Here is a 40,772-nt window from a genome sequence, read left to right on the forward strand (position 1 = left end):
TGTCAGGCAATTATCTGGAGTGAAATCATGGAAAACCGAAGGAAACCTGCGCCTCCCGCCGCCACGCTCGACATAAACTGCGACTGCAAAGAATATGTTCTGGACTACCTCCTTCACAGCTTCCCGACCCAGCTCCATGAGAGCTTCACCGATGGCGATGGCAATCTCGCCTCTCGGCCTGCCTATGACCGTGATGGCAATGTCGTGCAGTGCCGCGAAGCCATCGAGCGCCGTGACCGGCTGATCGAACAGCTGGCGTCGATGGAACCGGTGCAAGGCGCGCTCGACCAGATCGTCCAGCGGTTCGGGACCGACATGGTGGCCGAAGTCACCGGTCGTTCGCGCCGGATCGTCCGGAAGGTTGATGCGAATGGCGACCGGCTCGCCGTGGAGAACCGGCCTGCCCATGCCAACCTTGCCGAAGCGCAGGCGTTCATGGAAGACAGGAAGCAGATACTCATCTTCTCCGACGCCGGGGGTACCGGGCGCAGCTACCATGCCGATCTGGGCGCGCGGAACCAGCGGCTGCGGCACCATTATTTGCTCGAAGCGGGCTGGAAGGCCGACACCGCAATCCAAGGTCTGGGGCGAACCAACCGCACCAATCAGGCGCAGCCGCCGCTGTTCCGGCCGGTTGCCACCGATGTTCAGGCCGAGAAGCGCTTCCTCTCGACCATTGCCCGGCGGCTAGACACGCTGGGTGCGATCACGCGCGGGCAGCGCCAGACAGGAGGGCAAGGACTGTTCCGACCGGAGGACAATCTCGAAAGCCCCTACGCCCGTGATGCGCTACGCCAACTCTATGTCCTGATCTACGCGGGCAAGGTCGAGCATTGCTCGCTCGCGATTTTCGAGAGCATGACTGGCCTGTCGCTGACCGATGGTAGCGGTTGCCTGAAGGACGACCTGCCGCCGATCACGACCTTCCTCAACCGGTTGCTGGCCTTGACCATCGCGATGCAGAACGTGCTGTTCACGGTGTTCGAGAAAATGCTGACCGCCAAGGTCGAGAGTGCGATTGCCGCGGGAAGCTACGATCTCGGACTCGAAACGCTGACTGCTGACAATTTCACCGTTACCGGTAGCGAGCCGATCTACGTCCACCCCGCAACAGGCGCCGAGACCCGCTTGCTCACGATTGCCATGCGCGAGCGCAACCAGCCGGTGACGCTCGAGAAGGCGCTCGATTTGCTGCGCGAACCCGGTGCATGGCTGCTGGTCAACGCCCGCTCGAAACGCGCTGCGGTCCAGCTTCCCGCCCGCAGCCTCATGCTCGATGACGGCGAGGTGGAGCGTCGCATCCGGCTGATCCGGCCGATGGAACGGTTGAACTTCGCCCTGAACTATTTGGCGGAGACCAGCTGGGAGGAGGTGGACGAGCAAACCTTCGCAGCAACCTGGCAGACCGAACTGGAACAGGTCGAGGAATTCACGCAAAGCGAACTGCACATTGTAACGGGCCTGCTGCTGCCGATTTGGAAGCAGCTCCCTGAAGAATCTACTCGCGTTTACCGGCTTCAGACAGACGATGGCACGCGCATTGTCGGGCGCAGGGTTTCTTCGGCATGGGCCGCGAGCGCAACTGCCAGAACGGACGCGCCGGTCCTTTTGCCACCACAAGCACTCGCCCAGCTGCGGGAAGGCCACACCGTGCTCGACCTTGCCGATGGACTGCAACTGCGCCGTTCGCGGCTGATGCAGGTCAACCGGATCGAACTCACCGGGTTCGGGCAGGCGGCGGTCGACCGGCTGAAGGCCATGGGGCTGTTCTCCGAGATCATCAGCTGGAAGTTGCGCCTGTTCGTGCCGGATGATGTTGTGACAGGACCGGCGGTGATCGAGCGGCTGTTCGAACGGCATCCTCTGGCCCGCATCGCCGACCGGAAGGCTGCCTGACATGCCTGTCCTGAGCAAACTCGAACAGGGGACTCTATCCACTCGCGCGGCGGAACTATCGGAACGGCTTGCGCAAAATGCGCAGGCCGTTTGCCGCCATTATCTGCCTTCAGGGCGCCGCGAAGGCCGCTACTGGATGGTTGGCGATGTTGCCGGCACGCCCGGACGCAGCCTCTACATCCGCCTGTTCGAGACCGAGCGTGGCAGGATCGGCAACTGGGTCGACGCCGCGACCGGCGAGCATGGCGATCTCGTCGATCTCATCCGCCTCAATCAGCGGCATGGCCGACTGGCCGAGACCATCAATGAGGCCGAACGCTTCCTCAGCCTGCCACTATCGGCCTCGAACGATGAGCGCACTGCCACATCCTTCGCCAAGCCCGCACACACCGGGTCCACAACTGCTGCCAAACGGCTTTTCGCTGCATCGAAGCCGCTGATCGGATCGCTGGCTAACGCCTATCTGCGCTCACGCGGCATCACACTGGTCTCGGACCTGCCAGCCCTGCGCTTTCATCAGCGCTGCTATTACCGAGCCAATGAAGGTGACGCCCCCGGAACCCCCGGCGCTTTTCCGGCACTGATTGCAACGGTGACCGATAACGACGGTGTGCAGACCGGCACGCATCGCACGTGGATTGACCCTTCGGGCGTCGGGAAGGCCAATGTTGCATCGCCGCGCCGGGCCATGGGCAATATGCTCGGCAACGCGGTCCGGTTCGGAACAGCGGATGACGTCCTCATTGCAGGCGAAGGCATCGAGACCGTGCTGTCGTTGCGCGAAGTCCTGCCGACCATGCCGATGGCAGCCGCAACCTCGTCGGCCCATCTCGCCGCCATCCTTTTCCCGCCGACGCTTCAGCGCCTCTACGTCGCGCGCGACTGGGATGCAGCAGGCGACGCGGCGTTTGGCATCCTGACCGACCGCACGCAGGCAGCGGGGATCGAGCTCGTGTCGCTCATGCCTGACCTCGCCGACTTCAACGACGATCTCTGCCAGCACGGCGCATCAGCATTGGGTGAGCGGGTTCGCCTTCAGCTGCATGAGCAGGATCGCACGCACTTCTCCATCGACTGAGGCCGAGCCGATACGGGGTCGGAGGATCGAGCTGTGGCGCGCATCATCCAGGGCCAGTGTTCCGGACCAGCCCTGCCTTCCGGGGAGGCGTCCGAGAGACCGGCTGCCGGGTGGCCGCAACGGCGGTCATGCGGCTATTTTCCGGCGGCGCAAACGCGCCTTTCCATCGCGAACCAAAATAGCCGCCCGTCCGCCATCCTCCGCTGCGCTTCGGCCCTGGCCCACCCCAAAAAGTATTACTTTTTGGGGACCCCGAGCGGCGGGTGCGCCCTCCCGTCAGCCGGTCAGAGGGACGCCCATGAAGGCCGGGCAAGGTGCCCGGTTCCAAGGCCCCAAGGACTTGTCCCATGACCATCATGCCCGATTCCGAACCCGAACACGAAGTCTCGCCCACCGCCCATCTTCTCGATGAAATCGCCCTTTACGGCTATCGCCCGTTCTCGGATGAAGCCGACCCACGGCCACTCCCGGAGGAGCGCATCGCTGCTGGTGCCGTCGTCGACATGTTCGATGCCCTCATCGCCACCATGATCGACACGAGGCTCGAACCCGATCTGGAAGATCTGTGCTGGTCGCTCGCCAACCTCTTCCACCGCGCCGAGTTCCGCATCCAGCGCGAGCTCGATGACAATGAAGATGCCCAGAAACGCAGTCAGCGCGAGCAGGATGGGTCCGAAGTCAATTCTGTCGAGCTCGAACGGCATACCCGCGAAGGCATCGGGCTGATCGAACGCCGCAACGCCATGGAGTTCATGCGCGAAGCCGCCGCCGACCAGTTCGAAGCGCATTTCCGTAAAGCCTGGACGCCGCGCACCGGATCACTGGTCAACCATCGCACCCTGACCGCCGCGATGATCGACAGCCGCGACTTCCTTGCCGCCAAGCGCCGGTCGGAAACCGAGCCGATGCTGCCCGCCGGCACGCGGATCGCATTCACCTCGGGTCCCGCCTATCAGGATCACAACCGCATATGGGCTGCGCTCGACAAAGTTCTCGCCAAATATCCCGACATGGTCGTGTTTCATGGCGGCAATCCGACCGGCGGCGAACACATCGCCTCGCTCTGGGCACGCGCACGCAAGATCACCCATGTTCCGTTCCGGCCCGACTGGGAACGGTTCAAGAAGGCGGCTCCGTTCCGTCGCAACGATCAAATGCTCGAGGTGATGCCGAAGGCTGTGGTTGCCTGTCCAGGCAATGGCATCAATGCCAACCTGGTCGACAAGGCTCGCAAGATGGGGATTACGGTTTGGGCGATCGAATGACCGAGGCTAGGGACTGACCGGTAAGTCCGCTTCAGATCTAAGCCGCCATACATTCACCGTCGCAATCTCCGGCCCGTAATGACCAAGGTTGGGGACACTCCGGAACGGCAGTTCTAGGGAGTGAATTGCGGATAGCGGTCATTCTGGACGATAAGTCGGCATATCGGCTGCGCGCCGGTCGTGCGGCGTCGTGTTCAGCAGATCTGGAAGCGGGTATTTGGTCATGGCGCTTGGCGCGGCATCGTGAACGCACGACCCTGGATAACCTTGCTGACTGCAAGGAATGGAAGGACCGGCCCTGTGCGCGACTTTTCCCAAGCGCGCCATTGTGAGCGAAGCTAGCCACAGTTAGACACCCTCATGGCTCGCACTGAATATTCCGGCAAACGCGGTGGCAACGCTGGCGATGATTTCCATGAAATTTGGGCAATGCGACGGGCGCTTGAGATTGTTGCTCCCCATTCGACAGTCCAGCAAGTCACCGTTGAAGGGGTGTTAGCTGAAGACGAGGTCGGATCAGATCGAGCCGCGTGGGATGGGGTCGATTGCGCCATTTATCATGGCGGCACCGATGGGACATTCAATTGCATTGAACTCGTTCAGCTAAAGTATTCGGGTTCGGAGCCTTCCAAGCCGTGGTCGCTTGCTCGCCTAACTCAATCTGCGCGCAAGGCGCGCAACAGCTCAGTCATTGCCCGGCTGTCGGAAGCCTATGCGGCGATGGCAACCAAATATGCTCACTTGGCTCGCGACGAGAAGATCACCGTGAAACTGGTGAGCAACCAGCCCGCGTCCGCGGAGTTGGAGAGACTTCTGGACTTGCCATCTGAAGATCATGAACTTGCCGAGATTCGCCGCGCGGCTGGGCTTCAAGCTGCTGAGTTTTCGGCGTTCTGGTCTGCGTTGGACTTATCCGAGTTGGGGACCGTGGGCCGCCATCAGCTAGAGGAAAAATTGATCCTTGAGATCGCAGCTTGGGAGCCGACTGACACCGCCAGATACGTGGACAAGTTTCGCGTTTTCATCCGAAATCGAATGAAACCCGAGGGCGAAGGTGCTCCCATCACGGTGGAAAGCATCCTCGGGGGCGTTTTCAATGTTGGTGCTCAAACTCTGTTTCCTTGTCCGAACGAAATAGAGCCATTGGAGCATCTCGTTCAACGTGCGGCCTCTCGCGAAATTATCGACATCTGGCACACAGGCACCGCGAGGGTCTGTCTTCACGGCCAGGGCGGTGAAGGCAAGACGACAGTGCTTCAGGAAATTTCCAGCCGGCTACCGAGCAACTCGGTGATGGTAATCTACGATTGCTACGGCGCTGGCTCATATCTGGATTCTGACGGCCTCCGGCATAAGCCGAGCGATGCGTTCCGCCAGATGGGCAATGATGCAAGTGCGGAGCTGCTCCTTCCCCTTTTGGTGTCTCAGGATCGTGACGCCGATCACGTGAGGCTTTTTTCAACACGCCTAAAGAAGGTGGCTGAGACATTGGCCTCGCTGGATGAGGACGCGTTGTTAGTCGTGGCTGTGGATGCAGCCGACAACGCTGTGACCGCTGCAAATGAGACGACCGACATGCAGTCATTCGTGCCCGCGTTCCTTGAGTTGGGCACGCAACCAGCGAATGTGCGCTTTCTGGTTAGCGCACGCTCAGGACGGCTTGGTCAGCTCGCCCTTCCTCGGGACTACAAGCTCGTGTCGCTTACGGGATTTACTCGCGAGGAGACTTTGAAGTTTCTCAAGAGCCAACTCCCCATCGACGACGAGGACGAAAGGATTGGAGAGATTCATCGGCTCTCGGGAGGAAATCCACGTGTTCTTCAGTATGTCTTAAAGGCTGCCGACGATGACGTGTCCCGCCTGCTCGATTTCCTTGCCCCGAACGGAAAGAATCTGGGGGGCATTTTCGATGAAATAATCGAAAATGCGTTCAAGAAGGTCGGAGCGGGCGGCGACATCAAGCGGCTCTGCGCGGGTTTGACTTTGTTGCCTCGCCCTGTCCCGATCGACTGCCTGGCAGCGGCTTGCGGATTAGACGAAGCGCATACGCGCGACATCCTGGCTGACTTGTCTCCTGGCGTCATCGTGGACAGCGAGCATGTAGGCTTTCGGGACGAAGATTTCGAAGCACATATCCGGGATCACGGCGCTGCCCTGAGTCCGGAAATCCTCGAAGCCGCGGCTAGTCACTTAGAAAAGCTCTCCCAATGCGATGCCTATGCAGCCGAACATGCGGCCGACATTCTCTTTCGGGCAGGCCGATTGGATGAGGTTCTCGCGCTCGCACAACAGCAGATGTCGGACTACCCGATAGATGACCCTGCCTTGCGCACGCTTGTCTACGAGCGCCGTATGCGAGCGGCAATCCGCTCATGTCGGCAAACCGGAAACGCGCGCGATGCGACCACGCTCTTGTTGGCCGGTGCCGACGCTTTCCGGAAAGACGCAGCGATCCGAGAATTGCTTTTCGACAACCTCGATCTAGCAGCGAGGTTCTCGCAAGATCAGATGCGTCAAATCTTTCTGGCCGACCCGACAAAAAGACCGGGGCACGGAAGCTTCCTGATGCAGTCAATCGCAGTTGCCAGCGAGAGCGGCGACCGGCTCGAATATTCCTCCGAGAAGAGACTCCTTTCGGCCTGGCTTGAGAGCTTTCGAGAGCGGCGGCGCAATGAAGAGCACGATGAATATGGCGAACGTGATTGGCAGCTCAATGCCCCCGACCTAGCGGCTTGGATCGAAGGCGTAGCTGGCGTGGAAGGTTGGGAAGCCGCACACCGCGTTACGCTGGGCGCGCGCCCAATCAGGTTCCGGCAGAGCATACGTTTCGCATTGATCGACCGGCTCGCCCGGAAAGGCAATTTTGAAGCTCTTCAGAGCTATCTATCACACTTGCCCAATGGATTTCCAGGCAAGGGGCTGGCGCAGGCTCTGCTCGCCTTAGGAGGGCGTCCGTTCGACGAGGTAGAGTTGCTGGCCGATCTCGAAAGGCATGCCACAGCCGCGGCTGCGCTATTCACCTCTGCCGAGCAAAGCTACGGCGATGAAGGAACTTCGCTAGACGTACTTGAGTTGTGGATCTCCGCGATTGAGGTGGCACTGATTCATGGCGCCACGAAGACTAAGATCAGGAGCATTCTCGCGCCAATGTGCTCCAGAGATGTCAGGTCGCGGGTTCGCTTCGACCGGCACGTATCTGTCGCTGCTAACATGGTTCTCCGGGCGTTCGCGCTCTACCAAAATCTAGCCGGACGGACATCGAGAGCGAGTGACTTTGTTGTCGCGCCGGTGGTGCGAGGGCGATCCAAAGCTGCACAGCTTAAGAAGCGGGAACGCGATGAAAACGTCGCGAAAGCAGTCAAACGCGTCGAAAGAGTTTGGCCAGCGTACCAGACTCGCGCGGCAATTCTGCGTGGGAGTATCAGCGCACCCGAGGCAGTTGAAGCAATTCGCAAATCGCTAAAGCTGCCGACAGGGTCGTTCGCCTACGAAGAGGAGAGGTTCGACCTTCGGACACGCGATCACTATCTCGCTCGATCTCTTCTGCTCTTGTTCGCAATTGAAGACATTCCGTCGACCGATCTTTTCGATGTCACGCTTTCGCTGTTCCAAAAGTTCGAGTTTCCTGGACGAAGTGCGGCCAGTCAGCTGCTTCGTTTTGCTCAGTTCGTCCCTCGAACGAAGGAACTCGTTCTCGACAAGATTCGAGAGGTTAACGTCGCTTGGCGCGAAGAGAAGGTTCCTTCGTACGACAAGATCGAAGGCATAACTCGATACTCGCGCATCGCGCTACTGCAGAGTCACAAGGTTGCTCTGGAGGGTTTTGATCTCGCAATCGAGATCGCCTCAGAGATCGACGCTGAATCGGTGCATGCGTTGGCGATCTGTGAGCAACTTTCGAGGCATGCCCGAGAGTACTTAGGCGATGATGCTGCGATGTCTATCGCGCGCGATCTAGGCGCAATAGCGCAAGACGTGGGGCTCAGAGTTGGGTCCAATGATGGGTTTCCTTGGCGAGAGATCGCCGCGGCCCTTGCGTATCTTTCGCCCCCTCACGCCTTCGCCATTTGCGCCAGATTTCATGAGATTGGCCTCACCGGCCTTGACGAGTTGCTCGACCCAATCTTGACCGCGTGCATCAGGTCTAAAGCACTATCTGCCCCTTGCATAACCGCGTTGCTCGCCCTTCTCGATGGACCGTCCAGCCGTGTTCTGGACGAACTCAGTAGACTTGACAGCGGCGTGGACGATCGGTGCTGGGCAATCGTTGCCAAAGACGCCCTCATTCGAGGCAATGGCTCAATTCCCGCACTGAGCAAACAACTGGGCGCGCGGGTCGCAAAGGCCGGCAAGGCCGGAAACCATGTTTTGGATGCCGCAGCATTCCTAGAAGGTCTTCCTAAGACCACCGATAGGGGGGGCTCGGTGGATATCTCTGGCCTCGCCAAGCAATCAACTCAGCTTGATTGGACGAAAATCTCATCTGCGGACGATCTGGCGGAGGCTCTCAATTCGGTCATTAGTGCCGCGCCAGAAGGTAGCTATCTCACGCAGGACACCGTACTCTCGAGCAGCCTGCTCGCGCTTCCTGAACATCGACGCGTGGACATTCTGACGTACGTCACCCCCGATGCTGAGAGATTCAGACTCACCTATCAGTTCGGCGAATTTCTTTTCCGCTGGTTGAGCGCTTGGAAGGATACGCCGGGCGTGGCGCGTTGGTGCCGGAAGCACCTGCTGAACGTGATTGCCAACAATCTACCAGCGCTAACTCGCTACCTTGAGATGGGCCAATCCCGGTTAGGGTCGCTCATCGCGCTTACTGATGCGAATGGGACAGCGGTAATCGACGCATTGTTGTCTGGGGTCGCGCAGTCGATCGACGAATTACATTCTGCAACTATATATTTCTTGGCGGCAGAGATCGCGACACGAGGGCCTGGCGAAGACTGCGCGGACGCACTTAGAGATCACATTTCACGCCGACTCATTCGTCTTGAACCCTCAGACCGCATGCTGCCCAACATGAATGGTGTGCCGGTTGATCCGCCACTCGGTGTGTCTCAATTCGTATTCGCTCTACTCGGAAGCCCGATCGTTCCGTTACGTTGGCAGGCGGCGCACGTGGTACGCCGTTTGGCCCAACTTGATCAAACGAGCACGCTCTACAGCATGTTCGAATGCTATGACCAAGACGGGAACCACAGCTTTGGGCACCCCGAAGCGCCCCCGTACATACTAAGTTCCAGACTATGGTTGCTCATAGGGATAGCTAGAGCCGCTTGGGAATCACCCTCACAGATTATGTGTTTCAAGGATGTCCTGTTCGCCATCGGCGAATCTGCATCCTTTCCGCATGTTCTCATTCGTTCATTTGCGCAATTGGCCCTTAAAGGCTTGGTTTATCGTAACCCAGATCAATTTTCATCCGCAGAAGCGCTTCGTATTGTGCAGATTAATGCGCCGGCCAAAGCAAGAGCCAAGAAAAAGGGGAAAGGATACCGTTCGACTTTTGAGAAATATGGAACGGATCATACTAAGAATAGGAAGTTCAGATTTGATACGATGGACACTCTGCCGTATTGCTACGACTATGCCGTAAGGGGCTTTGCAAATCCCAGCGCAAAGAAGTTTCTCGATCGGGCCGAGCACTGGATTCTAGAGGAGTGGGCTTCGCCAGAGCGTGCGCGTGACGTTGATGCCTTGCGACGAGGTTCAAATCTTTGGCGAAAGGACGGCTTTTCGACCAGCACGTCCCACGGCTCGAACCCATCCATCGAGACCTACCACACCTACCTTGAAACTCACGCGATGTATTGTGCCGTTGGCGATTTCCTTGTGAGCGAACCGCTCGATAAGGATGCCGATAACTGGGACCGATTCGAAGCATGGCTTGAGCGACAAGGGCTAACCATGGCCCCGATTTGGCTTAGCGACCTTCGGCTTCCAAAACCATTGGAAGTGCAGGCATGGCGAGAGCCAACTACGGATGCGACTTGGCTCAAAAAGCGTGATGAGGATGACTATCGCCGCGAACTAGCGCTTGAGGACGCGGATTGGCTGGTGCTGGCGAGTGACCAATGGGCAAGTAGCCATTCGCTGACCGCAACCGTACGCGTGGAGTCTTGCCTAGTGTCAGGCGAAACCGCCTCATCTCTGCGGCGCACGCTGGAAGCGTCTCCCAACTCCTATGGGTACCGCTTAGCGATCCGCGATGATGACGAGATCAATCATGGAGACTTCACACTTCGTTCGATCCTGCACGATTGCGACACCGACACCGGACTCGATCAGCACGATCGATTCCGTGGCGACCTAACACGACCATCAATCGCGCCCAGACATTGGGTACTCAAATTGCTGGGTCTAAGCCATTGCCCCCACGGATATCCTAATTGGCTGGATCAAGACGGCCGGGTGGCGATACAAGATCGTGCTTGGAGCGATGATGCCAATTACAGCGACCGCTCTGATTTTAGGTATCGCGTCCACGGTCATCGCTTGCTGATCCGACGAGACAAATTGAAAGAGCTGCTAGACAAAACCAAACTCGACCTTGCGGTTGAGCTAGGCTCAGGACTCATTGATTGAGCCAGAAGATGAAGGTTGCTGCGATGCAGATGGCGGACATGAAGGTGTGGGCGCAGCGGTCGTAGCGGGTATGGATGCGGCGCCAGTCCTTCAGTCTGCCGAACATGTTCTCGATCTTGTGCCGACGACGATAGAGAATGGTGTCGTGCGGGATTTGGACTTTGCGATTGGCTTTTGACGGGATGCAGGCGGCGATCTTGCGGTCAGCCAGGGCATCGCGGAACCAGTCGGCGTCATAGCCTTTGTCGCCGAGCAGGGTTTTGGCCTTGGGAAAGGCGTCGATCATCAGCGCCGCGCCCTTGAAGTCGCTCATCTGGCCTTCGCTGAGCAGCATGATCAGCGGCCGACCATGACCATCGCAAACCGCGTGCAATTTGGAGTTCAGGCCGCCTTTGGTGCGCCCGATACGGCGGGGAACAGCCCCTTTTTGAGCAGACTGGCTGCCGTCCTGTGCGCCTTCAGATGGGTCGCATCGATCATCAACTGATCCTGCTTTCCGCCCTTGGCTGCCAATGCTGCGAAGATTTTGTCGAACACGCCCAAACGGCTCCAACGGATGAACCGGTTGTAGATCGTTTTGGGTGGACCGTACTCGGCAGGAACATCACGCCACCGCAGGCCATTGCGGATCACGAAGATGATGCCGCTGATGACCCGACAATCATCAACCCTTGGGACCCCGTGCGACAAAGGAAAGTATGGCTCAATCCGGCGCATTTGCGCCTCCGACAACCAGATTAGATCACTCATGGCAACGCCTCCTCGCGCCGCCATTGAATCAACCAAGCGCATTCCATTCAAGCGATTTAATAGGTCCTGAGCCTAACGATGAGGCGGGGCATTGGCAAAGACTACCGGCGCACAGGGGTCAAGGAAGAGGAAACCGAGTTTGATCGGATCATCATCTTCCGACAGAACGGGCGGATCGAAACGACCGGAAAACATCTCGGTACTTGGCGCGCGGATCGAGCGCGAGCTAGGCGTCGCCGGTCGTGATGACACTCTCGCGAGATGGATGGCCAACCGCATCGCAGAGTTGATAGCCGAAAGCCAGCGCGCCGCTCAGGGGGCAGAAAAAGCCAAGATTGATAGTGCCATCGAGAAGCTGATCCTTGACCTTTGGTCGCATCGTGCGGCGTTACCTGGCAACGTCGATCCCAGCAAGCGCCTATCCAAGGCTTTGGATATTCTCGATAAGCTAGAACCGAAACGCAGTTTTTTCGCTCAAAGGCCCTACCAAGATGCCCAACTGGAACACGAGGCTGTGGCCGCATACCAGTTGATCGAGAATCTCGTGGTGCAACTCACTCTCCTGAAGTTAACGGAAGACCTCCCGAATCCCGACGAGACCGAACTTCCTCTGAGTGCTGAAGAAGTCGAATTTCGTCGAAAAATTCAGACCTTGATGGACCATCACGTTCGTGGATCATCGATCTACATTATGCGTGATCGTCAAGAAGAAACGCGGTCGGATGAGGAAATCCTGAGGGAGAAGATCGATGCCGGAGCTTTACAAGCTATTGAAACACTCGCCTCTGTCCGCCGCCTGCTTGCCAGCGGGGAGGAACAGCAGGAAGACACGAAGGCAAAGGCTACGAAACCCCCTCGCCCCCGCTCGCGGAAGAAGGTTTAGCCAGGCGGAGGTTCTTCCGCTGAGTTAGCGGGAGCCAACTTCTCTCCGCCGCGCGCCAGTAAGGTGAATGTGACCGGAAGCGGGGGATGAACGGATGGCAGGTTTTAGCCCATCCGATTAACGTCCCGAACGTCGCCTTATGCGGCGAAAATTGCCCCAATCGGACGTTAGGGGAACCGGGCCGGAGTCATATGGACTGGATGCTGAATGCAAACCAGGCGCTGGCGGCGTGATCGTATAGCTGCACCATTTGGTCAGTCACGGTGAGTGAGTAATGGCTCTTCGAGAGCTGGTCAAAACCCCGCGCCGTCGCGCCTTCGATCTCAAGGGAGACATGGGCATCGTCGCTGCCGTCGTACAGTTGAGGAAGGCGGCCGCCGAACCTTGATGATCGATCGCCGTCAAAGCCTTGAAGCCGGTCACCGCGAGTTTCGGCCGCGATCTGCAAATCCTGCCCAGTGGCGTGATCGTGGACGCCCGACACTGTTTGGCGAAAGACAAAGGCGTGAGCCGCTGCAGCGACCATGGCTCGAGTGTGAGGTAACATTCTGCCACTTGGCAATGAGCGCACCAGGAAGCAAGCATTCAGATCTCGCTGGCGGCAGCTTTCGAGACGTCCAGCGGTGGGTCAACGGTGGAACTCTTGGCAATTGCGGCAACAAGCTTCGACTAACCGGAGTAGGGCGCGACGCCGCACAGCCTTTCCGTTTCTGAAGGCAAGGCGACCACCCCGCTCTCAAAGGCCAATCCGTTGGCCGCCCCAAAGCCTCCTTCAATCAACCCGTGGAGGGTCCGCTACGCTTCGCGTGCGGCCACTACGGCCTTCCGCCTTCGCGGTGATTGCGGCTTTGCGCCGTCTGTCCGGGCCTGTCGAGCGGGGATGGTCCCTGCTTGCGAGACAGGAGCTCGAACATGTCACTCGCCATCGCACAGCGTCACGCCTGGAGCCTTGCCCGCACCCTGATGGTCTGCGTCACCCTGTTCCACGCCGGCAACGGTTATGCCGCCGTTCCAACATCGGAATTCGAGGGCGATGCCAGCAGCATTGTCTACGAATATGACCCGTTCAATCCCTGATCGTGCCAATTCGCACTATGCCGACTGGCTGGATGCCCATCGGGTATTCCAGCCATGGCGCATTTCTGCTATGGATTCCCAGCACATTGCGCTGCGGTGGTGGTGGAGAGCGCGTCCCTTGCCCTTGGCTTCAAGGAGGACGCCATGCTGATCGGCATTGCCCTGATAATCGTCGCAGTATTCCTATGCTGCGCGCTTCTATTTCGCCTTGCGATCCATGCCTTGCCGCTGTTCGTGGCCTTTCTCGCCGGTTCTACCACTTACCGGGGTGGAAACGGGATGGTTGCTGGGCTCGCCGCCGCAGCCATTGCTGCGATCATCTTGCTGGTAATCGCACAATTGGCGATCGCTGTCGCCAGGCCCGACACGGCCCGGGCGGCGATCGGTGTCGCCTTTGCTGCCCCGGCAGCCGTTGCTGGGTATCATGCCGTCCACGGCGTCGCGGCGGCGACCATGCCGACGAGCGAGTGGCAGTTTGCCGTCTCGCTTCTCGGCGCAGCGATTGTCGCTGCGGCATCCTGGGCACAGTGGCGCCGCGTTCGCCTCTAGCTTCGTCATTTTCCAAAGCCCCGCCCGGCGAGTTCCGGGCGGGGCTGGCACGGTCAGTTGAGCCGTTATGAGGCAGGCGCTGCGATCATTGCGCAGGCTTGGCCATTCTTGTTCCGGGCGTGGTGGGTCTGGGCGTTGTCCGGGACTGAGCAAGACCGAGTATTCGCGACCAACACAGGACTGGGCTGTGGCAAGCCGAATGCGCGGTTCAAGATCAGATCCCAGCACAGCGCATCAGCGTTACCGATATCTGGACCTGCGAGCACGACCTGCAAGCGCACCGTAGGACGTTACACTTTTGATCGAAGCCGGGTCTGGCGAGTCCGAAAAAGTGCCATGGCTCCCGGTCAAGTGGGACCCCAGCCCTTTGCCGCCTCTTCAATGGCCTTGGTTGGCAGGGGATGGCTGCGCCGCTTGATCCCTTGCTGCAACGCCGTCTGCGCCGACTTTCTTCCCCTGGGCGTTTTCACCCCATGCAGCAGACCGCATGGGGACCCCGATTCCGCCCATTCCTCGCGAGACAAGAAAGCCGTCTGGCCGCCGTCCTCCACTCTGTTCCGGTCCTGCGGATGCAGCGGGCACAAGCCCCTGCCTTCAACTAGCCATCGAGGCCGCGATGGGCGCGGGTTCGACCAACTTGAAGGAATGCATCATGGCCAACATCGGAACTTTCACCAAGACCGGCAACGAATACAAGGGCGAGATCGTCACCATGTCGGTCCAGCAGAAGAACGTTCGCATCGTTCCCGAAGACAGCGACAACGAAAATGCACCGTCGCACCGGGTCTTTGTCGGCCGCGCAGAAATCGGCGCCGCTTGGACCAAGCGCTCGACCGAAGGTCGCGACTATCTCTCGGTCAAGCTCGACGATCCCAGCTTCACTGCCCCCATCTTCGCCAACCTCTTCGACGACGAAGACGGCAAGAGCTTCAATCTGATCTGGTCGCGCGCCCGCCGCACCAACGGCGACTGACAGGTCCAGCAACGCCCCGTCCGGCACTAGCCGGGCGGGGCTTGTTGCATTCAGCCGTTGAGCTTGTCCTTGACCGCCTTGGCGGGCGTGAAAGTGAGCTTTTTGGCAGCTGCGATCTGGATCGTCGCTCCGCTCGAAGGATTACGGCCTTCGCGCGCAGGCGTGGCCTTCACCTTGAACTTGCCAAAGCCGTTGATCGAGATCTCATCGTTGCCAGCGGCGGCGTCAGCGATGGCAGAGAATACGCCGTCCACCAGCTTGCGCGCATCGGTCTTGGTCAGGCCGGCATCGGCGGCAATCTGTTCGGCGAGGTCACTGTTGTTCATGTTACGCGTGTTCCTTGGTCTGCAAATGAGGTCGCGGGTTTAGGGGAAACGAATCTCGCCGTCCATGTTCCGGATTGCCGCCTGGTCATCGCCAGGCATCGCATCTTCTCCACCGCTGACCTCAACCGCAGCGGGGCGGGGTGACAGATGCGGGAGGGCGCATTGTGTCACTCCACCTGCACGCCCGTGCCACGCCAATGCTCGCGAACCTCAGCGACAGCCCGCTGCCGCTGTCACCTTTCGCCGGAGCCTTGCGATGGACGCCGTACCCACACCCGTGACCGCCCGCTTCTTGCGGACACCCGATGCCGCCGTTCACCTCGGATTGTCGGCCCGCACGCTGGAAAAGCACCGCTGCTTTGGAACTGGCCCCATATACCGCAAGCTGGGCGGGCGGATCGTCTACTCAGTCGTCGACCTCGATGCCTGGGCCGAGCAGGGGCTTCGCCGCTCGACCAGCGATCCAGGCAAGGGGGTCGTCCACCCCGCCAAGCGGCTGGACGGCTACACCCCGCCGGTGCGGCGCTGAAGTCAGGATCATGCCTCGCGCGCCAACCTTCCCGGTCAGCCCTGTGCAACTCGATCTGTTCGTGAGCGTCGGCGGCGATATCGCCGCCCGCGATGCGCAGGACCTGATGGCCTGGCCCTTCTTCAGTCTCGCCAAATCCAAGCGGGTGCGCCCGATCGATTTCCGGATGGGTGACGTCTCGATCCTGGTTGAGGCGACCGCCAAGCACGGCATGGCGACCATCTGGGATGCCGATGTGCTGATCTGGGTCGCCAGCCAGATCGTCGAGGCACGTGACAGGGGCCGGCCGACCTCGCGCCTGATCGCCGCAACCCCGCATGAAATCCTCGCCTTCACCCGGCGTGGCACCGGCAAGGCAAGCTATGACCGGCTCAAGGCTGGGCTCGACCGGTTGCAGTCGACCTCGGTCGCAACCTCGATCCGCCAGCGGCACTCATCAAACGGGTCGCGGCGGCGGCACCGCTTCTCCTGGATCAACGAATGGAAGGAACGCCTCGACGGTTCAGGCCGTGCCCTCGGCATCGAGCTGATCGTGCCCGACTGGTTCTACGAGGGCGTGATCGATCAAGCGCTCGTCCTGACGATCGACCCTGATTACTTCGCGCTCACCGGAGGCCTGGAGCGCTGGCTCTATCGCCTGGTGCGCAAGCACGGTGGCAAGCAGAAGGGTGGCTGGAGCTTCGACTTTCAGCACCTTCATCTCAAATCCGGCGCCCTCTCGCCGCCCAAGCGCTTCGCGTTCGAGTTGCGCGACATCGTCCGCCGACAGGCGCTGCCTGGCTACGCGCTGACCATCGAACATACACTCGGCCGCGAGCGGCTGAACTTCGTCGCGCTGCCCGTCGATCCATTCGAGGCGGCCATGAGGCGAGTTGGTCTGATCCCTGTGGATAAGTCGTGATGCAACACGGACTATCAGGAACCGCCGGACTCGGACGATCAGGAACCCAAAGTTCGGACTATCGGGAACCGGAATCGGCCCCAAACCCGCAGAAATGCTTGGCCTTCGAGCCCCTTAACATAGCTAACAAAGAATCCTTCGGATTCTTGCTAACGGGAGGGAGCCTGTGGACAGACGGCAGCGTCCCGCCATGCACGCCCACCAGCGCTGCACATGATGGCGCCCCGCAACTGACCCAGGTCACATTGGTCTGGCAGGAGAGCAAACGCGAAGACTGGCTCAAGTTCGGTAGGCCGGTTGCGACAAGAATCGTCGATCGCAAGCAGCGGATCGAAGGCTATGCAGCAGGGCAGGTGTTCGGCCTGGTCCGTTGGGCGTCCAACGAATATGGCACCGTTCGCTCGACGTTCGACATCGTTCGTGCCGTCGAAGCGCACGAACCGTGCGTTCCCGTTCCCCAAGTCAATCCTGGCGGGGAACTCCTGCTCAGTTTGCGTGGCTGGCCCAAGGTTGCGCAAGTGTTCCGCCTGATCGATGCCATCGAGTCTGCGGGCATTGATCCGTGCGATGTTGCCCCCGATCACTGGCGCCACATCCACAACCGGCTTGCAGGGCGCGAAAATCCTCGGGACTACAGCGTGGCGCGCCACCGTGCATGGCTCCTGCGTAAGGCGTTTCTGCCATGATCCGGCGCAGCTCTGTCGTTGCAGGTGTCGTTGGGGCCGCCACACTCGCGACGCTGACCGTTCCGGTCTCGCAGTACGCGGTGTGGAACACGACAGCCAGCGTGCCCACCGGGCTCTACGCCATCAGCAGCACGGCGAGCTTGCACGTGGGCGAGCGTGTTGCGCTCGAACCACCACCCGAACTGCGGCGCTTCCTCGCCGCGCGCGGCTATCTCCCAGCCACTGTACCACTGATCAAGCGCATCGCCGCGGTGCGCGGCCAGCGCGTCTGCCGGTTCGCGCATGGCGTGACTGTCGACGGCACTTACGTCGGCGCGGCGCATGCCCGCGACCGCCTTGGTCGTCCGCTGCCGGTATGGTTCGGCTGCCAGACGCTGCGCAGTGGTGAGATTTTCGTGATGAACCCGGCCGCGCCCGACAGCTTCGATGGCCGCTATTTCGGCGTCCTGCACATGGCCGACGTGATCGGCCGCGCGACACCTGTCTGGACCGATGAAGCGGGGAATGGCGACCATGTCTGGTTCGCGGATCCGCGCACTTTCGACAATTTTCCCAACACCAACGAAGGAGAACGACCCATGCGTATCGGAACATTTGTTGCCGCCGATGGCGGCTTTGTCGGACATCTGCACACACTGACGCTCGACATCGATCTTGTCCTCCTCCCCGCAGACCCATCGGACAGCGAAAGTGCGCCGGACTTTCGCGTGATCGCAGGCGAGGGTGACGAGGTGCGCGACGTTGGCGCCGGCTGGAAGCACGTTGGCGAGAGGGCTGGCGACTACGTGGCGATCCAGTTCGACGACCCCGCATTCATCCAGCCGCTGCGTGCCAACCTTTTCAAGAGCGAAGGCAACGCACATGTGTTGCTCTGGTCGCGCCCGTCCCGGCGCGAAAAGGCGGACTGCGCCATGCGACGGTTCCGCTTGGGGCTGGCCGCCTGCACAGCCATCGCATTCTTCAGTAGTGTGCCAGCCTCAGGGCAGGCCGCTGCCGGACAGGCAGCGCCGCGCGTCGTCGACATCGCTTCGCACGTCGCCGAGGCGTCTCGGCGCTTTGGCATTCCCGAGCACTGGATCTACGCCGTGATGCGCACCGAGAGCGCGGGGCGGATCAGCGCGGTTTCGTTAAAGGGGGCGATGGGCCTGATGCAACTCATGCCCGGAACCTGGGCGCGTCAGCGTACCCGGTTCGGGCTCGGTGCAGACCCGTTCGAACCGCGCGACAACATTCTGGCGGGCGCGTCGTACCTGCGCGAAATGTACGATAGCTACGGAGCCTCCGGCTTCCTTGCTGCCTACAATGCAGGACCTGGCCGCTACGAAGACTGGCGAGATCGCGGCCGTCCGCTCCCCGCCGAAACCCGGGCCTACGTCGCCAAGATTGCACCTGCCGTGCAGTCTGGCAGCGCGCCGACTGTCGTCGCCAGCGCAATGCCCGTGCAGCCTGTGCGCAGGCCCTGGACACAAGCCCAGCTATTCTCGGTTCGCAGGGGACCTTTGGCGGATGCATCCAGCGGCTTTGCCGCCACCGCGCCGCCTGCACCAGGTTCAGATCAAACCGATCCCCTCAACGGTCTCTTTGCCCCCGTTTCGGGCAGCCGTTCGCAGTGACCGCGCTTTTGCCCTTCTCGCGCGTGATGGCGTGGCTTGGCGCGGGATTGTGCGGAAGCTCGATCTTGGAAGGGGTGGCCCAATTAGGATGGCAAGATAAAAGCAGCGCCGTCGGTTGGGGTGGAGAGTGTAGGAATTCCTGGACTTTCAGCGCCAGCCACCTTGATGCCCTGCTGGCAGCAATCCCCGCAATCGTCGCTTTTTCGCCATTTTCAGCGCCGTCGCCCTCTCGCCACCCCCAGTTTCCGTGAACGACGACGACTTCACTGTTCGGCCAAGACTGGTCAGGGACCGGGGCAGCCGCACGGCCAAGCCCAGGTCGCTCGTCGCGCAGGTCCGCGCCCTGTCCAACAAGGCCGGGCGCGTCGGCATTTCCGGACACGGTCGCCGCGGGACTGGACGCAATGCGCGTGGCCGGAGGGCCGTGCTGCGGATGCGGGTTCAGCCTGGTCAGCGCCGTGTACTGGTCAAGGCCCGGGTGGTCCGGCACGCAGGCACACGCTTTTTGGCTGCTCCGCTTTCCCGGCACATCACCTATCTGAAGCGCGAGGGCGTTACGCGGGACGGGAAAGATGCCGAGCTGTTCGGGAGTGCGGATGGTCCGGCCGATGGCGGGGCTTTCGCGACACGCTGCGCCGATGACCGCCATCACTTCCGCTTCATCGTGTCGCCAGAAGACGCGGGCGAACTCGCCGATGTCCGGGCATTCACCCGCGAGCTTGTGACCGATATGGAAATGGATCTCGGCACCCGGCTCGACTGGGTGGCGGTCGATCACTGGAACACCGACAATCCGCACATCCATATCCTGATGCGTGGGCGTGCCGACGACGGCCGCGATCTGGTGATCGACAAGGATTATATTCGCGAGGGCATGCGTGGCCGCGCCGAGGAGCGGGTCACCATCGAACTGGGACCGCGCAGCGAGCGCGAGATCGATCGGGCCCTGGCGCGTGAGGTCGAAGCTGACCGCTGGACCAGCCTCGACCGGCGGCTGGAGCGCATGGCCGATGAACTGGGTGGCGTCATCGATCTTCGCCCCGATCCACGAGGTCCACAGTCACCACTCGAACGGCATCTGATCGGACGGGCGGGTAAGCTCGAGCGTCTGGGATTGGCGACTGGCATTGCGCCGGGTTGCTGGGCGCTAAGGTCAGACCTCGAGCTCACACTGCGGCAGCTCGGTGTTCGCGGCGACATCATCAAGACCATGCATCGTGCCATGACCGGCCACGGCTACCAAGCAGACACGGCACGGTTCGCGATGCATGATGGCGCTGCCGACGAACCGATCGTCGGTCGCCTTGTCGAACGCGGCTTGCATGACGAGCTGACCGGCGCGGCCTATGCGGTGGTCGATGGCGCAGACGGGCGCGTCCACCATCTCCGCTTCGCCGATCTGGAGCAGACAGGCGATGCCGCGTCTGGCGCAATCGTGGCCTTGCGATCCTGGACCGACCGTAGGGGACGCCAAGGCCAATCGCTCTGGGTCCAATCGGACCTGGCGCTTGCCGAGCAGGTCACCGCGCGCGGGAGCACCTGGCTGGACCGGCAGCTGATATCTTCCGAGCCGATCCACTCCGGAGGCGGGTTTGGGGCGGAGATTGAACAGGCAAAGCACGCCCGTGCCGAGCATCTGGTGACCGAGGGACTTGCAACGCGCAGCGCCGGGCGCATCGTCATGGCAAGGGACATCCTGAACACGCTACGCTCGCGGGAAATAGCCGATGCCACCGCCGCCATCACCGCGCGCACCGGTATGCCATACAGGCCAAGTGCGGAGGGCGAGGCCGTATCGGGCACTTACACGCAACGCCTGCAGCTGGCCTCTGGCAGGTTCGCAGTGATCGATGACGGACTGGGATTTGAACTCGTGCCATGGCGCCCGCAGCTGGACAGGCATCTCGGCCAGCATGTTTCCGGCACAATCAAGGCAGGGGGCGGCATCGATTGGACGCTGGGCCGATCGCGCGGGATCGGGATCTGACGTTACAGTGCTGCTCTCAGTTCGTGCCTTTGCCTGACGGGCAACAGGTCAGCAACCGCAAGCATTAGTTCCAGAAGTCGACGATCCTCGGTTGTGCCCCGTCGCGCTTCGCGAAGCTCTGGCCGGACAACCATGATCCGAACTTTCTGTGCCTTGCCCCCGCGTGGGCGCTTACCATACTGATTCAGCCACGCTTCGAGTTCTGAATAGAGGCGGGCATATTCGGGGGTGCTAGGCCGAACTTCGTCGAACCATGGCCTCAGTGCGTTTTCGGTGTTCCGACCGTCAAGCTTCCCGTAGTTGTTGAGGTACTGCTCTGCCGAAAGCTTCTCGTAGCCGACGAACTTCGAGAATCCGAAGAGCGGACCTTCGCCGTCGCGTTCGAGAACGTAGAATGCGTGTGCCAAGCCGAGACGGTCAGCCAGCGCAGAATGGCTTTCGAGTTCCACATTCAAACATCGGATCGCGTCGAGAACGCTTTCCAAGTTTTGTACGAGTTTCATCATGACCACTCCCATCTATTCAATCTACCTATGATCTAGATTTTTTAGATCGCGGGATCAACCTAAATCATCTACTTCAGATCTAGAATTATTAGAGACTACATGCGACCGGATGTCATGCTTTCACGCGGGGGTTTCCGATTCTTCGCCAGCATGCGGCTTTTACCGATCGAGCCTTGCAATGCGACGTGGTGGCCCCTGACATGCGCCCTAAGCAGATAGGAGATGACCATTGTCCGCCGCGAAGATACTATGGGGCCAAGTCATGGCCGTCCTCGTCATCATTCTGGCGAGTCTCTGGGCAGCTACCCAGTGGGCAGCCTCGGCGCTCGGCTTCCAGCCGGAGTTAGGTGTGCCATGGTTCGCACTGTTCGGCCATCCAGTCTACAGGCCATACGACCTGTTCTGGTGGTGGTTCGCCTACGATGCCTATGCACCGCAGATCTTCGACAAGGCCGGGATGATCGCCACCTCGGGTGGGTTGATTGCGATCGTGGTGGCCATTGCCATGTCGGTCTGGCGCGGGCGGGAGGCACGGAGTTCCAACACCTACGGTTCGGCTCATTGGGCAACCCGCAGTGACATCACAAAGGCGGGGCTCCTCGCCGAAAAGGGCGTGGTGCTGGGCAAATTCCACAACACCTACCTGCGGCACGACGGCCCCGAACACGTCCTGTGCTTTGCCCCCACCCGTTCGGGCAAGGGCGTTGGCCTGGTCATTCCAACCCTGCTCACTTGGGGCGGCTCGGCGATCGTTCACGATATCAAAGGTGAAAACTGGGGACTGACCGCTGGCTTCCGTTCAGGCTTCAGCCGCGTTCTGCTGTTCGATCCCACCAACCTCAAATCTGCCGCCTACAATCCCTTGCTCGAGGTGCGACACGGCATCTGGGAGGTGCGCGATGTCCAGAATGTCGCAGATGTCCTCGTCGATCCGGAAGGCAGTCTGGAGAAACGCAATCACTGGGAGAAGACCAGTCACGCCTTGCTGGTCGGAGCGATCCTCCACGTCCTCTATGCTGAGGCCGACAAGACGCTCGCCGGCGTTGCCGCCTTCCTCTCGGACCCCGGCCGCACCATCGAAACCACATTGAAGGCAATGATGGCGACGCCGCATCTGGGCGATGCCGGACCGCATCCCGTTGTTGCCAGCGCGGCGCGCGAGCTGCTCAACAAGTCGGAGAATGAGCGGTCAGGCGTGCTCTCGACTGCCATGTCGTTCCTGGGACTCTACCGCGACCCGGTGATCGCTGAGGTCACACGCCGCTCCGAATGGCGGATCGCTGACCTGGTCGATGGCAAACGCCCGGTGACGCTTTACCTGGTCGTGCCGCCGTCCGACATCAACCGGACCAAACCGTTGATCCGCCTCATCCTCAATCAGGTCGGCAGGCGGCTCACCGAGGAACTGGAGGCGGGGAAGGATCGGCACCGGTTGCTGCTCATGCTCGACGAGTTTCCAGCATTAGGCCGCCTCGACTTCTTCGAAAGCGCGCTGGCGTTCATGGCGGGTTATGGGCTCAAGGCTTTCCTCATCGCCCAGTCGCTCAACCAGATCGAGCGGGCTTACGGCGCGAACAACTCGATCCTCGACAACTGTCATGTCCGCGTGGCCTTTGCCACCAACGACGAGCGCACCGCCAAGCGCGTGTCGGAATCGCTGGGCACGGCCACGGAGCAGCGCTCGATGAAGAACTATGCCGGTCACCGGCTATCACCGTGGTTAGGGCATCTCATGATATCCCGCTCCGAAACCTCGCGCCCGCTGCTGACCCAAGGCGAAATCCTGCAACTGCCCGAGACCGACGAGATCGTGATGCTGTCCGGCGTGCCGCCAGTGCGGGCAAAGAAGGCCCGCTACTATGCCGATCCCCGTCTGCAGGGCAGGATCCGGAAACCGCCGACGCCCACAGCTGTTCGGATGGGTGAGCTACCGGCAGACGACTGGAGCCAAGTGCCGGTCGTACAGCCTGTTCGACAGTCGATGTCGATTCTATCGAGCGGCGAAGATGAAGCCAATGGCGGCGTTAGACGAGAACCGGAACTGCCGCTGCACGTCGAGATCGCTCCTGCGCCGAAACCCCAGCCCAGCGAATTCGACTTCGCCAATGGCGATGACACTGACGACGATGCAGCGCAGTCGGAGCGGCTTCGCGCCAGGATGGTCGCGAACTCACGTCAAGCCGCTATGGATCCCGGCGACGGGATCGAGCTGTGAAATCTAAGCACACGTTCCGGCTGTCGCGCGAGGTCGCGAGCCAGTTAGCAGAATTGGCAATCCGCAAACGCGTGTCGCAGGCTGAGATCGTTGAGGCCGCACTGATGTCGTTTCTTACGCCAGATGATTCTGAGCGGATGGAGGCCGCGCTAAGCCGTCGAATTGACAGAGTCTTTCGCCAATTGGATCAGCTGGATCAGCACGTCGAACTTGGGAACGAGGCCTTGGGGCTATTTGTGCGATTCTGGCTTACGGCAAATCCACCACTTCCAGGCGCTGGAGGGGAAGCTGCTCAATCACAGGGGAAGGAACGCTTCGACGCCTTTGTCCGAGCGCTGGCGCGGAGACTGGAAGGCACTGAGCGTTTAGGCGGTTAGGAAAAACGTGAAGTGTCGCTAAATAGGCTCGCCGCGTGATCCCGACCACGACCGAATATCAATTTTGATCTAAGCTGACGGAAATGTGCCGCTCACGGCTCGAGTGGTTGCCACGGCAACATAGTTATCAAATCTGGCGCCGGCCACGGCCAGCAAACGCGGCGCTACATCTGCCTTAGCAAACACGCCAGGGAACACAACTATATATACAGTTGAGGGGATATGACTTAGGAGGCCCGCTCCTGGCGGGACGTTATATCCGATATGGTGGATGAACCCGCGTGTCTATTCGGCCTAGGTTGCGGGAGTAGAAACATGCCAAGTGCACGAGCACAAGTGATTGCGGACAAGGTCGAGGCCTTCGTGAGAAATGTCGTCGTTCCTTATGAACGCGACCCACGATGTGGTTTTCACGGGCCTGCAGATGATCTGGTCGAAGAGTTGCGTGCGAAAGCACACGCCGCTGGTGTCCTGAGTCCGCATATCTTGCCTGACGGTAGTCATCTTTCTCAGCGTGAGACTGCCGTCGTCCTGATTCGCTCAGGTCTGTCGCCACTAGGACCTGTCGCTTGCAATACCGCTGCGCCTGACGAGGGAAACATGTACCTGTTAGGCAAGGTCGGTACCCCCGAACAAAAGGAGCGTTTCCTGACGCCGTTGGTCACCGGTGTCGCACGATCGGCTTTTTTCATGACTGAACCCGCAAGCGAAGGCGGGGCAGGCTCCGATCCGTCAATGATGCTCACCTCCTGCCGTCAGGACGGCAACCACTGGGTCATCAATGGTCGCAAGGCATTTATAACCGGGGCGCAGGGCGCCAAGGTAGGCATCGTGATGGCCAAGTCCGATGATGGAGCCTGCATGTTCCTGGTCGAGCTGCCCGATCCGGCAATCCGGATCGAGCGCGTGCTGGACACTATCGACAGTTCGATGCCCGGCGGCCACTCGGTTGTAATGTTGGACAATCTGCGCGTGCCCGCCGACCAGATGCTGGGTGCCAGCGGCGAAGGGTTCAAGTATGCTCAGGTGCGCCTCTCGCCTGCGCGGCTGTCACACTGTATGCGCTGGCTTGGCGGAGTAATTCGCGCGCAGGAAATCGCTACGGCCTATGCCTGTCAGCGCCATGCCTTTGGCAAGCCGCTGGTCGATCACGAGGGGGTCGGCTTTATGCTGGCCGAAAATCTGATCGACATTCGCCAGTGCCAGCTGATGATCGATTGGTGTGCCAGCGTACTTGATACCGGATCTCTGGCTACAGCGGAAAGCTCAATGGCCAAGGTTGCTGTAAGCGAGGCGCTGATGCGCATCGCCGACAAGTGCGTGCAAGTCATGGGCGGCACCGGCGTTTCGGGTGACACAGTGGTCGAGCAGATCTTTCGTGAAGTCCGCGCTTTCCGGATCTACGACGGCCCAACCGAGGTCCACAAGTGGAGCCTGGCCAAGAAGATCAAGCGCGACTTCGGCCAGGCGACTGCCGCATGAGCACCGTGGGCGACGCCAACCTCGGGACTGTGCCGGTCCGCGAGGGCTTTGCGTTCGACGAACAAGCCCTCGCTGGCTGGCTGAGCGCCAACGTGCCCGGGTATTCCGGGCCGCTTGTGGTTGAACAGTTCAAGGGAGGGCAATCCAACCCGACCTACAAGCTGGCCACGCCCGACAAGAGCTATGTGCTGCGGCGCAAACCTCCAGGCATACTGCTCAAGGGGGCGCACGCTGTCGACCGTGAGGCAAGGGTGCTTGCCGGGCTCGAGCAGGCGAATTTTCCTGTAGCGCACGTTCATGGCCTGTGCACCGATGAGAGTGTCATCGGGACGTGGTTTTACGTCATGGATCTGGTCGAGGGGCGTATTTTCTGGGATGCGACCGTTCCCGGAGTGTCGAATGCCGAGCGCGCCGCGATCTTCAGTGCGATGAATGCCACAATGGGCCAACTCCACATGGTCGATTACAAGGCGGTCGGACTGGCCGACTATGGGCGGCCGGGAGACTATTTTCAGCGGCAGATTGGACGATGGTCGCGGCAGTACCTTGAAGACGACCTCGCCGGGCGCAATCCCGACATGGATCGGCTGATCGCATGGCTATCGGCGAACATTCCGGCAAACGACGACGCCACGAGCATTACCCATGGCGACTTTCGCATCGATAACATGATCTTTCATCCAACCGAGCCGCGCGTCCTTGCCGTGCTCGACTGGGAGCTCTCAACCCTTGGCCATCCGGGTGCAGATTTTGCTTACAATGCCATGATGTACCGTATGCCCCCGTACATCGTCGCAGGGCTGGGCGGTGTGGATGTCGCCGCGCTTGGCATACCTTCGGAGGAGCAATATCTTGCCGCCTATTGCCGCCAGACGGGGCGCGAGGACATGCCGGGCTATGACTATTACGTGGCGTTCAACTTCTTCCGGCTCGCGGCGATCTTCCACGGGATCAAGGGACGCGTGCTGCGGGGAACTGCGTCAAGTGGTCAAGCGCAAGAGCGCGTGGCGGTGCTGCCCGAACTCTTTGCCCTCGCCTGGGAACAGGCACGGCGCGCGGGGGCACGCTGAGGCTCGACAGTCGCAGGGCGACAAGTTGACGGCCTGCAATAACCAATTGGGGCGCGGAACTTTCAAGTCCCGCGCCCTTTTTCTAGCAGGCATCGGTCGCGACCTGGCCTGACAGCAGTTTACATGCCGCCTTCAGCGCGTGAACGAACCGCCCTCAGCCGCAAGCTTTTCAAGCAAGGCCGCCGGCTTGAAGCTTTCGCCAAAACGGCCCTCATACTCTTTCAATTTCGCGACGATCTTTGGCAAGCCGATCGTGTCTGCCCAGAACATCGGTCCGCCGGTGTAGACCGGCCAGTTGTAGCCCGTGATCAGCGCAACGTCGATGTCGGAGGCGCGGACCGCAATGCCCTCTTCAAGGATGCGTGCGCCCTCGTTTACAACCGGGTAAAGCAACCGTGCGAGTATTTCCTCGCTTCCCTCGGTCGGTATTTGTGGAACGCCTCGGGCCTCTGCCAGGCCGGCAATCACCTCCCGCGCAACGGGCGAAGGCGAACCCTGTCGTTTGTCATCGTAGTCGTAGTACCCGCCATTTCTTTTCAGGCCCAAGCGATCGCGCGCAACGAGCTCGCTCATCACCGTTTGCTCGGTCGAGTCGCGTCCGATAACGTCCAACCCAACAAGATCCATCATCTGGAAGGGGCCCATGGCAAAGCCGTAACCGCACGCAGCCTGGTCGACTGCCTCAAGAGGCGTCCCCTCGAGCACCAGCTGATCGGCCTGATCCCCGCGTGCACGCATCGCGCGATTGGCGATGAAGCCATCGCAGACGCCGGACAGCACAGGCACCTTGCCGATCTGTTTGGCGAGCTTCATGGCAGTTGCGATGACCGACAGGTCCGTGCGGGTTCCGCGCACCACTTCCAGCAACCGCATTACGTTGGCCGGAGCGAAGAAGTGCAAGCCGACAACGTGTTCGGGCCGACCGGAGGCTTCGGCTATCTTGTTCACATCGAGGAAGCTGGTGTTGGTCGCCAGGATGGCTCCGGGACGGGCAATGGCGCCAAGCTTTGCGAAGATGTCCTGCTTCACGCTCATCTGTTCGAACACGGCTTCGACAATGAGGTCAACTTCGCCAAGCGTTTCGAGGCCGATGCATGGGGTGATGAGGCCAAGACGCTTCTCGACCTGGTCCGGACTCATCCGTCCCTTGGCCGCGGCCGCCTCATAAGTCTTGCGGATCACGCCAATGCCGCGATCGAGCGCTTCCTGGCTCATCTCGACCAAGCTCACTGGAACCCCGATATTGAGGAAGTTCATTGCGATGCCGCCGCCCATGGTGCCTGCACCAACCACGCCCACCGACTTTACCGGCAACAGCGGCGTGTCCTTGGCAATTCCCGGGATCTTGGCGGTCTCGCGTTCAGCAAAGAAGTAGTAACGCTGTGCCGCCGACTCGGCCGAATCGCGCAGTTCGATGAACAGCTCGGTTTCACGTGCCATGCCGGCGTCGAAATCCGGAGCGGTCTCTACCGCAGCCTGGACGGCGCGGACAATGTTGCCCGGTGCCTTGAAGCCTTTGAAGGCACGGGCGTTTTTGGCGAGGTACGCGTCGAACAGGTCCGGGTCGCCCTTGGCGGCTTCCAGCTTTTCATTACGATCGCGCACCCGGAGCAGGGGACGGTTCTCGGCGACGATCTGGCGGGCAAAGGCAATCGCGTCTTCGCGCAGCTTCCCTTCGGCGGCGAGCGCGTCGATCATTCCCAGTTCGAGCGCCGCATTTGCCGCGATCGGCTTGCCGCCTGTAATGATGTCCAGTGCAGCAGGCACGCCAACGATACGTGGAAGACGCTGGGTGCCGCCGGCGCCGGGGAGCAGGCCCAGATTGACTTCGGGAAGACCGACCTTTGCCGAGGGCACAGCGATGCGATAGTGGCAGATCAGTGCCAGTTCATATCCGCCGCCCAGCGCCGTGCCGTGGATGGCAGCAACGACCGGCTTGCTTCCGCCTTCGATCAGGTCGAACACGGCCTGAAGGTCGGGGCCTTCCTGCGGCTTGTCGAATTCCGAAATGTCCGCACCGGCGAAGAAGGTCCGACCATCGCAGACAAGAACGACAGCTTCCACAGCGGCATCACTGGAAAAGCGCTTGAACCCTTCGTCGAGAGCGCGCCGGACGTTGATTCCCAGGGCGTTCACCGGAGGAGAATCGACGGTGATGATTCCGATGCTGCCTTCGACCTCGAACGTGGCGACACTGCTCATGACGGTTCCTTCGCTTTGAATTTGGCAGCGTAGTTAGCAGCAGCACCAAGCTTTGCAACCGCCGACACTCATCATAGATAAACATGTTATATGGAAAGGTCATGAAGCGCGCACTCTGAACATTCAACTTTTCCCTTTGCGCGGCCTTGCGTGGTGGGCCGCGACCAACTATCCCGAACCGACATAGCGAAAAAACGAGGTTCGACATGGACTATACGACTATCCTGGTTGACTTAGACAACCATGTGGCGACCGTTACGATCAATCGCCCGGAAGCGATGAACTCCTTCAACAAGCAGATGCTCGAGGAGTTCGCCTACCTGTGGCGCTGGGTTGCGGAAACCGATGACGTGCACGTCGTCGTGCTCCGTGCCGCACAAGGCCGTGCCTTTTCGACCGGAGCCGATGTCAAGGCAACCGAGGAGCCGGGTGGATCGCTGTTCCATGGGAACGTCTGGACCGATGCCGACCCGGGCGAAAAGCTTGGTCCCAAGGCGATGAAGTGCTGGAAGCCTGTCGTGACTGCCGTTCATGGCATGTGTGCCGGCGGCGCGTTCTATTGGGTGGGTGAGAGCGACATCGTGATCTGTTCGGAGGACGCGACGTTCTTTGATCCGCACGTGACATACGGCCTCACCGCAGCGCTCGAGCCGATCCACGCGACTTACCGCATGCCGCTGGGCGACGTATTGCGCATGACACTGCTCGGCAACGACGAGCGGATCACCGCCTACACGGCTCTGCGTCTTGGCCTGGTGACCGAGGTCGTGCCGCTCGAAGAGTTGTGGGATCGGGCGCAGCAACTCGCTACTAAGATCGCCGCAAAGCCCCCTGCAGCCATCCAAGGTTCCACGCGGGCAATCTGGGAGTCACTCGACCTGCCGCGTTCGGTCGCTCTGGCGACGGGTCTCAAGTACTGTCAGGTCGGCAACCCTGTCAGTGTTCCCCAGGTTGATCGCTGGGCGCTGATGGGCAAGGGCAAGACGCCTTACGTATTGCGCTGAAACGAAAGTCGGAAGCGCGGCGCTCTCAGTGTCCGCGCTTCCGGCTCCTGACGTATGCTACAGGGTAATCGTCGCGCCCTGTTGTGCAGCGCTCCGCTCCATCGCGTCGAGCAGCCGCCGCGTCTCGCAGGCCGACTCAAGGGTAGGAGCGTTTGACGTACCCTCGCGCAGGTCCCGCGCAATCTCGTGCCAGAGCAGAGTGGTGTTATAGGACGGTCCCGGCGCCAGGCCGGACAAGGCGGGCTCTGGCACTGTGATCGGTTGAAGCGCGGTGCCCTTCTCGCGGGTTCCAGCCAGGCTGAGCGCGGCGATTTCGGGCATGCCGTTGCCCTCTATCAACAGTTCGCCACGGTCGCCAACCAGCATCATCCGGAACGTATTGCCCGTCGGCGCCGTTCCGGCGAAGTGGGCTGAGAATACCGCTCCGGATTGTAGCGTGCCTATGGCGGCGACCTGATCCGGCGCAGTCATGGGGACCATCTTTCCGACATCGGCGGCCATTACGCTTTCGCGCAGGCAACTGACCCGTGCGTTCACCGATGCGACCTCGCCTACAAGCATGCGCATCTGGTCGAGGCCGTGACCGGCAGGAATCGTCAGGATGTTGGCGCCGCAGCTTGCATCTGCGCTGTATGCGGTCGCGACCGGGTCGTTCCAGAAATTGAACGCGCCGAACAGCGATACCGAATAGAGCCGGCCGAGATAGCCATCGGCCAGCAGCGCCGCAGCGTGCTGCACAGCGGGTGATGCCCGTCCCTGCAAGCCGACGTACCCGCGAACGCCACGGGTGCGTGCGCGCTCGACCAGCCTTTGCGACTGAGCGAAATTTGCGCCCATGGGCCATTCGACGAAGAGATGCTTGCCTGCCTCGACCACCTCCATGGCGGCCTGCTCGTGCAGGGGGGCCCGGACGCTGACGGCGACCAGATCAACATCCGAAGCCAGAAGTTCGGCAATGCTGCCATAACCGTTGCGGACATTGAACGCAGCTGCTGACCGCAGTGCGCTCTCGGTGCGGCTCGTTGCGATGCCGACAACGTCGATTTCCGGTATGGCCGCCAGAGCGGGCATATGTGCATAGCGCGCCCAGCCGCCGTCCATGCTTGCCCCGACCACGCCGACTTTGAGGTTTTTGACCGTCATTTTCTTTGAACCTGTCGTGCTTGCCAGTAAACGGAGAAAAGGCGGTCAGTAGAGAGCCTGAACGGCGCCGCCATCGACGATGATGAACTGACCGGTCACGTAGCTGGCACGTTCCGAGCACAGAAACGCGATAACCGCCGACATCTCCTCGGAACGGCCGAGCCTGCCAACCGGAATTTCGTCACGGCGTTCGGCCTCTCGCTCATCCCAATTCAGACCGTTTTCGAGCGTCATGCGCTTCATGTGCTCGAAGTAGCGGTCTGTAGCGAAGCCGCCGGTGCCGATAGTGTTTATGGTGATGCCGTATTTGGCGATCTCGTCGGAAACGCTCTTGTTGAGAGAAACTGCAGCAACGCGGCTTACGTTGGCGGTGACCAGCGGGAGCTCCTTGTGCGGCTGTTTCGCGGCGATCGAGTTGATCAGGACAATACGCCCCCAGCGACGCTCCCGCATGGCGGGGGTAAAGGTGCGCAGAAGATGGACCTGGCTCATGACGATGGATTCGTAGGCATCGAGGAAGTGTCCGTCCTGGGTATCGTCCCACCGGCCGTGGGTCGGCCCGTAGACATTTCCGACCACGATCTCGGGATCGCCATAGACTGTCCGCGCCTCGGCCTGAACTTTCAGGATGCCCTCTTTTGTCGACATGTCGGCGTATACGCCGGTCGCCTCGCCACCTTCGTCGCGAATCTTGGCAACCACTTCGTCCACCGCTTGCTGGCCGCGGGCCGCCACAATCACGCGGCATCCTTCGCGCGCGAGATCTTCGGAAACTGCACGGCCCATGCCCTTGCTGCCACCGCCCGAAACCGCAACCTTGCCTTTGATGCCGAAATTCATTGTCACCCTCTCTTGCTAATGGCCAGTTCGTCGCGCACCCGGTTTTTGACCGATCAGCCAAGGTGGGTGGCAGTAGATAGTATACTTGTCAATCGAGGAGGGCCAGCCTTTGCGTGCGGCGCTGGACTCTCTTCGAATCAATTCCGGCCTTCCCGCACGTGGGAAATTTTGATAGGTAAACTTGTTATAAGGTAAAGGTCTGGTCAATAGGCCATCGTAAGCAGCCTGCAGGAGAGTTGGTGTGAGCATCCTAAAGCAGAAGAATTCCCTCTATATCGGCGGCGAGTGGGTGCCGGCGGATCAGCAGGAAGTCGTGGTGAACCCGGCCGATGAGTCGGTCCTTGCCGAGGCGCCGGTGGGCGGGAGCGAACACGCCGATGCGGCGATCGGCGCAGCGCGCGATGCCTTCGACAACGGACCCTGGCGCAAGTTGTCTGCGCAAGAGCGCCAAGCCAAGCTGACGGTATTCCTCGATGCCATCGAACGGCGCCGGGAAGAGATCATCGCATTGATCGTGGCAGAAGCCGGCGCGACCCAAGGGATGGCCCGCTTCATGCAATATGCCATCCCCATGCAGCACGGCCAGGCGATGATCGAATACGCGTCGCGCCCGGCGATCACACCACTGCCCATCGAGACCACACCAAATGCCCAAGGCGGTATTACGCTCGGTGGCGGCGTACTGGTTCGCGACCCGGTCGGCGTGGTATCGGCGATCACGCCCTACAATTACCCGTTTTTTCTCAATGTCGGCAAAGCCATCCCCGCCCTTGCCGTAGGCAACACTGTAATACTCAAGCCTTCGCCGTTCACGCCGTTCGAAGCACTGATCCTTGGCGAAATCGCCGATGAGGCAGGATTGCCCAAAGGTGTTCTCAACATCGTGACCGGCGGCAAGGACGTCGGCGAGGCGTTGACCACGGACAAGCGCATCGACCTGGTGAGCTTTACCGGATCGGACGCGGTCGGTGCGGCCATTCAGGCGCAGTCGGCACCCACGCTCAAGCGCCTGCTGCTCGAACTTGGTGGCAAGTCTGCCCTTATTGTCCGCGAAGATGCAGACCTTGAGGCGGCCGCAAACACCGGGATGATCAATATCACAGCGCATTGCGGACAAGGCTGCGCGCTGCTGACGCGCCACATCGTCCACAATTCGGTGCGGCGCCAATACGTGGAACTGGTGCGCCAGCGCATGGAGTCGCTCAAGATCGGCAACCCGGTCGATCCCAGCGTCACCTACGGCCCGCTGATCCGCGAAGCAGCGCGCGAGCGCACGTCTCGTTATGTGGACATCGCACTGGGCGAGGGGGCCAAACTCATCACCGGCGGAAAACGCCCGGCAGGTCTGGAGCGCGGTTTCTATTATGAACCGACCTTGTTCGATGATGTGCAGAACGGCTTTCGCATCGCGCAGGAGGAAGTGTTCGGACCGATTGGCGTGGTCATCGGCTATGACACCGATGAGGAAGCAATCGCCATCGCCAACGATAGCGAGTTTGGCCTGAGCGGCGGGATCTTCTCGCGCAATGTTGGCCGGGCTTATGAGATGGCGCTCGAACTGCGTACGGGCGGCGTACTGATAAACGGTGGGGCTGGGAGAATGTCGAGCCACGCGCCGTTCGGCGGAATCAAGCGTTCCGGCTATGGTCGCGAATACGGCGTCGAGGGACTGAACGAGTTCACCAACATGAAGACGATTGGCTTCAAGGGCGGGTGAGCCATAGCTATTCTGTCGGGGATGGTGTGACGTCACCGACCCGGACGGGATGGTGCGTGGCCACAGAGTCTGTCAGTCCCCCGGCGCGTCGACGCCTTGCGGGCTCGACACGCCACGCAAAAGGATCGTGACGAGATCGTCGATGAAACGGTCAGCCGTTTCTGCCAACCGCGCACGCATCTGCGGCGGTGTGGCCGATACGCGATTGCTCACTGCGCCGATCAAGACATCGAGGATCAGCGCCGGTGACACATCCGTCGGTATTTCGCCGCGTGTCATGGCCCGACGAACGAGCAAACGTGCCTCTCGCATAATCCGCTCGCGATAGGGTTCGAGCGCAATGCGCACATCCTCATACTGGCGGTCCGCCTGCAGCATGAGACCGATGCTGCCGTGAGGCCCGGTCAAAGTCTGCATGTAGCTGTGGGCGAGCTGGCGCAGGTCTTCACGCAAGCTGCCATTGTCAATGTTATCAACACTGATCCACCGCGCCGCCAGAGCTTCGCGCAGCAGATCTCCCCGGCTGGCCCAGCGGCTGTACAATGCAGCCTTGCCGACCGATGCGCTTTTGGCAAGGGCATCGAAGGAAAAGCCGTTCCACCCCCCCTGTCCATAGATGTCGAGCGCGACATCGAACACGCGCTCTTCGAGTCCCGGATCGCGCGGTCGACCGCGTGAACGCTTGTGCTCGGGGGTTAGCTGCTTCGAACTGTTATTCACGCAGGCGGACTACCAGAGGCGGGGCCTTGGCTCAAGAGAGGCGCGGCGCCTTTGAGTGATAGCCTTTTTCCGCCCAGAAAGCCGAAGTGATATCGGTCTTGCTTAGAGCCCGATCCGAAATTAAGTTGAGTGGTATCAGCGGGTTAGCTTGACGCTTGCCCAAGTCGTTGATTCAGCGGTTTTGCAACGGACCGAGGGAAATCAACGATGTGGACCGACACCACTCGGGCGCAATATGCTCGTGCTGGACTGGCTTTGCCAAGTGATTTGACCGATGCGGAATGGTCGGTGCTTGAGCCGCTCTTTCCTCCACCCTCCCACGTGGGCCGGCCGCGCAAATGGCCGCTGCGGCGGATTGTCGAGGCGATCCTATATCTGCTGCGCGGTGGGCTGCCGTGGCGGATGCTGCCGCCCTGCTTTCCGCCGGTCTCGACGGTGCGGCGCTGGTTTTACCTGTGGCGCGACAACAAACTATGGCTCTCGCTCAATCATGCCCTGCTGCTGTCGGCTCGTGAAGCGGCTGGTCGCGAAGCATCGCCCAGCGCCGGCGTGATCGATAGCCAGAGCGCGAAAACCACGGAAAGCGGCGGCCCTCGCGGCTATGACGCGGGCAAGAAGATCAAGGGCCGCAAACGCCACATCCTCACCGACACCGAAGGCAATCTGGTCCACGCCGTAATCCACACCGCCGACATTCAGGACCGCGACGGAGCGCCGCTGGTGCTGCGTGAGATCATCCGGCGCTTCCCCTGGCTGCGCCATGTCTTTGCCGATGGTGGCTATGCTGGCGACAAGCTTCGGGATGCACTGCGGCGTATCGGCAAATGGACCATTGAGATCGTCAAGCGATCCGATGTTGCAAAGGGCTTCGTGGTTCTCCCGCGCCGTTGGGTCGTCGAGCGAACACTCGCCTGGCTGAACCGCAACCGCCGCCTCGCCAAGGACTTCGAGCAGACCATCGCCTCGGCAACCGCCTGGCTGTTCATCGCTTCGATCCAGCTCTTCGCCCGCCGTATCGCAAGGCTATGAAATCACGTCGAATAATTAAGAATCAGACTCTTACAAGATTGGCCAGGTGCCCTCCCTCGTGAGCCGTGACGGCAATTAATGACCGCGATCCGACCCCGGCGTTGACTGGTGCTTGTCTTGACCTTCGCTGAAATTTACCGCATTGAATAACGGACGAATGGAGACTGAAATTGATCAGGTCGATCGCCGAGATGACAGGAGCGGAGTTCCCACTCTTCGCCTTCAGCCATTGCCGTGATGTGGTGGCAGCCGTTAGTCGGGCAGGTGGCCTCGGCGTTCTGGGTGGCAGCAGCTTTACGCCCGAGTCACTTGAGGAGGAGCTGCGCTGGATTGACGCGAACGTCGACGTCAAACCGTATGGCATCGACATACTGATCCCCGAAAACATCGATGTTCAGCGCGGCGTAACTGGTGCAGCGCTGGCAGAGCGCATTCCGATACAGCATCGGAAGTTCGCCGCCGATCTGCTCCGTAGTCATGGTATCGATGCGACCGAAGACGATGTCGTGTCTGCCGAACTGCCCGCGATTGCTCCGGAAATCGGTGAGTCGTTGATGGATGTGGCGTTCCGTCATCCCATTCGGCTTATTGCCAATGCGCTTGGCATTGCACCATCATCGATGATTGAAAGAGCGCGCGCGCATGGTGTTCCAGTCGCAGCGCTTGTCGGGGCAAAGGAACATGCGATCCGCCAGGTCAGGGCAGGGGTCGATATCATCGTCGCGCAAGGGACGGAAGCCGGCGGCCATTGCGGCGAAGTGTCGACGTTAGTGCTGATTCCCGAAGTCGTGCGCGCGCTTCGGGATTATGGTTCGCCCCCGGTGCTGGCTGCCGGCGGCATCGTAACAGGCGAGCAAATGGCCGCGTGCATGGCGATGGGCGCTGCGGGCGCTTGGACCGGATCAGTCTGGCGGCCACCACTGAGTCGGAAACGAGCGAGGCAATCCGCGAAAAGATCATCACCGCTTCGTCACGTGATACGGTCCGGTCAATCTATCGGACGGGCAAGCCATCGCGCCAGCTTAAGTCCGCATGGACCAACGCGTGGGAGGGAACGGACAGTCCCGGCAAGCTTGGGATGCCGATGATGGGCATGATTTCCAAGCCGGCTTTCGCGAAGATCGACAAGGCGGCTCTTGCCGGGAACGTGCAGGCAAAGGAATTGGTTAGTTATTGGGTCGGACAAGGCGTAGGACTGATCAGCGGCGTCGCGTCAGCCGGGAGTGTAGTGCAGACCTTCAAGGAAGAATTCCTGGACGCGTCCGAACGTCTGAACGGATTTCTGGGCTAGCTCGATTGTGTACGATAACGCTCGAGCCCATACCCATACCCATATGCTTTTGCCGTGCGGTCCGTCCGCATCGTCTGGCCTGTTAGCGCCCGGTCCAGTGCGGCGCCCGCTTTTCAACGAAGGCACGCGAGCCTTCCTTCGTATCGTCGGATTGCATCAGCCCTGCGGTTTCTTTTGCACTGAGCGCCCAAAATGGTTCGTCGGACGCGATACGCCCATCCGCGATGCCGAGCGCGATGCGCTTGGACGCCTGAACAGACAGCGGTGCGTTGATCGCGATGCGATTGGCAAGCTCCAGCGCCTTGTAGAGCAACTCGTGGCCGGGCACCACGGCATTCACCAGTCCAAGTTCGAGCGCCCTATGCGCGGTGATCGGATCGCCCGTCAGCAGGATTTCCATCGCCACTTTAGGCGACACCTGCTGCGCCAGGCGAAACGCACCGCCCGCGCCGGCGCAGAGGCCGCGCTTGACTTCGGGAAGGCCGAAGGTGGCAGTCTCGGACGCAACAGCCAGATCGCTCGCCAGCGTCAGTTCGGTGCCGCCTCCCAACGCGACGCCATTGACCGCCGCGATCGTCGGCTTGCTCACCGCATGACTCACGTAACCTGCAAAACCCCAGGCGATATGGTCTGGGTTTTCAGGTCGCATCGGCTCGCCGCGGGCCAGAGCCTTGAGGTCTGCGCCAGCGCAAAAGGCCTGGTCGCCCGAACCGGTCAGAACGATGGCCCTTACGGAAGCGTCGGCCTGTGCTTCCTCGAGCGCTTCTCCGATACCCATATGAACCGCAAGGTTGATCGCATTTCGGGCCTGGGGCCGATTGATTGTAACAATCATCACATGGCCCCGGCGCTCTACCAGCACCGCCGGTGCGGCCGCTTCATTGGTACCCACAAACATCTCCTGATTACGCGTTGCGCGGCCACGGTGCAGCAGCGCGGGTTAGCGCGATTGCTTTCGCAAGCCACGAATGCCTTGGCGACCCCATCGCATCCGCCGCCAAGATGGCAAACATTGCCATCTTGATTATACAAGTAATAGAATTATAACATTATAACCTAGTTAGCAAGGTGGGAATCAGGGAGAGATTGATGAGCAAGATGCAAAGTGGGGCGTCGCTAGTGGCATTGGCCTGCGCGACAATGATTTCGTCGCTATGGACGGACGTGGCTCGGGCGCAATCGACGGACGAGGGCATTGCCGACATCGTCGTAACAGCACGCAAGCGTGCCGAGAGTCTGCAAAACGTGCCGATCGCCGTAACTGCGCTGGATTCGGTGGCGCTCAAGAATCAATCGGTCCAGAGCGTCAAGGACGTGCAGTACCAGACTCCGTCGCTCGTCATCGCGCCTACCAATGCTGACCGCAACAGCCTGACTGTCAGCATTCGCGGGCAAAGCGTCGCGGACACGCTTCTGACGGTAGACCCGGCAATCGGCATTTACATCGACGGCGTGAACTTCGCCAAGACAGTCGGCACCGAGCTGGCTTCGCTAGTGGACGTGGAGCGGGTGGAAGTGCTTAAAGGGCCGCAGGGAACGCTGTTCGGGCGCAACACAACCGGTGGCGCGCTTAGCATCACAACAAAGATGCCAACCTACACCTTCGGTGGCGAACTGATCGGTCGCACCGACTATTACGGTCGGGCAGGTGGTTCGATTGTCCTGAACTTGCCGATCAGTGACGACGTCCTCGCCCTCCGGCTGGTTGGCAGCTACGATCGGCGAGACTCGTTCGGCAAGAATCGGATAGACGGGTTGGGCATCGGGGGTGACCTTGATGGCGGCTCAATTCGCGGGACCCTGCTTTGGAATGCCTCCGACGCCATCGAAGTGGTCTTGCGGGGTGATTACAACAAAACGTCCACCTCGGCCCAGGCGTTCAAGGCTCGTGAACTGTTCATCGCCGCACCTGGCTCACGCGCAGCTGCGGGCGCCATTCTCGCCGACCGTGGTGCCACAACATTAGCCGGAGCCCGTCTTGCCTACATCGCGGACGGCAACACCGACAAGTTCTGGGATGCGAATCAGAACGTAACGCCGTCCCACTCGCGCGTGAAGTCGTATGGCGGGTCCGGGACAATCACCGTGGACCTTGGCGATAGCACGCAGCTGAAGTCGATCACGTCTTATCGTCGGCTTACGCGCGATACGCTGATGGACATGGATGGCTCACGCTACAACCTCCTCGAGGTCAACGGCCTTACCTCGCAAAAGCTTTTCGCGCAGGAAGGCCAACTGACCGGCAAGTTGCTCGATGAAAGCGTCGACTGGATCATTGGCGGCTTTTATTCACACGAGACCGGCAACGACGGTACCCGCACTTTTGCACTCAAGAGCTTGGGGCTTCCCAGAAACGTCGTCGATGGCGACGTGATTAACAAGAGTATCGCGGGCTTCGGCCAGTTCACCTGGCGCTTTGTCGACAAGCTCAGCTTTACCGGTGGTCTGCGTTACACCAAGGACACCAAATCACTGATCTCTCGCAACCGCGCACTGTCGACGCCGATCACCTGCCAAGTGCCAAGCCCTGATACGCCAGGCGTTTGCCAGCGTACGTTCAAGGATAGTTGGGACGACATGTCGTACACCGCGGTGCTGGACTACCAGCCACGCGACGGCCTGTTGTTGTACGCAAAGACCAGCCGCGGCTTCCGTTCGGGCGGCTTCAACCTGCGCGGTTCGATCGACCCGCAGACCTTCCTGCCGTTTGAGCCGGAAAATGTTACAGATTATGAAGTCGGCTTGAAGGCAGACCTGCTCGACAGGCACCTGCGCCTCAATCTTGCCGGATATCGTTCGTCATACAAGGACATCCAGCGCTCGGTGGTTGTACCATCGGGCAACGGCTCCGGCATTTCGACCGTGATCCAGAATGCAGCATCAGCGAGGATCAACGGCCTGGAAGCAGAAATCACGGCCAAACCTACACAAGCGCTGACTCTTCGGGCGACCGGCGCCATGACGGATGCCAAGTATTCGAGATACGTGAACGGCTTGGGCGCAGACCTTTCAGGCCTCAAATTCCCCTTTACCCCCAAGTGGACCTACACACTGTCGGCCGGCTATGATTTCCCGCTGGATAACGGCCCGTTGCACATCCAGGCCGACTGGGGGTGGCAGGACGACATCTACTTCTTCCCAGACAGCCTGTTCAACGGGACGAACGGCTTGCCCGATTTGCGTGGACAAAAGGCTTACGGCTTGCTGAACGGGCGTATCTCCAAGTCGTTTGAGAAGGAGCGCTTTGAAGTGGCATTCTTCGTCAGAAATGCACTCAACAAAAAGTATTATGCGGCCGGCCTCGACACCGGAAGCAGCCTCGGCTTTAGCTCAGGCATTCCGGGCGATCCGCGCCTCGTCGGTGCCGAGGCTTCCATCAAGTTCTGATCGGCAAGCAGAGGGGGGGCGCTCGTGGCGCCCCCGCCTTCACGAACACATCAAAGGCCGTGGCAGTTTTTCTGTCACGGCCAGTGCTTTATGTATCTTATTTTTCGGGCTGGCTGCGGAAGTACGGCACGCGCTTCTTGTGCGGCGATGGCAAGTTCCGTCAGGGCGACGAGAGATCAAGTCGCGGCCTGGTTTGCAAGGCCCCCCGTGCAATCGCGCACTGATCGATTGCAAGACTTGCTTCGATCTTACGCCGGCTCCGTTGGAGGGGTGGAGCAAGAAACGGGACGCTGAGCGTCGTGCAGTGAAGCTTACCCACCATGAGTGCCTCGGGAAGCCCTGAGGCACAGAGCCTCGCGCACGGCGGGCTGGTTGTCCGCCCCGTAAGTCGACGCAGTCCGTGCGGCTTTCCCGAGACGGGGCCCTTTTGGCCCATCACACCGCTGCTCGCGAGTTACTATGCTATTGCAGGGCTCGCACCTTGCTTGTGATAGGCCAACGTCAATACCGGACAACGCTCTTGATCGAGCGCCAGACCGGGCGACTCTTTACGAGCGTGGCTGGACGGCGCTTGTCGGAGCTGGCCCAGAATGTCGCGCGGCGATCTGGATGAGAAAGCGCGACAATCAAGATGAGAATCCGGTGTGTTGGGATCGGCGTAGGGCGTAGCCCGAAGCCGATCCCA

At 60.4% G+C, this 40,772-nt stretch carries 33 protein-coding genes; 23 read left to right on the top strand and 10 right to left on the bottom strand.

What is annotated here, in order from left to right; genetic code table 11:
* The 4 genes from GGQ88_RS19255 to GGQ88_RS19270 all read left to right on the top strand — a co-directional run.
* On the top strand, positions 1 to 1,896 hold a 1,896-nt coding region (locus GGQ88_RS19255), incomplete at its 5' end, for a strawberry notch C-terminal domain-containing protein (RefSeq protein ID WP_425490470.1).
* A 1-nt stretch (position 1,897) separates the two neighbouring features.
* Positions 1,898 to 2,974: a DUF7146 domain-containing protein gene (locus GGQ88_RS19260; protein WP_183615094.1), complete on the top strand. Its 1,077-nt coding sequence runs from the start codon at positions 1,898 to 1,900 to the stop codon at positions 2,972 to 2,974.
* Positions 2,975 to 3,321: 347 nt separating this feature from the next.
* On the top strand, positions 3,322 to 4,239 hold the full coding sequence (locus GGQ88_RS19265; protein WP_183615095.1) for a DUF2493 domain-containing protein: 918 nt from the start codon (positions 3,322 to 3,324) through the stop codon (positions 4,237 to 4,239).
* Positions 4,240 to 4,599: 360 nt separating this feature from the next.
* Positions 4,600 to 10,830, top strand: a complete 6,231-nt coding sequence (locus GGQ88_RS19270) for a hypothetical protein (RefSeq protein ID WP_183615096.1) — start codon at positions 4,600 to 4,602, stop codon at positions 10,828 to 10,830.
* Here the strand turns inward: GGQ88_RS19270 and GGQ88_RS19275 are convergent.
* Positions 10,820 to 11,580 (bottom strand): IS5 family transposase gene (locus GGQ88_RS19275; protein WP_183615121.1). Its coding sequence is split into 2 segments (ribosomal slippage): positions 10,820 to 11,247 and positions 11,247 to 11,580, totalling 762 coding nucleotides; the frame shifts between segments, so codons are not numbered across the junction. The two genes, GGQ88_RS19270 and GGQ88_RS19275, sit on opposite strands and share 11 nt — an antisense overlap.
* Before the next feature lie 139 nt (positions 11,581 to 11,719).
* On the opposite strand from GGQ88_RS19275, the gene GGQ88_RS19280 reads away from it, so the two are divergent.
* Entirely contained in the window at positions 11,720 to 12,463 is a 744-nt protein-coding gene (locus GGQ88_RS19280; protein WP_183615097.1) for a hypothetical protein, read from the top strand.
* Positions 12,464 to 12,650: 187 nt separating this feature from the next.
* Here the strand turns inward: GGQ88_RS19280 and GGQ88_RS19285 are convergent, their stop codons facing one another.
* Entirely contained in the window at positions 12,651 to 12,989 is a 339-nt protein-coding gene (locus GGQ88_RS19285; protein WP_246386368.1) for a hypothetical protein, read from the bottom strand.
* Positions 12,990 to 13,375: 386 nt separating this feature from the next.
* Here GGQ88_RS19285 and GGQ88_RS19290 point away from each other — a divergent pair, with 386 nt between their 5' ends.
* From GGQ88_RS19290 to GGQ88_RS19300, 3 genes are all read left to right on the top strand, one after another.
* On the top strand, positions 13,376 to 13,540 hold the full coding sequence (locus tag GGQ88_RS19290) for a hypothetical protein (protein WP_183615099.1): 165 nt from the start codon (positions 13,376 to 13,378) through the stop codon (positions 13,538 to 13,540).
* A 102-nt stretch (positions 13,541 to 13,642) separates the two neighbouring features.
* Positions 13,643 to 14,089: a hypothetical protein gene (locus GGQ88_RS19295; RefSeq protein WP_183615100.1), complete on the top strand. Its 447-nt coding sequence runs from the start codon at positions 13,643 to 13,645 to the stop codon at positions 14,087 to 14,089.
* 652 nt (positions 14,090 to 14,741) lie between these two features.
* Positions 14,742 to 15,062 (top strand): DUF736 domain-containing protein, encoded by a 321-nt coding sequence (locus tag GGQ88_RS19300; protein ID WP_183615101.1) that lies wholly within the window; start codon positions 14,742 to 14,744, stop codon positions 15,060 to 15,062.
* 50 nt (positions 15,063 to 15,112) lie between these two features.
* Here GGQ88_RS19300 and GGQ88_RS19305 read toward each other — a convergent pair whose 3' ends face one another.
* Complete coding sequence (locus tag GGQ88_RS19305) at positions 15,113 to 15,388, bottom strand: HU family DNA-binding protein (protein ID WP_183615102.1); 276 nt, start codon at positions 15,386 to 15,388, stop codon at positions 15,113 to 15,115.
* A gap of 256 nt (positions 15,389 to 15,644) precedes the next feature.
* Here GGQ88_RS19305 and GGQ88_RS19310 point away from each other — a divergent pair, with 256 nt between their 5' ends.
* The 5 genes from GGQ88_RS19310 to GGQ88_RS19340 all read left to right on the top strand — a co-directional run bounded on the left by GGQ88_RS19310 (position 15,645) and on the right by GGQ88_RS19340 (position 21,104).
* Entirely contained in the window at positions 15,645 to 15,917 is a 273-nt protein-coding gene (locus tag GGQ88_RS19310; protein WP_183615103.1) for a helix-turn-helix transcriptional regulator, read from the top strand.
* 10 nt (positions 15,918 to 15,927) lie between these two features.
* Complete coding sequence (locus GGQ88_RS19315) at positions 15,928 to 16,818, top strand: replication initiator protein A (RefSeq protein ID WP_183615104.1); 891 nt, start codon at positions 15,928 to 15,930, stop codon at positions 16,816 to 16,818.
* Positions 16,819 to 17,048: 230 nt separating this feature from the next.
* Positions 17,049 to 17,504, top strand: a complete 456-nt coding sequence (locus GGQ88_RS21440) for a DUF2840 domain-containing protein (RefSeq protein WP_281372534.1) — start codon at positions 17,049 to 17,051, stop codon at positions 17,502 to 17,504.
* Positions 17,501 to 19,117, top strand: a complete 1,617-nt coding sequence (locus GGQ88_RS21840) for a DUF736 family protein (protein WP_425490471.1) — start codon at positions 17,501 to 17,503, stop codon at positions 19,115 to 19,117. The genes GGQ88_RS21440 and GGQ88_RS21840 overlap by 4 nt, the downstream gene beginning before the upstream one ends.
* Before the next feature lie 247 nt (positions 19,118 to 19,364).
* A complete protein-coding gene (locus GGQ88_RS19340; protein WP_183615106.1) occupies positions 19,365 to 21,104 on the top strand; it encodes a DUF3363 domain-containing protein in 1,740 nt (579 codons plus the stop codon).
* A 2-nt stretch (positions 21,105 to 21,106) separates the two neighbouring features.
* On the opposite strand, the gene GGQ88_RS19345 is transcribed toward GGQ88_RS19340, so the two are convergent.
* Positions 21,107 to 21,610 (bottom strand): hypothetical protein, encoded by a 504-nt coding sequence (locus GGQ88_RS19345; protein ID WP_183615107.1) that lies wholly within the window; start codon positions 21,608 to 21,610, stop codon positions 21,107 to 21,109.
* A 229-nt stretch (positions 21,611 to 21,839) separates the two neighbouring features.
* On the opposite strand from GGQ88_RS19345, the gene GGQ88_RS19350 reads away from it, so the two are divergent.
* The 4 genes from GGQ88_RS19350 (at position 21,840) to GGQ88_RS19365 (ending at position 26,754) form a co-directional block, all read left to right on the top strand.
* The gene (locus tag GGQ88_RS19350; RefSeq protein ID WP_183615108.1) at positions 21,840 to 23,825 is read left to right on the top strand and encodes a conjugal transfer protein TraG; all 1,986 of its coding nucleotides are present in this window, start codon (positions 21,840 to 21,842) and stop codon (positions 23,823 to 23,825) included.
* Positions 23,822 to 24,202 carry a ribbon-helix-helix protein, CopG family gene (locus tag GGQ88_RS19355; RefSeq protein WP_183615109.1) on the top strand — a complete coding sequence of 127 codons (381 nt, stop codon included), beginning with the start codon at positions 23,822 to 23,824 and terminating at the stop codon, positions 24,200 to 24,202. The genes GGQ88_RS19350 and GGQ88_RS19355 overlap by 4 nt, the downstream gene beginning before the upstream one ends.
* Before the next feature lie 315 nt (positions 24,203 to 24,517).
* Positions 24,518 to 25,684 (top strand): acyl-CoA dehydrogenase family protein, encoded by a 1,167-nt coding sequence (locus GGQ88_RS19360; RefSeq protein WP_183615110.1) that lies wholly within the window; start codon positions 24,518 to 24,520, stop codon positions 25,682 to 25,684.
* Positions 25,681 to 26,754, top strand: a complete 1,074-nt coding sequence (locus tag GGQ88_RS19365) for a phosphotransferase (RefSeq protein WP_183615111.1) — start codon at positions 25,681 to 25,683, stop codon at positions 26,752 to 26,754. The genes GGQ88_RS19360 and GGQ88_RS19365 overlap by 4 nt, the downstream gene beginning before the upstream one ends.
* Positions 26,755 to 26,886: 132 nt before the next feature.
* Here GGQ88_RS19365 and GGQ88_RS19370 read toward each other — a convergent pair whose 3' ends face one another.
* The gene (locus GGQ88_RS19370) at positions 26,887 to 28,956 is read right to left on the bottom strand and encodes a 3-hydroxyacyl-CoA dehydrogenase NAD-binding domain-containing protein (protein WP_183615112.1); all 2,070 of its coding nucleotides are present in this window, start codon (positions 28,954 to 28,956) and stop codon (positions 26,887 to 26,889) included.
* Between the two features lie 206 nt (positions 28,957 to 29,162).
* On the opposite strand from GGQ88_RS19370, the gene GGQ88_RS19375 reads away from it, so the two are divergent.
* Entirely contained in the window at positions 29,163 to 29,960 is a 798-nt protein-coding gene (locus GGQ88_RS19375) for an enoyl-CoA hydratase/isomerase family protein (protein ID WP_183615113.1), read from the top strand.
* A 57-nt stretch (positions 29,961 to 30,017) separates the two neighbouring features.
* On the opposite strand, the gene GGQ88_RS19380 is transcribed toward GGQ88_RS19375, so the two are convergent.
* The gene (locus GGQ88_RS19380) at positions 30,018 to 31,103 is read right to left on the bottom strand and encodes a Gfo/Idh/MocA family protein (RefSeq protein ID WP_183615114.1); all 1,086 of its coding nucleotides are present in this window, start codon (positions 31,101 to 31,103) and stop codon (positions 30,018 to 30,020) included.
* A gap of 45 nt (positions 31,104 to 31,148) precedes the next feature.
* Positions 31,149 to 31,943 (bottom strand): SDR family oxidoreductase, encoded by a 795-nt coding sequence (locus GGQ88_RS19385; RefSeq protein WP_183615115.1) that lies wholly within the window; start codon positions 31,941 to 31,943, stop codon positions 31,149 to 31,151.
* 241 nt (positions 31,944 to 32,184) lie between these two features.
* On the opposite strand from GGQ88_RS19385, the gene GGQ88_RS19390 reads away from it, so the two are divergent.
* The gene (locus GGQ88_RS19390; RefSeq protein WP_183615116.1) at positions 32,185 to 33,660 is read left to right on the top strand and encodes an aldehyde dehydrogenase family protein; all 1,476 of its coding nucleotides are present in this window, start codon (positions 32,185 to 32,187) and stop codon (positions 33,658 to 33,660) included.
* 72 nt (positions 33,661 to 33,732) lie between these two features.
* Here the strand turns inward: GGQ88_RS19390 and GGQ88_RS21450 are convergent, their stop codons facing one another.
* The gene (locus GGQ88_RS21450) at positions 33,733 to 34,380 is read right to left on the bottom strand and encodes a TetR/AcrR family transcriptional regulator C-terminal ligand-binding domain-containing protein (RefSeq protein ID WP_183615117.1); all 648 of its coding nucleotides are present in this window, start codon (positions 34,378 to 34,380) and stop codon (positions 33,733 to 33,735) included.
* Positions 34,381 to 34,587: 207 nt separating this feature from the next.
* Here GGQ88_RS21450 and GGQ88_RS19400 point away from each other — a divergent pair, with 207 nt between their 5' ends.
* The 3 genes from GGQ88_RS19400 to GGQ88_RS21460 all read left to right on the top strand — a co-directional run bounded on the left by GGQ88_RS19400 (position 34,588) and on the right by GGQ88_RS21460 (position 36,700).
* Positions 34,588 to 35,409, top strand: coding sequence for an IS5 family transposase (locus tag GGQ88_RS19400; RefSeq protein WP_183615118.1), 822 nt, complete (start codon positions 34,588 to 34,590; stop codon positions 35,407 to 35,409).
* A gap of 170 nt (positions 35,410 to 35,579) precedes the next feature.
* On the top strand, positions 35,580 to 36,497 hold the full coding sequence (locus GGQ88_RS19405; RefSeq protein ID WP_246386372.1) for a nitronate monooxygenase: 918 nt from the start codon (positions 35,580 to 35,582) through the stop codon (positions 36,495 to 36,497).
* Complete coding sequence (locus GGQ88_RS21460; RefSeq protein ID WP_246386374.1) at positions 36,494 to 36,700, top strand: hypothetical protein; 207 nt, start codon at positions 36,494 to 36,496, stop codon at positions 36,698 to 36,700. Before GGQ88_RS19405 ends, GGQ88_RS21460 begins: the two co-directional genes overlap by 4 nt.
* 82 nt (positions 36,701 to 36,782) lie before the next feature.
* Here the strand turns inward: GGQ88_RS21460 and GGQ88_RS19410 are convergent, their stop codons facing one another.
* Positions 36,783 to 37,592 carry an enoyl-CoA hydratase-related protein gene (locus tag GGQ88_RS19410; RefSeq protein ID WP_343057295.1) on the bottom strand — a complete coding sequence of 270 codons (810 nt, stop codon included), beginning with the start codon at positions 37,590 to 37,592 and terminating at the stop codon, positions 36,783 to 36,785.
* A gap of 197 nt (positions 37,593 to 37,789) precedes the next feature.
* Between GGQ88_RS19410 and GGQ88_RS19415 the strand changes: the two genes are divergently transcribed.
* Positions 37,790 to 40,087, top strand: a complete 2,298-nt coding sequence (locus GGQ88_RS19415) for a TonB-dependent receptor (protein WP_183615120.1) — start codon at positions 37,790 to 37,792, stop codon at positions 40,085 to 40,087.
* A gap of 501 nt (positions 40,088 to 40,588) precedes the next feature.
* Here the strand turns inward: GGQ88_RS19415 and GGQ88_RS21125 are convergent.
* A partial coding sequence (locus GGQ88_RS21125) for a hypothetical protein (RefSeq protein WP_221214789.1) occupies positions 40,589 to 40,772 on the bottom strand: 184 nt, incomplete at its 5' end.

Origin of the sequence: Novosphingobium hassiacum (genome assembly GCF_014196055.1) — a bacterium.
Lineage (GTDB): Bacteria > Pseudomonadota > Alphaproteobacteria > Sphingomonadales > Sphingomonadaceae > Novosphingobium > Novosphingobium hassiacum.

What these genes read in the sequence shown, in the direction of transcription:
- GGQ88_RS19265 (WP_183615095.1), top strand. Translation starts at nt 3,322, where the DNA reads ATGACCATCATGCCCGATTCCGAACCCGAACACGAAGTCTCGCCCACC.
- GGQ88_RS21460 (WP_246386374.1), top strand. Translation starts at nt 36,494, where the DNA reads ATGATGGGCATGATTTCCAAGCCGGCTTTCGCGAAGATCGACAAGGCG.
- GGQ88_RS19385 (WP_183615115.1), bottom strand. Translation starts at nt 31,943, where the DNA reads ATGAATTTCGGCATCAAAGGCAAGGTTGCGGTTTCGGGCGGTGGCAGC.
- GGQ88_RS19315 (WP_183615104.1), top strand. Translation starts at nt 15,928, where the DNA reads ATGCCTCGCGCGCCAACCTTCCCGGTCAGCCCTGTGCAACTCGATCTG.
- GGQ88_RS19345 (WP_183615107.1), bottom strand. Translation starts at nt 21,610, where the DNA reads ATGATGAAACTCGTACAAAACTTGGAAAGCGTTCTCGACGCGATCCGA.
- GGQ88_RS19360 (WP_183615110.1), top strand. Translation starts at nt 24,518, where the DNA reads ATGCCAAGTGCACGAGCACAAGTGATTGCGGACAAGGTCGAGGCCTTC.
- GGQ88_RS19270 (WP_183615096.1), top strand. Translation starts at nt 4,600, where the DNA reads ATGGCTCGCACTGAATATTCCGGCAAACGCGGTGGCAACGCTGGCGAT.
- GGQ88_RS19310 (WP_183615103.1), top strand. Translation starts at nt 15,645, where the DNA reads ATGGACGCCGTACCCACACCCGTGACCGCCCGCTTCTTGCGGACACCC.
- GGQ88_RS19415 (WP_183615120.1), top strand. Translation starts at nt 37,790, where the DNA reads ATGAGCAAGATGCAAAGTGGGGCGTCGCTAGTGGCATTGGCCTGCGCG.
- GGQ88_RS19370 (WP_183615112.1), bottom strand. Translation starts at nt 28,956, where the DNA reads ATGAGCAGTGTCGCCACGTTCGAGGTCGAAGGCAGCATCGGAATCATC.
- GGQ88_RS19365 (WP_183615111.1), top strand. Translation starts at nt 25,681, where the DNA reads ATGAGCACCGTGGGCGACGCCAACCTCGGGACTGTGCCGGTCCGCGAG.
- GGQ88_RS19305 (WP_183615102.1), bottom strand. Translation starts at nt 15,388, where the DNA reads ATGAACAACAGTGACCTCGCCGAACAGATTGCCGCCGATGCCGGCCTG.
- GGQ88_RS19300 (WP_183615101.1), top strand. Translation starts at nt 14,742, where the DNA reads ATGGCCAACATCGGAACTTTCACCAAGACCGGCAACGAATACAAGGGC.
- GGQ88_RS19285 (WP_246386368.1), bottom strand. Translation starts at nt 12,989, where the DNA reads ATGGTCGCTGCAGCGGCTCACGCCTTTGTCTTTCGCCAAACAGTGTCG.
- GGQ88_RS19260 (WP_183615094.1), top strand. Translation starts at nt 1,898, where the DNA reads ATGCCTGTCCTGAGCAAACTCGAACAGGGGACTCTATCCACTCGCGCG.
- GGQ88_RS21840 (WP_425490471.1), top strand. Translation starts at nt 17,501, where the DNA reads ATGATCCGGCGCAGCTCTGTCGTTGCAGGTGTCGTTGGGGCCGCCACA.
- GGQ88_RS19290 (WP_183615099.1), top strand. Translation starts at nt 13,376, where the DNA reads ATGTCACTCGCCATCGCACAGCGTCACGCCTGGAGCCTTGCCCGCACC.
- GGQ88_RS19375 (WP_183615113.1), top strand. Translation starts at nt 29,163, where the DNA reads ATGGACTATACGACTATCCTGGTTGACTTAGACAACCATGTGGCGACC.
- GGQ88_RS19380 (WP_183615114.1), bottom strand. Translation starts at nt 31,103, where the DNA reads ATGACGGTCAAAAACCTCAAAGTCGGCGTGGTCGGGGCAAGCATGGAC.
- GGQ88_RS19400 (WP_183615118.1), top strand. Translation starts at nt 34,588, where the DNA reads ATGTGGACCGACACCACTCGGGCGCAATATGCTCGTGCTGGACTGGCT.